This window comes from Rhodanobacter sp. MP7CTX1, from assembly GCF_014205795.1.
Classification (GTDB): Bacteria; Pseudomonadota; Gammaproteobacteria; order Xanthomonadales; family Rhodanobacteraceae; genus Rhodanobacter.
This window is the reverse complement of the sequence record NZ_JACHCN010000012.1, coordinates 1-56,615: the sequence shown is the minus strand read 5'-3', so window position 1 is coordinate 56,615 and position 56,615 is coordinate 1. Positions and strand designations below refer to the sequence as shown.

The window sequence follows — 56,615 nt, the reverse complement described above, 5'->3', positions numbered from 1 at the left end:
GACGAGACGCAGCCGGGCGTAGCCTCGGTGAAAGGCTACTTGCGTTCGCTGCCGTACCGCACTTTCCGCGGCACGGATTGCAAATCGGGTGCGTACTATCTGGTGAACAACTACAACCCGGGCTACCTGGGTGACGGCACACCCGCACCGCTGGGCGCTGAGCAGTTCACCATTCCGCCCACTACGCAGGACAATCTCGCGCTATTGCTCAATCGGCATCACGTGAGCTGGAAGTATTACGGCGAAGGCTGGGGCAACGGCCAGGAGAACGGCGAGGCCGGCACGTTCTGCAACATCTGCGATCCGTTCCTGTACTCCACCCAGGTCATGACCAATCCGGAGCTGCGCGGCAACAACCAAGATATCAATAATCTCTACAACGATATCCAGAACAACACGCTGCCGGCCGTCTCGATTGCCAAGCCCGACGGACTTCTGGACGGCCACCCGGCCTCGTCCAAGCTCGAGCTCTTCGAAGGCTACGTGCAGAAGATCGTCGAGATGGCACAGGCCAATCCGCAGGTGTGGAGCGACACGGTCATCATGGTGACGTTCGACGAGGGCGGCGGTTACTGGGATTCGGGTTATGTGCAGCCGATCGACTTCTTCGGCGACGGTACGCGCATCCCGCTGCTGGTGGTCTCGCAGTTCTCGCAGGGCGGTCACGTCGTGCACACCTACTACGATCATGTGTCCTTCGACAAATTCGTCGAAGCCAACTGGGGTCTGGACGAGACGATCTCGGCGCGTAGCCGCGACAATCTGCCCAATCCGGTTGCGCAGTCGGACAACCCGTATGTGCCGGTCAATTCGCCAGCCATCGGCAATCTGATGGACATGTTCAATTTTAGAAACACCGCCGCAACGAAGGATTGATCGTCTCGCGGATCTTGCCCTGCCTGCTGATGCAGGCAGGGCATTCGTGTGTCTGCGCCTTACGCATCGCGCTGACACCGGTTTCGATCTCGAATCGCCAGGAGTGTTCCAGTCATGAACAAGCCCATCCAGAATGCCCGGCGACTATGCTGCGGCCCCTTATTTCGTCGCAGTATCGCCTTCGCGCTGTTCATCGCCGTCGGCTTGGGCGGCTCGACCGCGCATGCTGATCCCGGTGATTTTCAGGCGATGCCCGGTTTGTGGAAAACCGTTGTGATCACGGTCAGTCACGGTCAGCCAGGCCAGCCATCCATCCGCTGGCATTGTGTACATGAAGGTGCCGATCCCTGGCTCGCGTTCGCCGACCTGTCTGTTCCTGAAGCGCACTGCCAGCGCAGCAACCAGCATCGCAGCAGCACGGCGCTTGCCTGGTCGGAGAGCTGTTCTGCGCACCCATCGCTGAGTGGCCACGGCCGCGTGGACTTCGATTCGGCCGAGCACTACACCGCCAGCATCGAATTGCAGGGCCATGGCGAGGTCGTGCGCGTCGAAGGCAAGCGCTACGCTGCCTGCACCGACCCTACCGACTAACCTTGCTTGCGGGGCAAAGGGTTAGCGTCGTTCATCTGGTTGGCCGCGATACCGGGGTCTCTGGCGTCTTCAATGATGCCCCCTGGTCGCGTCGAGCCCAATCTCCGGATGGCTCGGGACGTCGATCGCGCGCATCGAGACTTTTTGCTACCTCTGCGTTTTGCAGGAGAGCTCGATCGCTTATTGCGAACTGAGTTTAAGACAAATCTCATAGATCGTTTGCGCTGCGTTTGGCTACGCTCGACCCGCAGCAACAGCCGCGAGTCCAAGCATGCTTCATTTGTAATTTCCCTAACCTCGGAGAGCTAAAAACACTGCGCTGACCATTTGCTTGTTTAGACCTGCGGGTCGTTCAAGATGGATCAATGACAATGACAAGGAGCTAGATATGTCGACCCCCAACCATGGTTTTTCTGGTACTTCGTGCAGTAATCCCTACAACGTGAAAAAAGCAGCAATCTCCGGTATCCGTGTATGGCTTGGGTTGGGTGGTCTACTCTCGCTGGTGCTGGGAATTCTGGTGATTGCCTGGCCGATCGCAGCGCTTGGCGTTGTCTCAATTCTGTTCGGGATCTACTTCCTCGCGATCGGCCTTATCCGTCTCTTCGTCGGTATCTTTGCCGATGGGATCGGCGCGGGCCGGCGAATACTCAATATCGCGCTCGGCCTCTTTGTTCTCGCGCTCGGCATCGTTTCGTTCAAGAACCAGGAACTCTCGATTGCATTCCTCGGGGCACTCATCGGTATGGTCTGGATCGTTGAAGGTATTGCGGCGATTACCGAGTCGGCCGACAGTTCCTCCCGCTGGCCTGGCGTCGTCTTTGGCGTGATCTACATTTTCTCTGGCCTGGTCGTGCTGTGCGTCCCGCTCGGCTCGATGATGGCGCTGACGATATGGGGTGGATCGTTCCTGATTTTCGCGGGAGTCATGCAGGTTGTCCGAGCGTTTACCTTTGGTCGCGCGATCTAGAGACCGGTCAAGCTTGCATTGCTTGTATGTATAGGGGGGCTGGGCAATCCAGGCTCTTCCTTATTGCCACACTTCCAGGTCGCGATGCCGGCGCCGGCGCACCCGACCAAGGCAACTCGGGGGCACCGGATCTGCTGCGCAGAAGTTCGAGCGCCCTCCCGTGATCGCAAGAACTTGTTGGGCAGGCGGTCGACAGCCAACGATCACAACGCATCTGGGACAGACCGGTCACGCACTGTACGATGGGGCCGGGGAAATATTGCTGTCACACGCAACCGCTCGAGGAAGAGATGGCCTTGGAGTCGCGCACCAATTCGAGCTCGTTACATGGTCACAAGCCTGCCGCGGGCACCCATTTCTTTTTCGCCCTGAAGCCCGACGACAAGGCCACGGTCGAGATAGCTCGGGTTTGCGAGCGCTTTCGCAAGTCGCACCGGCTGATCGGTTCGCCGGTCGACGCCGATGAGTTCCATCTGACGCTGGTCGACATGGGCAGGCCTGAAGGATTGCAGCAGCCAGTGGAAAGTGCGCTGGTTGCCGCGGCCGAGAGTGTAAGCGCCAAGGGCTTCGAGGTGTCACTGGATGCGGCCGTGCGCCTCAGTGCCGCCAAGGACGGCAACTTTCCTTTCGTGTTGTGCGCGGACAACACCTCCAGCGGCTGGGCGATGAAGCTGCGCGTCGCGATTGCTGAAGCTCAACGCCGCTTCGGGCTGCAAGTGCTGGGCGTTTCGAACTACCTGCCACACGTCACGCTGCTACGTGGCAATGCGATCGATACGGTCGCGGAGTCAATGCCCCCCATTCGCTGGGACGCGCACGAATTCGTGTTGATACGCAGCTTCTTCGGGCAGTCAAGGCATGAGGTGATAGGTCGCTGGCCGCTGGCCAGCGACCGTCCGGAGCCGGTGGCATTCGACTGGCCTGTCGAGTTCGATTTGCCTACCGACTTCGACCTGCCTGCCGACGACTGACACGTCTGTGTGGACCCATGGGTCCTCGTGCACACTCGCACAACGATCCCGGACCATACTTCGGCGAGCAGCTGTGTGTGTAGCCGTTGGTTGCCGTCGCCAATGACGACCACCGTAGACAACGTTGTCAGTTTCATGTCTTGCCAATAGCCAAGGTGGACAGGCGCTATATGGTCGGTGTGGATTTCGACATCGAGGGTGGTCAGACGCAAGCGCAAATCAACAACCTCGTGACCTATGCCGCCTACGCCCACACCCTGTATCCGAACTTGCGCTGCTCGTTCACGCTGGCGACGCTGGGTGCGTCGGACGGCAGCTACGGCGGGCTCAACGGGCTGGGCGACATGGTGGTCAAGGCAATCCAGAGCGCGCATCTGACCAACTACACCATCAACCTCATGGCGATGCACTTTGGCTCGGCCAGCACGAGTGTCTGCGTCGTGTCGGGCGGCAAGTGCAATATGGGGCAGTCGGCCATCCAGGCGGCGCTGAACCTGGAGCCACACCTACGGCGTTGCGGCCAGCCAGATTGAACTGACTCCGATGATCGGCATGAACGACGTCACCAGCGAGGTTTTCTCCACGACCGATGTGGATACCGTAACCAACTACGCGGTGGCCAATGGTCTGGCTGGTGTGCACTTCTGGTCGCTCGATCGCGACACGCCATGTTCGGGCAACGTCACCTACGCATCGGCGACCTGCAATTCGGTCAGCGGAAGTACGGCATTGCAGTACACCAACCGCTTCCTGCAGGATCTTGGCAGGTAAGCATCGTGGGCAGGCGGGTTGAACAGAACGTTCGACCCGCCTCCAGCCATCCAACAGCAGGGCAGTTTAAGCCGTCGCGTAGAACTAGCTCGCCTTGATGAATGCCAATAGATCCGCGTTTATGAGCTCTGCATGCGTTGTGGGCATGCCATGTGGCAATCCAGGATATGACTTTAGTGTCCCGTGCTTCAGGAGCTTCACCGACCTGGCTCCGGTGGTTAGAAAGGGACAGATCTGGTCGTCCTCGCCGTGCATTACCAGGACGGGGACATCGATCAACTTGAGATCTTCATAGAACTCGGTTTCGGAGAGCACTCTGACGCATTCGTACTGGGCCAAAATGCTGCCCATCATGCCTTGGCGCCACCAGTTCTGCCTGATCCCTTCGGAAACCACCGCTCCCGGGCGATTGAATCCGTAGAAGGGAATAGTGATGTCCTGGTAAAACTGTGAGCGATGGTTCGCGGTCCCATCTCGAATACTGTCGACGACTTCCTTCGGGACGCCATCGGGGTTCTTATCCGTCTTCATGAAAAGCGGAGGGATCGCACTGATCAGTACCGCCTTCGCTACCCGCCCTTTGCCGTGGCGCGCGACATAGCGGGTCACCTCACCGCCGCCGGTGGAGTGGCCAATGTGAATCGCGTCCTTGAGATCCAGCGCCGCGACGACAGCGGCGACGTCGGCCACATAGGTGTCCATATCGTGGCCTTTGTCGGTCTGCGTCGAACGCCCGTGACCGCGACGATCGTGCGCGATGACCCGATACCCTTGCCCCAGGAAAAACATCATCTGGGTATCCCAATCGTCTGCGCTCAATGGCCAGCCATGGTGGAAAAATAGCGGCTGACCCGTCCCCCAGTCCTTGAAAAAGATCTGTGTGCCATCGCTGACCGTGACAAATGAATTATCGGCACCCTTCGTGTCACCGAACTGCTTAGTCATGTCATTGCCCTTCTTAAGTGAGATGGATACAACGCTGAGGAGTGTCAGCTGGGGTGGTGTCTCCCGTGCGAACGACCGACCTTCGGCGCACCAGGTTTGAGCGAGGGGTTCACTGCGAGGACGTCGTGGAGCGCTAAGACGCCCAAGTAGCCAAACACCGGTACGGGGTCGCAGGATCCTCGGGTGACCGTCGGTCAAGCAGGTGGGGCGGCCGCAGTCGGGCACGCCCATCCGATCGGCGAAGTACGCAGCTCCAAACCCTCTTTCACAGCGTATTCTTGGCAAAGGCGACGCGACAATGGGCAAATCGGACAAAAGCCATGGCCAAAACGGCGCTCCACTCTATGCCAGGCATCGAGGTGGGACTGGTCTGTGATGCAGGTACTTCACTGGCGGGTATCCACGGCCTGACTGATCTGTTCACTTACGCGGGCGAAATGGCCGCGAAGCGGCAAAAAGGGGATGGGCCGCCTCCGGTCCGTATCGTCCATTGGCGGTGGGACGACGGTGAAGGCGATGTCACTAGCGCCAGCGATAGTTTTCCTGGCCGACCACATGCACCGAAAGTCCTGATCATTCCGGGCAATCTTCGCGCGACCCAGCAGAGCCTGAAGGCGAGCCCTCTTATCCCTTGGCTACGCCAGCGACATGCAGATGGCGTCGCGATCGCAGCGGTGTGTGGCGGCGTCTTCCTGCTCGCAGAGACGGGGCTGCTGGCGGGGCGCCAGGCCACAACGCACTGGGCTCTCAGCGATCAATTTACCGCCCGCTTTCCAGAGGTGCTCATGGAAAGCGATCACATGGTGATCGACTACGGTGACGTGGTCACTGCTGGCGGCGTGTTGGCCTGGGCGGATCTTGGACTCCGACTGACAGAGCGATTTCTTGGTCCCACCATCATGCTTGAAACCGCACGCTACATGCTTGTGGATCCTCCGGGGCGCGAGCAGAGGTACTACAGCGACTTCAACCCCAAAACACAACATGGTGATGCAGTGATCTTGAAAGTTCAGCATTGGCTCTGGACACAACGCGAGTGTCCTATATCCGTTGCGGACATTGCCAATTACGCTTGCCTCGAGCCGAGGACTTTGCTGCGTCGCTTCACCAAGGCGACAGGCATTAAGCCAAGCGAGTACCAGCAAAGGTTGCGGATCAACAGAGCAAAAGAAATGCTGGAATTTTCGCAAAGAAGCATAGACGACATTGCTTCAAGCATTGGATACGGCGACGCAGGGAGATTCCGTCGTGTATTTCACAAGATTATGGGACTGACGCCTTCCGACTATCGGCGGCGGTTCTCTAGATTCGCGCGGAAGGAGTGCGCCGTTGCGGTCGACGGCGAGCCCTCAATACCTCGAGTAGCGAACATACAGGGATAGTAAGAGTTGGCTCAGGATGATTTCGCACTCGCACTCACTGTCGCGCCTCAATCCGCAACCCGCGCGGCGTCAGCCATCGCTCGATCCCCTCGAACAGGCCTTGCACCAGCAGCGCCAGCACGGCGGCGGGTACGGCGCCTTCCAGGATAAGGCCGATATCGTCCAGGCGGATACCGGTGAGAATCGGCTGGCCATAGCCGCCAGCACCGATCAAGGCGGCCAGCGTGGCCGTGCCGACATTGATTACGGCGGCGGTCTTGATGCCGGCCAGGATCGAACGCGTGGCCAGCGGCAGTTCCACCCGATATAGACGTACGCTGCGCGGCAGCCCCTGTGCGGCGGCCGACTCGAGCAGCTCCGGTGCAATACCGACCAGACCTGCGTGCGTGTTGCGCACAATCGGCAGCAGGCTATAGAGAAACAGCGCAGCTACCGCCGGCCACGTGCCGATGCCGAACAGCGGAATCATGAAGACGAACATCGCCAGCGAAGGTACGGTCTGCAGGATGCCGGTGAGGCCGATCACCAGTTGGCCGAGTCGCTTCAGATGTGCGGCCAGGATCCCCAGCGGGATCGCCAACAGCACCGCCAGCCCGAGTGAGAGAGCCACCAATTTGATGTGCTCGATGCTGCGTTGAAGCAGCCGCGACCAGAAGCCGGAGTCGTCACGCTGCGCCCGGATGCCGAGAAAATTGGCGACCACCATGTTCTCGTTCTCGCCCTGCAGCTTCACCTTTGCGTTCATCTGCTGCATCGCGCTTTGGTCGATGCGTCCTGCGAGTTTCCGCAGTGCGCCGACGAAGGCTGGCGCGCTTTGCTCCAGCGGCAGGCGATACAGGTATACCGCTTCGTAGCGCGGAAAATAATGCCGGTCGTCGTCCAGTGTGCGCAGGTGGTAGTAGGGAATCTCCGCATCGGTGCTGTACAGATCGATGGCGTCCACCGCGCCGCTCGCCACCGCGCGATACGCCAGGGTGTGATCCAGCCCGCGCACCTGCGTCTGTGTCAGGCCATAACGATCGCGCAGGCCAGGCCAGCCATCTTCGCGATCCATGAACTCGTTGGAAAAACCGAAACGCAGGTCGGTGTGTGCGAGCAGATCGGAAATGCTGTGCACGCCAAGACTCGCCGCACGATCCTCCCGCATGCCGATCGCGTAGGTGTTGTTGAAGCCGAGCGAATCGGTGATGCCGATGCCGAGCGGCTGCAGCCGGGCGCGCAGCGTGGGGATGTCGGCATCGGGCGAAACGTTCTTGAGAAGTTCGTGGGTGAGGGTGCCGGTATATTCGGCATAGACGTCTATATCGCCGTGCAGCAGCGCCGTCCACAGGATGCTGGTGCCGCCAAGCTCACGTTGATGCACGGCCTGGATGCCCGCTTCGCGAGCGGTTTCACGTGCCAGTTCGCCCAGGATGACGGATTCGGTGAACTGCTTGGAGCCGATCCGTACGGGCTCGGCCGACACCCCTATGGGCAACAGCAGGAACAGACACAGGGCGCCCAGCGTGCGCCATGCCGCGGTCATGGCGATGCCTCCGGCAAGTGGCGCTGTGCCTCGACGAAACGGGTCACAAACGGATCAGCCGGGCGCTTCCGCAGGTCTTCAAGCCGGCCGTCCTGCACTACCTTGCCTTTGCGCATCAGCACGAGGCGTTTGGCGAACCAGGCGGCTTCTGCCAGGTCATGGGTCACCACGATCACGGTCTTTCCGAGCTGGTCGAAGATCAGCTTGAGCTGGTCCTGCAGTTCATGGCGTACGAGCGGGTCGAGTGCGCCCAGCGGTTCGTCCAGCAGCAGCGCATCGGGATCCGGCATCAGGCCGCGCATCAAGGCAACGCGTTGGCGCTGGCCACCGGAAAGTTCGGCTGGGTAGCGCTCCAGCACATCCCCGGGCAAGTGGGTAAGCGCAGCAAGCTCTTCGGCGCGCTGGCGAATGCGTTCGGCGCTCCAGCCAAGGTGGCGTGGCAACAGTGCCAGGTTGCCCAGTGCGGTCAGATGCGGGAACAGACCGCCATCCTGGATCACATAGCCCACGCGCCGACGCAGTGCCAACAGCCGGGAGCGCTCGAGCACATGGCCGTCGGCCTTGACGCATCCGTGGTCGGGCCACTCCAGCCCCAGCAGCAGTCGCAGTACGCTGGATTTACCCGAACCACTGCTGCCGATCAACGCGGTAGTGGAGCCGGTGGCAAAGTCCAGGTTGATGTCGTCCAGCGCCACCACGTTGCCATAGCGCTTGCTGGCATGCTCGAGGGCGAAGGCGCTGCGTGGTACTGCGTCAGCATCGGACAAGGCGTGCTCCATCGCTGTAGATCATGGCTTGGTGCTGCCCCGAATGGCCCCTGTCGATAGCCGAGCCGCCAGGTGACTGGCTCGCTTGCGCCTTGGTTTTGGACTTTACCGCAAGGCTGGTACTTGCGGCCATGTTGCAACTACATGCATGGGGCTTGGTGGGCTGGATGCCTCCGTCTTGGGAGCCGTCATCCCGGGCTCGCTCGTGATCCGCGACCATGCCTGCGTGGCCGGCTGAGCTCGACCAGAGCGAGCGCATTCGCGGTTGCCTGACCCAGTGCCGTGTTATCGAAAATGCACCAGCGCGCGTCGGTTCGTGAGTCGGGCCGCAGGAGGCGTCTGGAAATACCCTCCAATACGTTGTCCGGATACGCGTCGTAATACATCCGCGGCGAACCATGCAGACGCAGGTACTGCATCGATCGGTCGCCTGCCGGCAACGCTGCACGCGGATGGCGCGCTGGATCTGCCGCAACACGAGCAATGCGCTGCGCTCGCAACGCACGGCCCGCGGGTCCGCTGAACCACGACGCGTGCCGTGGCTCGCAGGCCACTGGGCCACGATACATCTGCCGAAGCAAATCAAAAAACGGCAGCGCGATATCGGGGTCATACGCGAGGCTGGGCGGAAGCTGCAGCAAGAGGCAACCCAGTTTTTTGCCAAGCTCTTCCACCGGGGCGAGGAACGCATCGAGCAACGGCTGGCATGCTTTCAGTTTCGCCTGATGGCTGATCGTGCGCGGCACTTTTACCGCAAACCGAAAATCAGCCGGCACCGCGTCAGCCCATTTGCGATACGTCGCCGGCAAGTGCGGACGATAGAAGGACGAATTGATTTCCACCGCATTGAACACTTGCGCGTAGCGTTCCAGATGGCTGCCGTCTGTGGGAAAGTGGCACGCGCAAGCGGCGGGTATCGACCAGCCGGCGGTGCCTATGTAGAGGGAACCCATGAAGAGCGGAGGCGTCGCGGCTGGATGAGCGGCGGCAGGCGGCTGCGTTGATCCCACGAGCCCGCCGATCCGGTTAACCGGCGATTGTTTCGACGAAGGTCACGCGGTTGCCGTCCGGGTCGGTGACCGGCGCCACCCGTACGAAATGGGTGACCATCTGCGGCGGCGCCACGTCGATCTGCCGCTTGCGCAGATCTGCCAGGATGTCGTCGAGGTGCTCGACGAGGATGCCGACCGATGCCCAGCCCGAGCGATTCCGGTCATCGACAAACGCGTTCTTCGGCATGACCTGGATCGTCGCGCTGTCGGCAATCTGCCATTCCGCGCAGGAAGTACTCGGGCAATGGTCGGGCGCACGGCCAAACAGGCGCGCATACCACGCGCTGGAAGCGTCAAAGTCGCTTACCCCGACCGTGGCGAGAACCTGGCTTGCCTTCATGACCGATTCCCTGAGTTACGCGTGCTTCAGCAACGCCGACGCCGCTAAGGTGACTGCTCGCGCGTGAAGGGCGTGTGCGAAGAACGAGAAGAGCAGCTATATACTCGCCGGCCCAGCAGCTGCCGTAGAACCGTTCCGTGTCCGAGATCCCCGCTTGCCCGCTGTGCGCCATGGAAAATACCTATCCGGATGGCGATAACTACGTGTGCGCCGATTGTGGCCACGAGTGGCCCATGTCGGCGTCGGCGCAGGACGCCCATGCTGGTCTGGTGGTCAGGGACGTCAACGGCAATGTCCTGCACGGCGGCGACACCGTAGTGGTGATCAAGGACCTGAAGGTGAAGGGTTCGTCGATTCCGCTGAAGCAGGGCACCGTCATCAAAGGCATCCGTCTGGTCGATGGCGACGACGAGCATATCGAAGGCAACTCAGACAAGATCAAGGGGTTGGTGTTGAAGGTCTGTTTCCTCAAAAAGGCCTGATGCCTGTAGGGAAATGACGGTCGCGCTACGTCAGCGTCGCAGGCAGTGATGGGGCGCGATTCAAACTGATAAGGGGCTGGTGAGTCGCTGGCTCGCGTTGTGTCTTGATGGGGGAGACCATGAACCGTTTGCCGGGGTTGGACCTGCTGCGTGCTATAGCGATCGTCTGGGTGATGCTGTTTCACTCGTTTGTCATCGGTGGGCTGGGCGAGCGTTATGCGTGGCTGTCCGACTACGGCTGGATGGGCGTCGATCTGTTCTTCGTGCTCAGCGGTTATCTGATTGGATCGCAGTTGCTGAAGCCGCTGAGCCAGGGCCAGAGCGTGTCGTTCGGGGAGTTCTATCTGCGCCGAGCGTTTCGCATCTTGCCGGTCTTTCTGGTGGTGCTGGCGCTGTACTTCGGCGTGCCGGCCTTCCGTGAGAGACCCGGCATCCAGCCGCTATGGCAGTTCCTCACGTTCACCGTCAACTTGCTGATCGACTATGAGCACAACCAGGCGTTTTCCCACGCGTGGTCGCTATGCGTGGAGGAGCATTTCTACTTACTGTTTCCGTTGCTTGCGTGGTGGCTCACGCGACGACCGTCGATGGTGAAGTTCCTCGGCGTATGTGGCGTGGTCATTGTGCTGGGCATGGCCATCCGCGGTTGGGTCTGGCTCTACGACGTGGCGCCGGCTCGTGGGCTGGCTGGCGCGGGGCGCGGTTTTTCGCAGCGCTTCGTCGAGGATCTCTACTATCCGACCTATACGCGTCTCGATGGATTGCTGGCCGGCGTGGTGTTGGCGACGATCAAGGCGTTCCGGCCAATGCTGTGGTCGTGGCTGCAAGCCAGAGCGAATTTTCTGATGGTCACTGGCCTGGTAATGGTGGGCTGTGCGATCGAGCTGTTCCGGGATCGGACCGGTTTCATCCCCAGTGTGTTCGGCTATCCACTGCTGTCGGCGGGGCTTGCGTTGCTGGTGCTGGCCGGCGCCGGTACGCGCAGTTGGATTGGTAAACGGCGCGTGCCGGGAGCGGGCTGGATCGCGCTGATTTCCTACAGCCTCTACCTGATCCACAAACCGGTGTACCACATGGTGGACAGCGCTTTTGGGATGCAACTGCAGGGGCAGGGCATGCTCGCATTTCTCGCTTACGCGTCTGCCGCGCTGCTGGCCGGTGCGCTGCTGCACTATGTCGTGGAGCGACCGTTCCTGCGACTGCGTGAACGCATGGCGTTGCGGCAGTCAACGCGTGACGTTCCGCACGAAGCGGCGGTTGAACCGATGGCTTCATGATCTGATCGATTGCATGGGCCTCGATCAAATAAAAAGGCCAGATTGCTCTGGCCTTTTCGTTGTTTCAAGTTGCATACGTACGCGCGAAATCAGTGTTGCTGCGGCTTGTGCTCTCCCTGATTCTCGGCGTGGGCTGGCTGTCGCTGTTGTGGTTGCTGACGCGCCTGTGGTTGCTGACGCGCCTGTGGCTGCTGATGTGCCTGAGGCTGTTGATGTGCCTGTGGTTGTTGACGAGCCTGTGGCTGCGGACGTGCCTGTGCCTGCGGGCGAGACTGCTGGTTGGAATGCATCGCAGGTGCCGGGTGATAGGTCGAGGCCGACCGCGTGGATCCCTGTCGAGCGGACCCTTGATTTGCATTGCCCATGTGTGTGGGGCGCGCAGTCGCATGGCTGGTCTGCGCCGTCCGTTGGACGTTGTCGTTTCGCGGCGCATCGGTCGACGAGCGAACGTTGGCGGCGCGGGCTCCGGCCGGGCTGGTGCCAGCAGAATGTTGAGCAGTCAGGTTGCTGCGTGATGCAGCGGGATCGTTCACTCCCGCAGTGCGTGCGTTGGGTGTATTTGACCTGGCCGCTTCCGCGCCCACTGCCGAATTCGCACCACGTGCGCCCACCACGCCGCTGCCACTGAAAGCTCCCGGTCGCTGGGTGGCGGCAATCGCCGGTGTGCCATGGTTTACCGAAGCGCGCATGGCGGTGTTCTGGCTGGCCATGTGCACCTGTTGCTGCTGTGCCGACACAGGTTCCACGTGCCGATCATGCACAGCCAACTGCTCCTGCGCTGAAGGTCGTGCGTTCAAACCGCCCCGGCCACCGTTGAAGCTGACGCGGTTGATCGTGGTGTTGTTGATGACCGTCCGGTTGTAGTTGAACGAGCCATGGTTCCAGTAGCCGCCCGAATAACCTCTGCCGCCGTAGCCGAAGCCATAATTGATACCGCCATAGAAGCCGACGTGAGGACCCCAATAGCCCGTGTTGAAGACATAGAAGCCGTTGTTCCAGCCCCAGTATCCCGGTGTCCATAGCGCACCCGTATAAGGTGCAAGCACCCAGGTGCCAGGAACCCAGAAATACCCACCGTCGTTGGCATACGACCAGTAACCGGGTGTCCAGATGTAGCCGGGGCCGGGCACGTCGGGCTGGGCGTAGATCGGTAGCGGCGGCGGCGCGATGGCCACTGAGATGAATACCCCGGCGGACGACGAGAACGATATCGCCATCAAACAGGCTGCCGCCAGGCCCACGATCATGCGGCGCGGCAGGGGCAATCGCATCGCCAGCTGGCGATTCGTACGTTGGAGCAATTTCATGAGGGATCCCTTGGAGGCCGACGGTAAGGGTCTACGGTAGCTTGGCAGTAACGATTCGAACGACGATTGGCGCGGGTTATCGATTACTGTCTCAGTAGATAGTCGACAAGGTGTACCCGGGATAACCGGCTTTTCGCAGGCGCGGCTTCGGCGACCATGTCGCGCAACGCAAGTCCCTTGCGATTGAAGCCGCTCACCTCACAGCCCTTTACTGACGAAAGATCGATTCAGCGTTGCCATGCCTTCGCGCGCAACACCTCATGAAGCTGCAACTCTGATCAGAACACATGCAGTGTGTCGGGAAGGTGCAGGAAGGGTGATTGGGCAGGACTCTCCGGCCATTCCCCTTAGAGCATTCCCTCAATGGGCAGCAGCTTGAGGAACGAAACCTCCAGTCGGCGTTTCGCGGTGGCTTCCGGATCACGGTTATAGGTCACTGCCTTGCCGTTATCGCTCGTGCGCCATTGCATTTCTCCCGCCCGGGGCGAGCCTTGCGCGTTCAGCACTACGTCGTAGGCGTTAGCGGGCAGGATGGCCTCATCGAAAAACTCGGTCACCGCGTTCGCCAGCGGCGGAGAATCGACAATGATGCCCATCTCGGTGTTGAGCAATTTCGAGCGTTGATCCAGGTTCATCGAGCCGACGAACACCCACTGGTCATCCACCACGATGGCCTTGGCGTGCAGGCTGATGCCGGACGATCTTCCCCTCGCGGTCGTCGGTTGACTTGCACCAGGGGCCGGTCGCAATTCATGTAGCTGCACGCCGCCGTCGAGCAGCGCATACCGATAGCGCGAATACCCCGCATGCACTGCTGGCTCATCCGAGGAGGCCAGGGAATTCGTCAGTGCACTCACGCTGATGCCATGTGCAACGAGGCTAGTGAGATAACGCGTACCACTTTTGCCGGGAACGAAGTAAGGCGATATCAGCAACACGTTCTTCTGTGCCTGATCGAGCATCGACTTGATTTGCGGGCCGATGCGCAGTGAGGGGTCATCCGTCGTGGCATTGATCTTTTCCGGTTGGTCGGCGACCAGCTTGGCCGATCCCCAGAACCACGTGCCGGGGCGATCTGCCGTGGGGCCATCGGGAAGGGCGTCAAGTGTCGCTTGCGCATAGTCGGACTGCGCGAACGTGCGCGCGTCGCGAGTCAGGTCCACCCTGAGTTTCGCCAAGTCGTAGCCATTGGCGCGCTTGCCGCGGAAGGCGGTGACGGGGTACGCGTCATCGCTATTCCAGTATTCGTCAAACGCGTGCGATGCCTCTTTCACAACGGGTCCGATAGCGATCAGATCGAGGTCGCGGAAATTCGTATCACGGCCGGCGTCGAAATAGCCGTCGCCGATATTGCGACCGCCGACGACCGCCACGTTGCTGTCCACGATGTACGACTTGTTGTGCATGCGTCGGTTGAGTCGATGCGCATCGAACATGAATTGCGTCATCTTGGACAACATGGACGGGTCGCGCGTACTGAATGGATTGAACAATCGGACCTTGATGTTCGGATGTGCATTGAGCGCATCCAGCATGTCGATCTCGTTGTGCACATTGATATCATCGAGCAGGATGCGCACCCGTACACCACGGTCGGCCGCCGTCAACAGGCGTTGTGCCACCAGTCGCCCCGTCGCGTCGTTGTCGAAGATGTAGTACTGCAGATCGATGGAGTGTTGCGCATGATCGGCGAGAACGATGCGGCTCATCAGCGCATTGTTGTTGCTCGTGAGCAGTCGGAAGCCGGATTGATCCGGGTGCTGGTTTACCTCGGACTGTATGTAATGCCCGCTCGGCGTGCTGGTTGCCGGCGGTAACGCCTTCGAGGGTCGTTTGGCAAAGTCGGTGCGCATGGATGAGCAGGCGCCGAGCGCTAGCTCAAGCAAAGCCAGCGCGAGGATAATGCCTGCACGTCGATAAATCCGTTTCACTGCTTACCCGTCAACTTGAACCGAATCCAGATAGGTCGTTGCATCCCGCGCATCCGTGTCTGTGGAAGGTGTACGGCCAGCAACGCCGCCCGACGGTTGGACCCACTAAGGGGCGGAGGCATTCTCGTGCCTCATGTTGTGAAGATGACGCGATCCTGTCCCCCATAGCGGGTGATCGGCCCGCGGTCCCAGTGCCCGGCGATTCGGTCCGCGTGGGTAGTCAGCAGTTCTCAGCGCCGGTCGGCCGGCCCATGAGGCGGAACCGCTTCAACCCAGTGCGAGGACCTGTCGCGCAACATATATCACAAGAAACACCGCCATCAGGATCAGCATTCCGGTCATTACGCGTTCCAGCAGCGCGCCGCCGTAGCTGCAGTTGATGTCGCTGTCGATGAGCTTGCGATTGCGGTTGAAGCGATAGGTGGCGAGCAGTACCACGAACGCGCCGAACAGCAACAAGAGCAGGCCAAGCCACTCCGAGCCATGCAGGTGCAGCCCCGGTGTCGTGTGGCCGGTCACATGGCTGGCGTAGAAAAGAAGGATGTCGAAGCGCTCCAGCAGAAAGCCGAACGCCATGACGGTGATTGCAGTGCGCACCCACGCCAGGTAGGTGCGCTCGTTGGCGGCGTGATCGCTGAAACGTGGAATCACGATGAGTTAGCCAACCCGAGGCTGCTGGTCAGTGTTGTTGAAGAACGCATGCGCGCAATACGCCACAATCAGTCCAAACAGCAACATGGCGAGCATGTTCCAGGCGAATCCCACGGGGGTGAAGTGCGTCTTTGGCCAAGCGGCGGACAGCGGCCTGACCACGTAATTCATCACGAAAAAGACCACCACGCCATACGCTACGCCCCAGGTCGGCCAGTGCAGGGCCAGGCGGGGTAGCCGGCGCGCCGCAAACACGAAGATCGCTGCGATCAGCAAGGACATCGCCCATTGCAGAACAAGCCCCAGCACGGCGACCGACGCACCTCCGGCAAACGCTGGCTTGCCCAGCACGCCACTGGCGATGGCTTTGAGGATCACGACAGGACTGATCATGTTGATCAGCGCCGCGGCACCGATATCCAGGGTGCCGGCAATGAAACCGCCGTACAGGACGGCGGAAAGGTTGGCGTGACGTTTGCTCATCAGCGATCGCTCCGGTTGAGTGGCGTCGATATCCCTGCTTGCGGTGTCGCGGAACCGTCTCAGCGGCACTCTAGCGACTCCCCGAGCGCACCGCCATGGCTCCTATGGCACGGCTCCTGGAGGCTGGCGGGGAGCGGCCTGCGTCGTTGAATGCGCTGAAAACGTCCCTTGGCAGTTGGCGATATCCGCGCAAGCCATTACAGTCCGCGCTTTGCCAAATGAGAAAGATTCTCATGTCCACCGGTCACCGCTTGCTGAAATGGATTCGTCAGATCCACCTTTATCTGGGTGTGTTCACCGCCCCCATGCTGCTGTTTTTTGCGTTTACCGGAGGCATGCAGACCTTCAGCCTGCATGAAACGACGCGTGGCAGCAGCTATACGCCACCGGCGTGGCTGGCAACGCTGGCGCAACTGCACAAGAAGCAGACCACCGTGATGCCGCCGCGGCGGCCGCATCCGTCGGAAGTGGTTACGCCGGGCAAGGATTCCCCCGTTGCGGGAGCATCCGCGGCTGCGTCACCGGCGAACGCGGCAACCAATGCACGAACGACTCCAGCGTCCAGCGCGCCCGCCGACAACCCCGCTGCGAGGCCGAAAAAGAACCTCTTGCCGATGAAGCTGTTCTTTGCCTTGGTGGCTTTGAGCCTGATGCTGTCCACGCTGACCGGGCTCTACATGGCGTATCGCTTCACCCGCCATGGGATGCGCATCGCCCTGGTTCTGCTCGCCGGCATCATCGCGCCGTTGTTGCTGACGCTGGTCTGACGGAAGTGCCGAAATTCGACGTCCCCCTGCTCAAGTCAATGCGGTATGCGCTTTGAACGCCAGTGGAAATGCACCGGTGCTTTCGACGAAGGGTTTGGCCCGCGCCAGTTTCTCCCTGTCGCCGTCGAGGACGACCAGAATGCAGCCGGCGGCAATCTCTTCCTTGAACTTGCGGCTGATCGCATCATCGACGTCGAAGCCGACCAGCGCGCCGGTCCAGCAGCCCATCGCGGCGCCGGCGACCACCATGGCGCCGGCGCCAGCGAGCGTCAGGCCCAGCGGTGGTATGGCCACCGCAATCAGCCCGAGCAACAGGCCGCTGCCACCGCCGCAGGCAATGCCGCGCACGGCCGCCGGTGTAACGTCGTGGTGTTCCTTCAAACGATGTTCGGGAATTTTTTGCATTTCGATGTCTTCGCGGGCAACCAGCGAGATGTCTTTGTCATCAATGCCGGCCTCTCGCGCCGCGTCCATCGCGGCTTGCGCAACCAGCAAGTCAGGTGTGCAGAATACGCAACGGTGTTTCATGAAACACTCCTTCCGCGTTCGACGTTTTACCCCGCGGGGGCGGGCATGGCGCGGATATGAGGTTGCCGCGTCTTCGCGCCAGTTGTAAGCACAACTCTTGTTGTCGCGACGTCACTGCGGCGTGAGCCGATTGTTAATTGAAGCGCCACGAGCGGAGCGCCTTGGCCCAGCTTCGTTTGCGTAGGCATGATGATCTACATACTCGCTCGACGCGTACCTCAGGTAACGTAGGCTCACCGCCACTGGATGTCTGTCATATGGCTGCTTCCACCCCGGTACCGTTGATGATCGTCGGCGCCGGCCCCACGGGGCTGTCCGCTGCACTGTTTCTCGCTCGCCGCGGCGTGCCGGTGCGCATCATCGATGCCGCCATGCAGCCCACCACCACCTCGAAGGCCTTGTTGGTCAATCCGCGCTCGCTGGAGATGCTCAAGGAGAGCAGCGTGGCGGCGCGCATCATTGCCGAAGGTTGGGCAGTGAAGGGCATGGCGATGCATCGCGGAAATCGGGAGGTGGCGTCGGTCGACCTGCAGCATCAGATGCCGCAATTGCCCATCGGCCTCGCGCAGGCGCGCACCGAAGCGTTGCTCAACGACGCGCTCGAGGCATTCGGCATACATGTGGAACGCGGCCTGAGCCTGCAGGCGCTGCAGCAGGATGCGGAGCAGGTAACGCTAACCTTGCAGCAGGCCGATGGCAGCACGCAGATGGTGCAGGCACCGCTGGTCTTCGGTGCGGACGGTGCACGCAGCGTGGTGCGGCATGCGCTGGGTGTCGATTTTGCCGGCAGCGCCCTGCCCGAGCCATGGCTGTTGTGGGACGTGCGGCTGGATACGTCGCTGGATCCGCTGCGCGCGCATATCGGCTTGCAGCCGGACGGCTTCCTGTTCTTGATGCATCTGCAGGCGGGCATCTGGCGGGTGATCGGCAATGGCGCCGACCCGCTGGCACAGTTGCCGTGTGGCAGCGTGCCCGGCGAAGTGATGTGGCAATCGCAGTTTCATATCGCGCATCGGGTGGCCGGCAAGGCAAGCGTGGGCCGCGTCGCACTGGGTGGCGATGCAGCGCATATCCATTCGCCACTCGGCGCACGCGGCATGAATCTCGGGATTGAAGATGCGTACGTGTTCGCTGACTGTGCGTTCGATGCGCTGAATGGAAGTCTCGAACGAATGCAGGAATACGCCGAGCTGCGTCAGCCCGTGCATCGTGAGGTCGTGCGCAACATCGCCGCGCTGACGCGGTTGATGCGTGGGCGCCCGGCACCGTTGTGCTGGCTGCGCAATACCTTGATGCCCGAGCTTGTGAAAGTGGCACCGTTGCGCCATCGCTTGTTGCAGACAATGGCCGGCCTGGATCACCCGCTGCGCACGCGGCTTTGAGGGTGAGGTGAGGCGGTCCTCTTGATGGCCCGTCGCGGGCTGCCTACACCGCACAAGCACGTCAGAAGCGGTAACAAGCCTGAGTCTAGATCGGTCGCATCGAGGTCCGGATATCCATCGCAGCTAACGCGGAGCGGACCCTCGCATGGCCCAGCGTGACAACAGTATCGGGTGGGTGACCACCGCGGCGAGTTTTGGCTTCGCGCTGGTGCAGCTTGACGTGACGATCGTCAACGTCGCACTTCCGCGTATCGCGAGCGAGCTCCACGCCAACATCGCCATGCTGCAATGGGTCGTCGACGCTTACGCCCTGACCTTTGCGGTGCTGCTGCTTAGCATGGGTTATTTGGGCGACCGTTTCGGTGCACGCAAGGTCTATCTGAGCGGGCTGGCGCTGTTTGCTGCTGCGTCACTCGGATGCGGCCTGTCACCGGATGCGACATGGCTGATCACCGGTCGCGCGATCCAGGGCATCGGCGCGGCAGCCATGCTTCCCAGCTCACTCGCCTTGCTGAGCCATGCGTCGGCGCACTCACCCGCCGCGAGAGCGCGCGCCATCGGCTGGTGGACGGCGGCGGGAAGTATCGCCATCGCGGCGGGCCCGATCATTGGCGGTCTGCTACTTGGCGTGGCGAGCTGGCGCAGCATCTTTCTGGTCAACCTTCCTGTCTGCGCCATCGGTGCCGCATTGACGTGGCGCCTACCGGAAACTGTCCGCAAGGAGCATAACGGCGGATTCGATATGGCGGGCCAGATTCTTGCTGTCCTCATGCTCGCCGGCTTGATCACGGGCGTCATCCAGGCACGTCCGCTGGGTGTTGTGCATCCGTTCGTGCTGGGCTGCTTTGCGGTCGCGCTGATCAGCGGTGCCTTGTTCCTGCGGACGGAATCGCGCAGTGCTCACCCGATGTTGCCGCTGCGATTTTTCAAGGCACCGGGTTTCACCGCGGCGACCCTTTACGGCGTCGTGGTCAACCTGACTTACTACGGCATCGTGTTTCTGTTGAGTCTGTATCTGCAGACCGTGCACGGATACAGCGCCGTGCGCACTGGTGTTGCCTATCTTCCACTCACAGCCACTTTTTTCGGCGTCAACATTTTCAGCGGATGGTTGGTGGTGCGAGCCGGGGCGCGCCTGCCGATGATTTTTGGTGCGCTCATCGACGCGAGCGGCTTTGCGTTGTTCCTGCTACTGGGCGCCAACAGTTCCTACTGGCTGATGCTGCCTGCCTTCGCGCTGCTGCCAGCCGGGATGGGATTGGGCGTTCCGGCGATGACGAATACCGTCCTCAGCGGCGTCGACAAGGAATCGTCCGGCGTCGCCTCCGCCGTGCTCAACGCCGCCCGTCAGGCCGCCGGCGCGATCGGCGTCGCACTGTTCGGTACCCTGGCAGGCGACCACAAGGAAAATATCGTCTCGGGCCTGCACTGGTCGGCGTTGATCTCCATTGTGCTTTTGCTGGGAGCTGCAGCGATTGCCATGGTGGGTATAAAGAGCCATCCGAAGACGAAGCCGTAACGCGTGGGATGATTTCTTGCTGCCCGTGTCGGGACGCGACAGGTTGTGCGTGACGATGGCTCAATCGTCCTCATCGTTGTCGTCCGGGCCAGCTTTCCAGTATCCCTTCGCCTTCAACCAGTCTTTCGGTACGCCGCGTTCGTCGCTGAGCCATTGGCGCATGTTGCGGGTGCGGCGCGATTCGGTGGCGATCCAGTAGTAGGTGTCGCCGGTCGGAGTGGACAGTGCGCGCAGCGCGCGTTCCAGCAGATCACTTTGATCGGCGGCGGTACCGTTGCGTTCCAGCCAGGTGACGTTGAACTTTGCGCGTGAGCGCAATGACTGGCGGTCATCCGCGTGCGGAATTTCCGCGAGCACTTCGACGCGCGCGCTTTCCGGCATTTCTTCCAGCCAGCGACCGATGGCGGGCAGGGCCGTTTCGTCGCCGATCAGGACGTACGTGTCGAAATCATCAGCGATTACGGTTGAGCCGCGCGGTCCGCCCGCTCCGATCTGCTGGCCGGGCGTGGCCTGCACTGCCCAGGTGGAGGCGGGGCCGTCGCCGTGCAGCACGAAATCGACGGTCAGTTCGTCGAGGACATCGTCGTAGTGGCGTGGAGTGTAGTCGCGCATTGGCGAGTACTCGCGCCCGGGTGGAGTTTCCGGACCGTTCGCACCCATCACCGGTGTGACGATTTCGCCAGCGCTATTGGGAAAGAACAGCTTTACGTGATCGTCGGGCGCTGCGCTGACGAAACCGCGTAATGCTTCACCACCAAAGACAATGCGCTGCATGTGCGGGCTGAGCTGCTGGACGCGCCTTACTTCCAGGTTACGGAATACCACGGGGTGGCGAATCCTTTGGTGGGTATGAAGTGTCATTGGCATGATCTCCAGAGGGTCGGGGCAAGGTGCCGGCTAATGGCTCTGCAAAATCCGCGTGTGGCGGGAAGTGCGGCGGTGGCGATGGCAGTCGCTGCAGTCAGGGTGTGCAGCGAAGTTATGCGAGTCGATAGCCGAGGCGTTCGGCAATCTCCTGCATGGTGTCGAGGGAAGCATCGACGGGTGCGTGGTTAGCTGGTCTGGTTGCCGGTGTCGCGAGGGTAGGCCGGGGCATCTGTAGTGCCTCGGCAAGGCCGAGTTTCTCTAGATCGCGCAGGAAGCTTTGCACCTGCTGCAACATCTCGCGGACATTCCCAGGAGCGCGCTCAGGGGTGGCCTGTGGCAAACCGCGCAAACGCCATCGGCTACGGCTGTGCAGTTGCGCCTCGATGTGCACCAACCCGAGTTGCTCCAGCTCGCGCAGGAAGCGGTAGACCGTACCGATGCTGGTGCCGGCGTGATGCTCGCGGGCGGCTTGCAGCAAGGTGACCGCGTCGAGCGACTGGTCGAGCCGCAACATGGCGGTGAGGATGGCCCGCCGCGGCGCGGTCACCAGCAGGCCCAGCGACTTGCAACGCGCTTCCCAGCCGGCCAGCGCGTCGCTGTCCATCTCACTCACGGCGTTCACCGGTGGCGATAGCGCTGGCAGCGCGTTCCAGGATGTCGGTGATGCGCTCTGCCTCCGCTTTGCTCCAGTCGCTGGCACGCATCAGCAGCGCATGCTTGAGCGCATGCATCGCTTTGCGCACGTTCATTGGCGCGGCCATTTTTGCGGCCATTCGGGCACTGTGCTCGGTGCGTGCGGTCACTGCATCCACCGCATCGCGATTTTCGTCCAGGTAAGCACGGCCTTCGGTGGTGATGGCGTAGAGCTTGCGGCCACCCTGTTCGTTCGTCACTTCGGCATAGCCGAGTTCTTCGAGCATGGTGAGGGTGGGGTAGATCGCGCCGGGACTGGGCGAATACTGGCCGTGGAACATGTCCTCGATGATGCGGATCAGCTCATAGCCGTGACGCGGCTGTTGCTCGATCAGTGCCAGCAGCAGCAGCTTGAGATCGCCGTGACCGAACATGCGGCCACCGCCGCCGCGTCGGCCACCCCCGCGCATTTCGCTCCAGTCGGCGAAGAAATCGCCGCCGCCGTGGCGACCGCCGAAAGGTCCGGCATGGCGTTCGTGATGTCTGCTGTCGTCGTGGCCTTCGCGATGTCCGAAAGCGTGGCCGTGATGATGGTGGTGGTGCAGGGCGTTGAAAAACAGATGGCGGATGCGCATGGCAGGTTCCGATATATCGTGAGAGTGACGTAAAGATATATCGCAAGTGTATCTAAAGCAATACGTAGGAAAATGGGTGCGGCATGCCCAGCGGGGGACGGCTGCGACTTTGTGGTACCGGCGGGATGTGGGTCGCCGCGGGTGTTTGTCTGGGCTCTCAGCGGCTTGAGGGCGGGTCGCTGCCTTACGGCGCAGCCGCTTGGTGACCAGCTGCGCTGTTGAAAAGCGCCTCCTGCCTTCGCAGGGATGACGGGTCGAAAAAGAGGTTGTTTGACGCGTCCTGTTGAGGAGCATCGACCCTTTCGCTAATTCAACCCTTCGCTACGGCCCGCCTGGACAGTGACATCAGTACGGCCTTCATCGTTGGCGTCGCCTTGCAACGGCGCCATCAAAAACCGGTTGCCGCCCATTTTCTTGGCGCGATACATGGCGCTGTCGGCATGCCGGATCAGCTGCTTCTTGTCATCGCCGTGCTCCGGGTAGATGGCTATGCCGAGGCTGGCGGATATGTGCAGGCGCTGATCGGCCAGCTCGAAAGGCTGGCTGAGAGAGGCGCGAATTTTCTCGGCGACCATCGAGGCGTGTTCCGGCAACTTGATGATGTTGAGCAGGACGATGAATTCGTCGCCACCGATGCGACCTATCGTGTCCGACTCGCGCACGCAGTGCCCGATGCGGTGGCCTACCTCGCGCAGCAGCAGATCCCCGATGGCGTGGCCAAACGTGTCATTGACCTGCTTGAACCGGTCCAGGTCGATGTAGAGCAGGGCCAGCCGATCCTCGACCAGCTGGGTCCTGGCCAGCGCTGCCAGCAGGCGGTCGTTGAACAAGCCGCGGTTCGGCAAATCAGTCAGTACGTCGTGTCGCGCGATGTGGCGTAGCCAGGTTTCGGTCTGCTTGCGCTCGATCGCGGCAGCGATCTGGGTCGAGACGAACTGCAGCAACACCTCGTCCTGCTCGGTATAGCGCACATCGCCCGAGTAGCTTTGCACCACGAGCGCGCCGATGACGCCTTTTTGCGAGGTGAGCGGAACGCCAAGCCAGTCCAGCGATTCCTTGCCGACAACCGGCCCCACGCGTTCGTGCAGGCTGGGCTTGGAGTCGGGTGTCAGTAGCAGCGGCTGTCCAGAACGGATGACCTCGGCGCTCAGCGTGCCGGAATCGAGTTTTCGTGGTGCCGGAGAGTCATCGTGTTCGTCGACGTAATAGGGGAAGCTCAGCTCGTCTTTTATCTCGTCGTAAAGGGCGACGAAGAAATTGTTAGCCGGCAACAGGTTGCCGATGATCTGGTGGATGCGCCGGAACAGGGCGAGCAAGTCCTCCGCTGAATGGGCGGCCTCGGAAATATTGTGCAGGGCAGCCTGCATGGACTCGGCACGTTTGAGTTCGGTCACGTCACGGGCGACGGCAATCCTCAGTTGGTCGGCTTCCGACCAGCGGGCCGACCAGCTGATATGGATGACCTGCCCATCCTTGCGCACATAGCGGTTCTCGAAATGCATTTGCATGTGCCCATCCATGACCATGGAGGCTGCCTGCAAGGTCTTCGCCCGATCCTCGGGGAACACCATGTCGATCATTTGCCGGCCGATCATTTCGTCCGGTGTGTAGCCAAAAATACGCTCGCATGCAGCACTTACGAACACAAAATGCCCGTGAACGTCGACAACGCAGATCGCGTCGAGCAAGAGGTCCATGACATTGAGCAAGGATGCGTGAGCGTTTTTTTCCATCGTTGGAATGGTGCTACCTGGCAAAGATAAGCGCTATCAAGCACACACCATGCCGAGTGAAGAGGGCGGCTTGATGGTTAAGCTGGATGGAGTTCTGAAGCGTGACGTAGCTCTCATTTTGATCAGTTTTTTGAAAAAGCGAACGACAATAAAACCCGGCGAGTCCTTCCGGTCAGGCGCCGTTGTGATTGAGCGGATGCTGAACGCAAGTCTCGGGATAAACGCCGTGCAAACGGGATGGTCACATGCTGTCGACCGTGCGCCCCCTATACCTGATCACGTCTGCAATGCCGCAGACGTCAGCTCCCGGAGATATCGCATGGATCACAATCGCGTCGAAGGTACCAAGCATCAGATCAAGGGCACGGCGAAGGAAGTCGTCGGCAAGGTCACCGGCAACAAGGCCAAGGAACTGGCCGGCAAGCTCGAGAAGAACGTAGGCAAATTCCAGGACGAAGTCGGCAAGGAGGCTGATGCCCAGCGTGATGAGGACAAGCGTCGCCAGTGATCGCTTACCCGACGTACGGCTGTAGTTGCTCGTTCCGTCACCTTCACTGAATATCGTATCAACTGAGGTGGGGTGCCTGCCATCGGCGGCACCTCCCGTTGCAGTTCGCGCCACGCGTCCCTCACTGGCCGCGAGCTGCCACTCCACCCACCATCACGTCACCGCGCCGGTAGCTCAGCAGCCTGCCCCGGAACGGGGCGATGTCGTTCTTGTCGAAGCGGCTGCGCAGTTCGGTAACCGCGTAGCCCTGGCCGCTGAGGGCACGAGTGAAGGCGGTGCTGTTGCCGCGTCCCGGATCGGTAATCAGCACTTCGACATCAGGCAGGGCGTGGCGCAGCATCATCGCCGCAAGCAGTTCGGCGTGTCCGCTTTCGTAAAGGATGTCGCTGCCGATGATCAGGTCAAAGCGTCCCAGCGTAGCGTCGGGTACTTCCCAGCGCAGGTCACGGTAGCCGATGGTCGACAGCTGGTTCTGCGCCGCGTTGTGGTGCAGAAAGGGCTCGGCCAGAGGATGGTGGTCGCTGGCCGTGATGTCGGCATGGCGTCGTTGTAGCACCAGGCTGGACAGGCCCAACCCGCAACCCAGTTCGAGGATGCGCTTGCCGGCAATGTCATGCGTGCACATCGCCTCGGCCAGCACCCGCCCCGATGGCCAGACTTGGCCGAACAAGCTCCACAGCGCAGATGAAATGCCCGCGCGAGCCGCGTGGTGATGCGGATCGGCAAACTGCTGCAGATCGGTCAAGGCGCGGATGCGATAGTCGTGGCCGCCAAGGCAGACCATAAGCTCGCGGGTGGTGTAACCAGGCATGGGCACTCCCGTGATGGCGTCGTCCCGGTGGGTGGGATCGAGCGTGAGAGGGAGCGAAGCGGCGACGATCGCCAGGACGCAGAAGAAGCGCGTGAACACCGCCATCCTACGGCATGAGCCGTGGTAGCGGAGTCAACGAGTACCCCCCGTAGGTTGGGGTGAGCGCAAGCGATGCCCAACACTCCCGCCGCAACGGCGTTGGGCATCGCTAACGCTCACCCCAACCTATACACCGCGCCACACATAAGCCGTTCGCCCCGAGCGCGGCGCAGGGGAGTGGGAGGGCCTTTAGCCGTTCGCCCCGAGCGTGGCGCAGGGGAGTGGGAGGGCCTTTAGCCGTTCGCCCCGAGCGTGGCGCAGGGGAGTGGGAGGGCCTTTAGCCGTTCGCCCTGAGCGTAGCGCAGCGAAGTCGAAGGGCATTCGGGAAACTGAGACCGGACCCATAGGCACCAGCCAAGCCTTACGACTCCTTCCAACGCAAAAGTGCCCAACGCTGGGCCCACTTCCCCTGCCGGCAAACGAGGTTGCTCTCCAGCGCCCAGCCCGTGCTACATAAGCACCCATGCCCATTCGACAAACCCAACCCGAAACCCGCCAACTCGATCTGCTCGGCGGCAGCATCGCCTCCACCGAATTGCATCGGCTGTTTTTCGCACTGATGCCCGACGACACCACCCGCGCCCGGCTTGCCGCGGCGGCGGAAGCACTCAGAGCAAGCCATTCCGGGCTACGCGCCCGCTGGATCAACCCGAGCCGCTATCACGCCACACTGCATTTTCTAGGCGATCATGCCGCTCTGCGGCCCACCCTGGTCGACGGCGCCATAGCCGCTGCCGACAAGATCCATGCCGCGCCATTCGCCTGGACGCTGGACAATGCCTCGAGCTTCCGCGGACGCGAGCCACCTTGCGTGCTGCGCGGTGGCGAGGTTCCTACCCCGATGGAACAGCTGTGGCAAGCATTGCGCCACGCCCTGGCACTGGCGGGACAGGCTGGCCACCTCGAACGCAACTTCACGCCGCATGTGACGCTGGCCTACAGCCACGGCACGATGCTGGAGCCTGCGGCGATTGCGCCAGTCACGTGGCAGGTGACGGATTTCGTGCTTGTGCACAACGTGGTTGGGCAGGGCAGCTATCAGATTCTTGGGCGCTGGCGAATGGCGGATAGCTAGCTGTAAACGATTTCAGGGAAAGATGCACTTGCCTAAGCCTCGTCTTCATGGGTAACTTCCACGGGGCGGACGGCATTGGCGAGCAGGGATGGCAGCAGCTAAGGCGGGGGATTTCACTTAACTGATTCGGGCGTTCAAGGCGACGCTCGGGCGGTAATGTGTGTGCGCAACAAAAATGCCTTAGGGTCTTCAGATCAACGATGAGCAAGCAGACAACATGAATTCGACCGATTTACCCGGCAGTCTCGTATGCGTTGGTCTCGGCATGACGCTGGGCTCTCACGTTAGTCCTCTGGCGCGCAGTCATATTGAACAGTCGGATGTGGTTTTCGCCGCGCTTTCTGACGGCGTCGTGGAGCTGTGGGTGAGCCAGATGCATCCGGATGTTCGCAGCCTTCAGCCGTTCTACCAGGAGGGCAAGTCGCGCATGCAGACTTACCGGCAGATGGTGGAGGCGATATTGACCGAAGTGCGCGCGGGCAAACGGGTATGCGGCGTTTTCTATGGTCATCCCGGTGTGTTTGCTTGGGTACCGCATAAAGCGATCCAGGTCGCCCAGAGCGAAGGCTATCGCGCTCACATGGAACCAGGCATTTCTGCTGAGGATTGCCTGTATGCGGATCTCGGTATCGACCCCGGCAAATATGGTTGCCAGCATTTTGAAGCGAGCCAGCTACTGTTCTATCGTCGCCGTATCGACGCGACCGCGTATCTGGTGTTGTGGCAAGTGGGCGTGGCGGGCGATCAATCGCTGGCACGCTTCGCAACTGGCGCGGCCTACCGTCAGGTGCTGGTCGACGTGCTGGCGCGTGATTACCCGCTGCAGCATGAACTGATCATCTATCGTGCGGCGACGCTGCCCATCCAGCAACCTCGCATCGAGCGGGTGGCGCTCGGCGATCTGCCGCAGGCGGACATCGGTATGGCCGATACCGTGGTGGTGCCACCCGCACGCGCCATGGAACCGAACCCCGAGATACGCGCGAGGCTTGCCGCACTCGATCTGGCAGCGGCCAGCGAAATTGCATCAGCGTGAGCGAAATTAACCTTTCGGTGTTCGATTTCGAGACTGAGAGGCTGCATCTGCGCCTGTTGGTTGAGGGCGATGAGGCTCTGTTCCATAGTCTTTACACCGATCCGGAGACCATGCGGTTCATCGGCCCGCCGCTTTCAGCGGAAAAAGCCGGGAAAAGCTTCCAAAAGTTCCTCGCCCGACAGCGGGAGCCGTCTCTCAAGGGGCGCTTGTTGGTGATGCTGGAGAAGGCGACGTTGCAGCCGGTGGGCATTTGCGGTACATCACAGCGTGATGGCGACGCTCTCCGACTGGAAGTGGGCATAATATTGAAGCGTGAAGCCCGGTCGCGGGGGTTTGCTCGGGAAGCCCTCACGGCATTGATAAAAAGAATCTTTGCGTTGTCTCTCATTGAAGAAATATACGTACGGTTTTCGGCGCAATGTCCTGCAGTGGAAAGATTGAATATCCGCGTGGGTTTCGAGCCTTGCGCAAATGAAATAACAGAAGATGGGTTATGGTCAAAACGCGTTTGGTCGGTGCATCGATCATCGTGGTGCACAAATTGAGCGACCAACTTAACTAATTGCAAGGAGAATACTGATGTCGAACGTGATCGCCTTTCTAGAAAGGATGGGTCAGGACGCGCAGTTGCGTCACGCCTCCCAGAATGATGTGCGGCTCGCACTGGCGCGCGAGCAGATCGATCCCGAGTTACAGGCGGCGATCCTCGCGAAGGATCAGCAGCGATTGGAGACTTTGCTGGGATCGAGCAATGTCTGCTGCATGATCGAAGCTGATTCGGGTGAAGAAGATGCGTCCTATCTTGAACAGTGTGCATAAAGCTCACTCGTCTGAAGTGCGCCTGCAAACGGACTCTGTGGCAGCTGCCCTGAACTTGGCGTAAGCGATAGGGTTGATTGAAGTGCCGCGGAGCCACCTCTGAGGATCCATCTGGATCGTCATGTAGTAGTTCAACATCTGCGCAGGGTTAAAGCCCTGAGCAGATGAATTAGGGGAAGAGCGGTAGCTAAAACGCAGCTGGTCAGTTCATTGATCGTCGAGGCATGCTGCCAAAAAATCATCGGTCTGGGGGATTAATGTCGAACGTCATCGATTTTCTTGAAAGGCTGGGCCAGGACGCGCAGTTGCGTGATGCTCCGCAGGAAGATCTGGAACTTGCGCTCGCGAGCGCATGGATTGATCCGGAGCTGCAGGCGGCGATCCTCGCCAAAGACCAGAAGCAGCTGGAAGTTTTGCTTGGAAGCGTCAATGTCTGCTGCATGGTGAATCCAGGCAAGGAGGATGATGACGAGGAAGAGGATGCCGAGGAGAACCCGTCGCGCGGGGGCGGGGGAATAACCACACATCTTGCGTCCCGAGCTATGGGCTCGGCGGCCTAGTTCGATGGTCAAGTCGGGCAAGTGGCACTGCGTGTTGTTCGCCGAGTGGGCCTTGCTCGTGGTCTTGCTCGCAGGCACGGCTACAGCGGCCGTGCCTGCGGTTGAAGACGTTGCACTGGTGCTTAGTCAGGCCGATAGCATCAAAACGTCGAACCATGCCGAGTTCGCCGAGCTTATGCAACGACTCGACAACGAGGCTACAAAAATGCCTCCGGAACAGCAGTTATATCTGCGCTATCTCAAGGCCTGGCAGGTCGGCTACGGTGGCGACTATGAGACGGCGATTCCGCAGTTGAATGCGATCATTGCTGAGTCCACTGACGCCACCTTGCGATTTCGCGCGGGCGTCACCGTCATCACCTTGTTGGGGATCGGGTCCCACTATGAGGAAGCGTTCGCGCGGCTGAGTCAATTGCTCGATCAGCTACCGCAGGTGACTGATAAGTATGCGCGGATACAGGGGCTTAGTGACGCTGCGCAACTGTATATTGAGGCCGGACAATACGATCTGGCTGCGAGTTATGCGGATCGGCTGCTTACGGAAAATCCGACCGGGGAAGGTGCCTGTAAAGGCAGATATTATAAGCTTTACGCACTCTACAATAGTGGCAAGTTACGGACGGTTGATCAGCAGTTCCAGGATGGCATCGATGCCTGCATCAATGTGGGCGAGTTCTTATATGCGAACGGAATTCGTGCCCGTATGGCGGGCATTTACATCCAGCAAGGTGAGCCTGCCACTGCCATAAAGTTGCTGCAAAGAAATTACGCGGATACACAGCGTACGCACTACGGACGCCTTATTTCGCAGTTTGACGCGTTGCTGGCGCAGGCGTACTCAAGAGAGGGTGATCTCTTACTGGCGCAACAGTTCGCACGCGATGCCGTAAGCAGCAGCGTCAAGAACGAATACACCGAACCGTTAACCAGCGCCTACCAGCAACTCTACCTGATTGCCCAGAAACAGGGCGACATGGAGGCTGCTCTCACCTACCACGAAAAATACATGACAGCCGATAAGGGCTATCTGAATGACGTAGGCGCAAGGGCGCTCGCATATGAGACGGTTAAGCAGCAAGTGATGGCGAAAAAGCTGCAGATCGATACGCTGAACAAGCAGAATCAGATACTTGAGTTGCAGCAAGCGCTTGGCAAGAAGGCGGCAGTAACCAGCCGGCTGTACATCATCCTGCTACTGATGGTGCTAGCTTCTATCGCGCTGTGGACCTACAGGGTCAAGCGTTCCCAGTTGCGATTCATGAAGTTGGCACGGCGTGATGGCTTGACTGGCATCTTCAACCGGCAGCATTTCGTTGAAGAGGTCGAGCACCTTTTGCTGTACTGCAGGAAGTCGGCGCGGAACGCGTGCATCGTACTGATCGACCTGGACCATTTCAAAGTAGTAAATGACACTCACGGCCATGCGGTAGGCGATCGCGTATTGCGCCGCGCAGTCGAGGCTTGCCAGACACATCTGCGATCGACCGATGTCTTCGGTCGCCTCGGCGGTGAGGAGTTTGGCATCCTGCTGCCCGATTGTTCGCTGGAGCAAGCCTACCGTCGAGCCGAGCAGATCCGCTTAGCGATCGCGACGGCTGCGACCGGCGATAACGCGCCCGGCATTCCCATTTCAGCCAGCTTCGGCGTAGCGGTTACCTCCCGATCCGGCTACGAGCTGCGCGGTCTGCTCATCCATGCCGACGAGGCGTTGTATCGGGCCAAGCGCGAAGGCCGTAACCGCGTCGTCGTATCCGAGGAAGTGGAAGGGCGCCTGAAAACGGGATAACTCCCGCGGAACGAAGCCCATCAGTCTTCGCCGCAACAACCTTCATACTCGGCTGGATGATTTTGCGAAAGGCATGCCGCCTAGCGTTGGTAGCCGCCGCCGTCTCGATTCACATGCAGGTCGATGTCAGGATGGCTGAAGCTGTCGTCGGTTGAATAGCTTCCGATTTCGAGATGGACGGCTATTTCACTGTTGAGGTTGATCAAGTACTAGCCATCCCGGACGTTCATTGGATAGGCAGTAAAGTCATTCGCCTGTAGCGTCTGTTCGCAACCATATCGAACAATCGGCTGTGGTTTTTGCTCACCTTCTTTGTCGCCGGAGCGGGCCGTAAAAGGCTTTCAAAAGATTGTTCTACAGCGGTGTGATTCGTCCCACAGCAGAAGATTTCTGGCAAACTTGAGGAGGCAGACACAGTAACCCGTGGGCATTTGTGGTGCGTCGCAGTACGATGCCAGTATGTTTCGGGTGGAAGTGGGCATAGCATTGACGCCTGAAGCGCGCGCAAGGAGGTTGGGAGGGGCGCTGACAGCTGAACATCAAGGTGGGTTTCAGCGCTTGTGCTGATAAGGGGGGGCTTTGCCAAAATGCATTTGGTCGGCACATCGATCATCGTGGTGTGTTATCCAAATAACTAACGGTCAAGGGGAAGACTAATGTCGAACGTCATCAATTTTCTTGTAAGGATGGGCCAGGACGCCCAATTGCGTCATGCCTCGTCGCACGAAGTGGAGCTCGCGTTGGCAAGCGAGCAGATTGATCCGGAGTTGCGGGCCGCGATTCTTGCCAAGGATCAGCGGAAAATAGAGAGATTGCTTGAGCAAGGTCCTCACTGCTGCCTGTTGTTTCCAGAGAAGGAGGATGAAGACGATGATGGCGAGGAGGGTCCGTCGCGAGATGGTGAAGAGATCTCCACATACTCCGTGTTTCGCAACCTGGCTTCAGTAGCCTAGTTCGATGTTTTTAACGGGCAGGCGATACCAGGTGTCCTTCGCCGGGTGGGCTTTGCTCGTTGGATTGTCCATGGGCACGGCCATTGCGGCCGTGCCTGTGCCGGATGACCTAGCCCAGATTCTCAAGCGGGCAGATAGCATCAAGACGTCAAACCATGCTGAGTTCGCCGCGCTCATGCAGCGTCTCGAGGACGGCGCGGCGAAACTTTCGCCGGAACAGCAGTTGTATCTGCGTTATCTCAACGCGTGGCAGTTCGCGTATCGCGGCGACTACCCAGCTGCACTTCCGCTGCTGAATGCGGTGATTAGTGAATCCACTGATGCCACCTTGCGATTTCGCGCGGGGGTCACCGCAGTCAACCTGCTGGGAATTGCAACTCACTATGAGGAAGCTTTTTCGCGCTTGAATCAACTGCTCGACCAATTGCCGCGAGTAACCGACAAGGACGCACGTGTACAGGCTTTAGGTGCTGCTTCACAGCTATATATCCAGGCCGGTCAATACGACTTGTCTGCGGGCTACGCAGACCAATTGCTCAAGGAAAGTTCGTCCGCTGCAAATGCTTGCAAGGCCACGACTGTGAAACTTGAGGCTCTCTACAGGAGCGGCAAGCTGGAGAGGCTGGGCAGGCTATTTCAAGACGGAATCGACCTTTGTGTCGAGGCCGGTGAGCCAATCTTTGCCAATGCAATTCGTTCCTATGTGGCAGCCTTTGACATCCAGCAAGACCAACCGGCAGCTGCCATTAAGCTACTCCAGAATAATTACGCGACCTTACAGAGCACCCGTTACACGCCTCTGATTTCACGGTTTGATGCGTCGCTGGCACAGGCCTACTGGAAAGAGGGCGAGTTTGTCCTGGCGCAACAGTTTGCTCTCGAGGCGGTAAACAGCAGAGTCAAGAACGAATACACCGAACCATTGACCACTGCTTATGAGCTTCTCTATCTGATCTCCCAGAAGCAGGGCGACATGGGCTCAGCTCTCGCCTATCACGAAAAATACATGGCAGCCGACAAGGGCTATCTGACGGAGGTGAGCGCAAAGGTGTTGGCGTACCAGACCGTCAAGCAGCAGGTGCTGGCCAAAAAACTTCAGATTGACACGCTGAACAAACAGAACCAGATACTTGAGCTGCAGCAGACTCTCGGCAAGAAGGCGGCAGTAACCAGTCGGCTGTATATCATCCTGCTGCTGACGGTGCTGGCATCCATTGCGCTGTGGACCTACAGAATCAAGCGTTCCCAGCTGCGCTTCATGAAGCTGGCACGGCGCGACGGTCTAACCGGCATTTTCAACCGACAGCATTTCGTCGAAGAGGTCGAGCATCTTCTGTTGTACTGCAAGAAATCGGCGCGGGATGCATGCATCGTGCTGATCGATCTGGACCATTTCAAAATCGTCAACGACACCCACGGCCATGCGGTAGGCGACCGCGTATTGCGCCGCGCGGTGGAGGCTTGCCAGGCGCATTTGCGATCGACCGACGTGTTCGGTCGTCTCGGCGGTGAGGAGTTTGGCATCCTGCTGCCCGATTGTTCGCTGGAGCAGGCCTACCGTCGAGCCGAGCAGATCCGCGTGGCGATCGCGACGGCGGCGACCGGCGAAAACGCGCCCGGTATTCCCATTTCAGCCAGTTTTGGCGTAGCGGTGACTTCCCGATCCGGGTACGAGCTGCGCGGTCTGCTCATCCATGCCGACGAGGCGCTGTATCGGGCCAAGCGCGAAGGTCGCAACCGCGTCGTCGTATCCGACGAAGTGGAAGCGTGCCTGAAAACGGGGTGATCGCGGGGCGGCGCAGGTCAGGCGATCTGCGCCATGCTGGCCATCATGCTCAGTCGGATGATTCCGCGTAAGGCGTCCCATCCTTATGCGTGTACCCGGCATCTCCATCCACATGCAGGTCGATGTCGGGATAGCTGCAGCTGTCATCGGCATGGCGGGTGCCGATTTCCAGATAGACGGCTATTTCATTGCCACGGTTGATCAGGTGATGGCCATCCGGGACGTTCCTGGGGAAGGCAGCACAGTCATTCGCGCGCAGCGTCTGTTCGCCGGTGTCGGTGATCAAGATCAGTTCGCCTGACAGGATGTAGACGAATTCATCCTCGCTGGTATGCCAGTGCCGCTGGCTGGACCACGCGCCCGGCGGCAGCCGCGTGAGGTTGACACCGAAATCGGTCAGCCCACCGGCATTGCCCAGCGCCTGCTTGATGCGTGCGCCAGCGGCGGCTGCAAACGGTGCCGGGTAACCTGAACCTTTGCGTTCGGGTACGGTCGTGACATCGATTTTGGGCATGTCGTTCTCGCTGCGCAAGGTATGGGGTAGGGAAGCGTTCAATCTACCCAAAACAAGCGGCGGGGTCATTGTTGTATCTCGCGCTGAGCAGAAGAGGGCGGCCAAGCTTGTTGCTGCAATGAGGTGGGGTTCGTAGACAGCCGCGGGTGGGCGCGTTAAAAAGGAGGCTCCCCAGGTGCAGGAGTCCCCGATGCGCGTAATGACGTCCGTCCTTTTCATGGCCTTGAGCGTGGGGGCCTATTCACTTCAGGCTGCCACGCCAGCAGCTTCCAGCAGTTCTGCGGCGCCAGCGGTTGCACTGGCGCCGCAGATCAATGCCGCCGACTTTGCGCAGTTCGACAAGACGCTGGCCTCGGATGACTTTGGTGGGCGCAAGCCCGGCACGATCTACGAACAGCGCACGACCAGCTGGCTGGTCGAACAGTACAAGCGCATGGGGCTGCAGCCGGGTAACCATGGCTCGTGGTTCCAGACGGTGCCGGCCGATTCCACCCAGCTGATCAACACTGATGTCACGCTGGATATCGCCGCAAACGGCAAAGACACGAAACTGGCCAATCACACCGACATGATGGTCGAGACGCTGCAGGCTAAGGCCGCTGTCGACCTCAAGAATTCGCCGGTGGTATTTATCGGCTACGGTGCGGATGCGCCGAACTGGCACTGGAACGATTACCAGGGCGTTGACGTGAAGGGCAAGACGGTGATCGTGCTGGTCAACGATCCCGGCTTTGCCACAGGCGATCCGAAATTGTTCAATGGTCGCGCGATGACCTACTACGGTCGCTGGACCTACAAGTACGCCGAGGCAGCGCTCAAGGGCGCCGCCGCGTGTTTCATCGTGCATACCAGTGATGCGGCGGCGGGCTATCCGTGGAGCGTGGTGCAGAACAGCGGCAGCGGAGCGCGGCTCAGCCTGCCTCCAAGCGTCGATCCTTCGCCGCAGCTACCGGTAGCTGGTTGGCTGACCCGCGATGCCGCCACGCGATTGTTCGCGGCCGCCGGCCTCGATTTCGACAAGCTCGAGAAAGACGCGGCCAAGCCAGGATTCAAGGCCGTGCCGTTGCAGGCGACGGCTTCGGTGAGTCTGCGCAACAAGATCAGTCATATCGAGTCACATAATGTGCTGGCGATGGTGAAGGGCAGCAGCAAGCCTGACGAAGTGGTGATCTACACCGCGCACTGGGATCACCTGGGAATGGACCCGACGCGCAAGGGCCATCAGGTGTTCAGCGGCGCGATCGACAACGGCACCGGCCTGACCATGCTGCTGGAGCTTGCCGACGCGTTCGCCCACCAGAAGACGCCGCCGCAGCGCAGCGTGCTGTTCTTCACGCCCACGCTGGAGGAGTCGGGTCTGCTTGGCTCGCAGTACTATGCGGCGAAGCCGGTGTTCCCGCTGGACAAGACGGTGGCCGATATCGCGGTGGATGCATTGCCGATCATCGGCCTCGCCCACGACATGACCGTGATCGGCATGGGCCAGTCGCAGCTCGAAGACATGTTGGCCGCTGTGCTTAAAACCCAAGGTCGCGTGATGTCGCAGGAGACCACGCCGGAGAACGGCTTCTACTTCCGCTCCGATCATTTCAGCTTTGCCAAGGCGGGTGTGCCGGCGATGCTCGCCAGCTCGGGGCTTGATCTGTTGAACGGCGGCAAGGTGGCCGGTCAAGCGGCTGCCGACGACTATACGAAACATCATTACCACACGCCCGACGACGTGTTTAATCCGAATTGGGATTTGGCCGGCATCCTCGAAGACACGCAGGCGATTTACGTACTGGGCCAGCAGTTGAGCGAAGACGGGCAATGGCCGCAGTGGTATGCCGACAGCCCGTTCAAGGCCAAGCGCGATGCGATGATGCAGCACGGCAAGTCAGGTGCTGATGCGGGGAAGTGATGCTGAATCTCCGTGTCGTGCGCGCGGATTTGGATGTGCTCCTCCCCCTGCTTGCAGGGGGAGGTTGGGAGGGGTTGCTTTTGATTTTGAGGCTGAAGGGAAGAGCGACTGCAACCAACCCTCCGCTGCTTGCAGGGGAAGGAGCCCAGTAGCAACGCGGCTCAGCGCGAGCCGGATTGCTGCAGCCGGCTCAGCAACGTCAGGCAGGCCTCATCGATGATGCGTGTCTGCGTGGGTTGATCCGGCGCGGGCTGCCATGCGATTACCGAATACCAGTAGGTAGAGGACTTCAGCATTGCGATGAACAGGTCGGCGCTGGCACGCGGATCGAGCTTGCCCAGATTGCCAGCCTCGCCAGCTTCGCTGAACCAGCGGAACAGGCCGTTTTCCTTTTCGCCGAATTGAGCCATCAGCTTCTGGCTTTGCGCCTCGCTGCGCATGCACTCGACCATCAGCACGCGACTTAGCCGTACGAAGTCGGGGTCGCAGATCAGCTGCATTTCCTTCTCGGCAATCTCGCGCAACTGCTCGGCGAAATCGCGTTGCTTGTCGTAGTGCAGCTTGCCGAGCGGATCGACACGCTCGATCAGCAGCGCCAGCACCGCCTCGAAAACCGCCTCCTTGGACGGGAAGTGCTTGTACAGCGTGCGCTTGGAGACTTCAGCGCGGGTGGCGATGGCTTCCATGCTGGCACCGGCCAGCCCCTGTTCGGCGAGTTCGGCGATGCCGGCGTTGAGCATGGCGTTGCGCTTGTTGAGGCTGCGGTTCAAAAGATGGTCTTCCTGCAAAGTATACGGAGTAGTTTACTTTCTTTGCGCTCCGGCATAAAGTATACGGCATCGTTTACTTGTGACGGAGTTTCCCATGCTCTTCTTCAGCCTTGTCTTGCTAGGCCTCGTGCTTGCCATGTGGCTGCTTTTCGCGCGGCGTTCGACGACGCGCCATACGGGCAGGGATGCCAGATACGCCAGCTCGCCCGTCTGGCGCGACGGTCGTTTCCGCAATGTGGCCGACACCCGTGCAGGGAGTCTGCGCGGAGTCATGCGCGAGTTCTGGGCCAATCGCGGTATCCGGCGCAAGCCGCGCAGCCCGTTGCCGGTGACGCCGGTGCGAGCTGACGTGTTGAGCGGTCCGGCATCGCAGGCATTGCAGGTGACCTGGCTCGGCCATTCCACCACGTTGATCGAGATCGACGGCCTGCGCCTGCTTACCGATCCGGTGCTGAGCGAACGCGCTTCGCCCGTGCCGTTCGCCGGGCCGAAGCGTTTCACCCCGCCGGCGCTGACGGTGGCGCAGCTGCCGCATATCGATGCGGTGCTGCTATCGCACGATCACTTCGATCACCTGGACCGCGACACCATCCGCGCGCTGGCCGGCAAGGTCGGCCGCTTTTACACCACGCTCGGTGTGGGGCGTCGGCTGATCGCCTGGGGTATCGCTGCCGATCGCGTGGTGGAGCTGGACTGGTGGCAGGAGGCGAGCTTCGGCTCGCTGACGCTGGCAGCCACGCCGGCGCAGCATTTCTCCGGTCGCGGTCTGCGCGATGGCAACTCGACGCTGTGGGCGTCGTGGGTGGTGCTGGGCACGCAGGAGCGGTTGTTCTTCAGCGGTGACACGGGCATGCACGCGGGCTTTGCGGAAATCGGCGAGCGCTATGGGCCGTTCGACCTGACCCTGATCGAATGTGGCGCCTACAACGAGCTTTGGCCAGACGTGCACATGCAGCCGGAGCAATCCATCGCCGCGCATCAGTTGGTACGCGGCAGGACGATGATGCCGGTGCACTGGGGCACGTTCGATCTTGCCATGCATCGCTGGGACGAACCGGCGGAGCGCGCCCGCGCGCTGGCGGCGGAGCAGGGCGTGCACTTGGTGCAGCCACGTCCGGGCGAAACCGTGCGTCCCGATTCCACTCTGCAGGCGCCGTGGTGGCGTGTGTTCGAAGCGGACAGTGCACCTTCATCCATTCACAACAAGGAGAGCGCTGCGTGAGTACCTGGACCCTCGACAACGTTCCGCCGCAGGGCGGCAAGCTCGCCGTGATCACCGGCGCCAACAGCGGCCTTGGTTACGAGACCGCGCTGGCGCTGGCACACGCTGGTGCCGAAGTGATACTCGCCGCGCGCAATGCAGCCAAGGGGCGCGACGCTCTGGCACGTATTCGTGCACGGTCACCGCATGCCAAGGTGCGCCTCGAGCTGCTGGATCTGGCCAGCCTAGCCTCGGTCGCCGATTTCGCCAGGCGCTTACTCGCCGAAGGTCGTCCGCTCGACCTGCTGATCAACAACGCCGGCGTGATGGCGCTGCCCACGCGGCAGACGACCGCCGATGGTTTCGAGATGCAGCTGGGTACGAATTATCTCGGCCACTACGCACTCACCGCGCAATTGCTGCCGCTGCTGTGTGATGCATCTGCACCGCGGGTGGTGAACCTGAGCAGCCTCGCGCATCAGCAGGGGCGCATCGACTTCGATGACCTGCAGGGCGAACATCGCTATCGAGCGTGGAAGGCCTATAGCCAGTCCAAGCTGGCGATGCTGATGTTCGCGCTCGAGCTGCAACGACGCAGCGATGCGCAAGGCTGGGGTCTGATGAGCAACGCCGCGCATCCGGGCTTCGCGCGTACCGAACTGATTCCGAACGGACCCGGTGCCAAGGGCGTGCTGTGGAACCTCAGCAAGCTGCTGCAACCGTTGATGAGTCAGTCCGCCGCCGCTGGCGCGCTGCCCACGCTGTACGCAGCGACCTCGCCTGACGCCAAGCCGTCCGCCTATTACGGCCCGAACGGATTCTACGAACTGAAGGGCGCACCCGCGCCGGCCAGGATCTTCGCCAAGGCCCGCGATACAGCCGTCGCAGCCCGCTTGTGGGAGGTGTCCGAGAAGCTGACCGGAGTGGCGTTCCAGCCGCGTTGAGCGTCCGGCGGGCCGCTCGGCCATGATCACTTTCTGTACATCATCCGCGCTAGAGTGGTGGCATCGATATTGGTGTCCTCGCGAGGTCGGTGTGATGGCGCGTTGGCTGTGGTTGGCATGTGTGGTGGCGCTTTGCACGATGCCGGTGCGGGCAGCGTCCGACGTCGCTCCAGTCACGAGTGCTGCACCTTCGGTGGCGGCACCCGCAGCAAGCGCAGGCACGGTGGCGCAGTTGGCCCTGGATGGCCCGATCGGCCCGGCCGCAGCGGAATACTTCGATGATGCGTCGAAGCGCGCGGTCGCCGATCATGCGGTGGCCATCGTGCTGCAGATCGATACACCGGGCGGGCTCGAAGATTCGATGCGGCAGATCATCGCCAGCATGCTGGCCTGCAAGGTCCCGGTGCTCGTGTACGTCGCACCCGGCGGCGCGCGTGCCGCATCCGCGGGCACGTACATCCTGTACGCGGGACAGATCGCGGCGATGGCGCCGGCCACGCATCTGGGTGCGGCAACTCCGGTAAGTCTGGGCGGCGACACGCCGATGCCGTTGCCGGATGTCGGTCAGCCGCCGACGTCGGCGAAATCTTCCGGGCAGCCCGCAACCGGCGACGACGCAGCCGATACAAGCCGTGACGCCGAATCGCACAAGGTGTTGAACGATGCGATCGCCTATATCCGCTCGCTGGCACAACTGCGCGGACGCAACGCCGCGTGGGCCGAACAGGCGGTACGCGGCGCAGCCACGTTGACCGCCAGTGAAGCGGCGAAAAAGCATGTGATCGATTTCGTGGCGACCGACGTTTCGGATTTGTTGGCGAAGGCGGATGGCCTGCAAGTACAGGTCGGCGATCACAGCATAACGCTCCAGCTCAAGGGGCTTTCCGTACACGATTACGCACCGAATGCGCGCACTCGCTTCCTCGCGATGATCACTAACCCCACGATTGCCTATGTGTTGCTACTGGCTGGCATGTTTGGGCTGGTGCTGGAGGCGATGCACCCCGGTGCGATGTTGCCGGGCATCGTTGGTGGCATCTGTTTGCTGATCGGTTTGTATGCGTTGCAGTTGTTGCCAGTGAACTATGCGGGGCTCGCGTTGATGGCATTGGGCGTCGGATTGCTGGTGGCCGAGGTGGTCAATCCCACCGTCGGTGCGCTCGGCATCGGCGGAGTCATTTCGTTCGTGGTGGGATCGGTGATGCTGATGAATACCGGCGTGGCAGGTTATGGCGTCAATCTTGGGGTTATCGCAGGTATCGCGGTATGCGCTGCGCTGTTGCTGGCGTTGATCCTGTGGTTGGTGCTCCGCTCGCGACGTTCGCATGTGGTCACCGGTGATGTGGCCTTGCGCGCCGATGTTGCCGAATTGCTCGAGCCGGTGAACGCCGGTGGCGAAGCGTGGGTGATGGTGCGTGGCGAACGTTGGCGTGTGCATTGCGATACGTCGTTGCCGGCCGGTGCGCAGGTGCGCATCGTGCGGCGGCAGGGCCTGCTACTGTGGGTCGTGCCGGCATGATTCATGATTTCGGTCTTTGCAGGAGCGCCAGCTTTTGTGGGAGCGGCTTCAGCCGCGATAGCTCTTGCCAGGAGCATCGCGGCTGAAGCCGCTCCCATAAAAGCTGATGCAGCAGCTCAATAAGACACTCATTGGAGACTCAGTCATGTTCGGATTTGTCGGTGTATTGGTGATCATCGGGGTCATGCTGCTGTTCTCGGCCATCAAGATTTTGCCGGAGTATCAGCGTGGCGTCGTGCTGACGCTAGGCCGCTATACCGGTACCAAGGGACCGGGACTGGTGATCCTGATGCCGGTCGTGCAGCGGATGACCCGGGTGGATTTGCGCGTCACCGTGATGGACGTGCCGCCACAGGATGTGATCTCACGCGACAACGTGTCGGTGCGGGTGAATGCGGTGGTGTACTTCCGCGTGGTCGAGCCTGACAAGGCGGTGCTGCAAGTGGAGAATTTCCTGCAGGCCACCAGCCAGCTGGCGCAGACGCGGTTGCGCTCGGTGCTCGGTCAACATGAGCTGGACGAGATCCTGTCGCAGCGCGATTCGATCAACCACACCTTGCAGGCGATCCTCGACGAGGCGACCGACCCGTGGGGCATCAAGGTTGCCAACGTCGAGATCAAGGACGTCGACCTCAACGAAACCATGGTGCGCGCGATCGCTCGCCAGGCCGAGGCCGAACGTGAGCGTCGCGCCAAGGTGATCCACGCCGAGGGCGAGATGCAGGCTGCCGAGAAACTGCGCGACGCGGCCGCGATGTTGTCGCAACAACCGCAGGCGCTGCAACTGCGCTACCTGCAGACGCTGGCCGACATGTCCAGCAACGGCAAGTCCTCGACCATCGTGTTCCCGTTGCCGCTGGACCTTATCCGCCCGCTGATGGATGCGTTTCCGTCGAAGTAGGGGTCGCCCTGCCAGGAGCTCTCCGTCTCGCTCGTCACCCCTGTCTTCGCAAGGGATGACGAGCGGGGGCGGCGTGCCGCCCCAACGTGTAGGCCACGCGTAGCTGATGCGGCCGTATAAAAGGCGAAATACTGCGTACTGCACTCGGCAAAAAAAAGGAGCGAGCCACTGCGTAGCCCGCTCCTTCCACGTCACCTTGTGAAGCCCCTTGCGGGCCAGGCATCTCAGGGGGACTTCGATGCTTTGGCTGTACGTCATGTCCGCTGCGGCGCGTCACCGCGGGGCCGAGTGCGTCCCTGCACTCGTGGAACTTCGGTAGGAAGCCTAGCGATGGGTGAAACGGGCCGGAATGAGAATCTTCTGAATTTGCGCTGAGGCATGGGCGTAGGTTGGGGTCAGCGCAGCGATGCCCAACATGTCTGCGGGGATGCTTGAGGTACCCCTGTTGGGCATCGCTGCGCTCACCCCAACCTACGCAATGCCGACTGTTCTTCAGGCTCTATTTCTGCGCATTCAACTGATCGAAGTGCAGGATCGCGTTGAACACCAGCGGATAGCTGCCGATGGTTTCGCCGCGCCAGATCGGGTTGCCTGCAAACAGCAGCACGTTGCCCTTGCCGTAGTGGGCATCCACCACGGCCGCACGCTCGGCCATTTCATCGCCGCCGTCCAGCAGGCCGGCAATCAGCAGATGCTCGGCGTCGGCGTAATGCAGGATGACTTGCGGCAGCTGATCCGCTGGAATCGCCCACGGGTTGTTGCGCGTCTGATCCGCATTCAATGGCAGCGCCTGCCACGGCTTGGCACTGGGCAGCGCCGGTGGCTCGGCAAACGGCCGGCCTTCGGGGACGTCCATATCGTGCGGGCCGCCGCGTCCGGTTGGACGCTGGAAGTCTTTCGCGGTGGGCAGCCCCTGATCGCCGGTGGTCAGGTTGGATACGCTGAACGACTGGCCCAGCGAGCTGTACATAGCCAGGTCGTTGCTCGCGTAACCCGCGGCGATCGGGCTCTTGCGGTTGACGAAGTTCGCCTGCAGCACGCTGCCGACGACCTTGAGGTTATGCGTGGGGGTGACGAAGACGCCCGGTGCCATGCCGGTGTCGATCGCGAACTTCGCAGTGTCCTCGGCGGTGATCAGCAGGCCGCCCTCGCGCACGAATTGCTTGAGGTTGGCCAGGCCCGTTGCGCCCAGTCCGGGACGGATGTCGTCGGTGCTGTCGATGTGGCCGATATTCGGGGTCAGCTTGGTGGTTTTCCACGGCATCGGATTGCCCCACATCGGTAGGCCGTCAATGATCTGCTGCGAGCCGACACCACCGATCGGGCCGAACAGGATCACGTCGTATTTCGAGTGCAGGTTGCCGATGCGCGCCACGTCCTGCGTGCTGATGTAGGTGTACGGCACATGCAGCTTGTCCAGCGCCATGCGCCACCAACCCTCGGTCTGGGTATCCAGCCAGGTGTGCATCAGCGCAATGCGCGGCACTTTGCCGTTCGGAATATCCAGCGCGGCCAGACCCTGCGGCACCGTCACGGCTTCGCTGACCGGAGTCATCGGCGCCTTGAGGATGGCGTTGTCGGTCACGCGCACGACCTGCACGTCGAACAAGTCTCCCATCGACCAGGCAGTGTCGTCGTACGGATGCTGCTGCGGGTCCTTGGGCGACCAGTACTGGCGGTCCAGCAAGGCATCGGCAATGCGGGAATACGGCTGGTCCATGCGCACCACGTAACTGCCGGCGGCGAAGGTGCGCGAGGTCGGCTTGCCGGGCTTGCCGTCCTCGTCCTTGGTCTTGGGCAGGGTCACCGTAACGGGCGCCGTGGTGCGGCTGATTTCAGAGTGCTGCAGCTGCAGTATGCGCAGCAGCTGAGCTTGTGAACCCGTGCGTTTGTCGTCGGCCGGAAACACATAGGCAGCCGGGCCGGACTCCTGTGGCTTCTCGATCGAGCGCTTGCTCTTCAGGTAGAAGTTTTTCAGGAACAGCTGGCCGTTGTCGGAAAAATAATTCAGCGCAGTCAGCAGGCCGCTCTGCTCGTAATTGTTGTTGTCGCGCTGCGACCAGACGACTTCGGGCAGCGGTGGGTTTGGCTTGAACCAGGTGCGCTGGTATTCGCTGGGGTCGAGCGTGCGCTTCACTGTATCGGCGCCGTCGTTGCCGAAGGTCTCATACAAACGGCTGACGCCGTTGTGCATGGCGGCGATGAACATCAGGTAGCCCGGACTCCAGGTGTCGAAGTCGCCGTGCGTGAACACGCCGGGCATGCCGAACTTGGTCAGCTGCTGCACGTTGTCCCAGCCCAGCTGTTGCCACTCACCGGTGAGGATCGGATCGATCCACGCGTTGTAAGGGCCATCGCCCACGGTGTTGTCGTACAGGAACGGCACCGACTCGTGCAGGTCGTGCAGCACCTGTGCGTGCCAGCCAATATATGTATCCGCTACGTTGCGCGTGAGGTTCAGCGTCATCGCCATGGCGTCGCGGTTGTTGTCATGCGCGACGTAGTGGCCCCAGTACATCAGTGGCGAATAATTCTCGCCCGGGTGCGCCAGATGCCAGTTGTACAGATCCACCATGCGGTCACGGCCATCGACTTCGACAACCGGCGTGATCAGCGTGACGACGTGCGAGCGGATGTGCTTGATGTACGGCGCGTCATCCACCGCGAGGCGGTAGGCCAGTTCCATCAGCGCGGTCGGTGCGCCGGTTTCGGTGGAGTGGATGGTGCCGGTGATGTAGTAGGTCGGCGTGGACTGCGCGATCAGCTGATCGGCAGTGGCGTCGTCCATGTTGATGCTGCGCGGATCGGCCAGCTTGGCCAGGCGCGCCTTGTTCGCGTCCAGGTCGGCCAGCAGGTTTTCATCGGCGATGGCCACCACGATCATCTCGCGGCCTTCCTCGGTCTTGCCGATGGTGAACACTTTCACTCGCGGGCTGGCAGCGGCCAGCGCGCGGAAGTAGCGGTAGACATCGGCCGAATAGGGCAGGTAGTTCGGCGCACCGGAGATGTGCCCCAGCACCTTTTCCGGCGTCGGTACGCTGGCGGACGCGGGCAGGTAATCGGTCAGTGGCGAGTTGAACGTGGGGTCGGTGGTGAACTTGAGGATCTGGTCGGTATAAGCCTGATCAACGGCTTGGCCAGGGTCGCGGGCGTAGCTCGCCGAATCACGCGAGAGTGGCCCTTGGGGATCGGTCGCCGCCCAGGTGCTGAGGGTGCCGAACGTCAACATGACGGTCAGTGAAAGCCGAATGGACACGCGCATGATGATGATTCCCCGGATTGCCTGGCAGCTGATTATTCCACTGTGCCAGAACGGGGATGCTCGCGTGTAGCCCATCAGTTGGGTAGGCACGCGCGCCCGGATGATGTGTCGGTACGGCGTTGGCTGGGGTCGTACTGCTGGCGTGCTCCTGCCGCCTTCGGGCAGGAGCACACCCTGTCAGCAAGGACTCATTGCGAGGCTGTGGCACCAGCGGTGGCGGTCGGGCCAGCCATGGCCACGCCGGGCCCAATGCTCGACCCCACAAACTGCACCAGATTCGTATACAGCTCGGTCAGGTTGGCCTCGTCGTAGAAGCCGTGCATCTCGCCGGGCTTTTCTATCCACTCATGCGCGATATGGCGTTTCAGCAGTTCATCGTGCAGATTGCGTCCCTGTATGGGGGGCACCCGGTTGTCTTTACCGCCGACGACCAGCATGACCTTGGCTTTGAGGTGATCGAGTTGGTTGATCGGCGATCGTGCCTGGACATTTGTATTGTGACCCAGGACACGGTCGAGATAATTGGTGCCGTAAATCGACTGTGGAATATCGCCATGCGTGAACATTAGAGCCAGGTCGTACACGCCGACGTAGCCGATAGCGCATTTGTAGAGATCCGGCTCCTTCACCGCACCCTCAAGGGCTGCGTAGCCGCCGTAGCTGCCACCGAAGATACAAATACGCTGCGGATCGGCGATGCCCTGCGCTATCGCCCAATGGGTGGCGTCGGTGACGTCATCCTGCATCTTGCCACCCCATTCCTGCCAGCCGGCACGCTCGAAGTCATAGCCATAACCACCAGAGCCGCGATAGTTCACCTGCAGCACGGCATAGCCACGGGTTGCGAGCGCTTGTACGTAGTCATCGTAATGCCAACGATCGCGTATACCGAATGGGCCACCATGTACGTAAACCACCATCGGCAGATGTTTGGCATTCTCCTGATTCGGCGGGAAACTGACATAACCCTGCAGCTTCAGACCGTCGCGCGCGGCAAACTCGAACGGCTGCATGCTGGCCATTTGTTCGGGGTTGACCCAAGATGCACGTGCTAGCAAAGGACTAAGTTTGTTGGCGACGCGGTCGTACAGATAGAACGTACCCGGGTCGGCATCAGCTTCGACCAGCAACACACTAAGGCGACCATCACGGGTGCCGGAAACGAAGCGCACGCTTTCGCCGGGGAACTGGTTCATTAGGGTGACAAGCGTTTTCGCAAACGCCGAGCCATTGTCGAACAACACTGCGCCTGGACGACCATCCATGAAGTCCACGCCGGCGGCATCATCCTCTGCGAACCCTTGCAGCAAGCCATCTGCTTCGACTTTTGGATTGCTCCAGACTTCTTTCCATGTGTCGTTTGCCGGATCCCAGCTGCAGAGGCCATGGCCTGCGCTGCCAGCGGAGCAAGCGAAATACGCCACGCTATCGTCGTTGTTGAACCTCAATGGGAAAGATCGCTCCTGTTCGGCTTTAGGCATCTCTTGCCAGCCGTTGCTAGTGAGCGGATGCTGATAAATTATTACTTTGCCTTTGACATCCTCGCCATAGGCAAAGCGTATGTGGCCCTGATGATCGGCGATGAAATTCGTGGCGCTTTTGGGTGTCATGGTGATGCGCACCAGACTGCCGTTGTGTACGTCCATACGGTAGGCGAACCCCTGTATGGTTGCGTCAAGATCTACCTTCGAGTCCCATGAGAACTTCGCGACCAGAATATCGTTCGGATCATCCGGGATCGTGGCGATGAAGTTGGCGAACCCAAGTATTTTCGGATTGCTGCCGTCGGCATCGACCCCGAGCAGTTGGCCGGTGGCCAATGGCTGGTCATAGCCACCCCTGGGCATCCCCACCGTGTACACCACACGGGTAGGCGAAGCCCACCAGAAATTAATGACGTCGTCGTCTTCGCGTGGAGTGACAAGGTTGCCCTTTTTATCGGCAAGTCGGATCAGCGCCAATATGGTCTGACCTTTGACAACGGCAGTCGCCGCCAGATATTTCCCGTCGGGGGAAATCTTTACATTCTTGTATTGGGCGTGCCGCGCCAGGTCAACAAACGATACCGGTTGCGCATGCAGCGCGGCAGTACACAGCAACAACAACGCAACGATCCAATGTCGCAACTTCATGGCCAGACTCCCCTGTAGTGAAATACGTGACCAGGCCCCCGCCTGATCACATCCCCGGTGCATTTATAACAGTAAGGCGCGATGCGCAGCGAGCCCGCATCGGCTTTGGGACGGGAGGGAGCATTTGCCTTCAGGGATTACCACGGTGGCGCAGATATCAGCGATCTGTTCAGCCGTCCGCTGTGCTTGGTCAAGTTTCGGCCTGTTCCAATGCGACCCACAAAAAGGGCGATCCATTCCTGGATCGCCCTTCATGTTGCAGCGGCACAAGCTGATCGGTCGTGGTTATTTCTTCAGTAGTGCGGTCAACTGGTCGAGTTGCGTGCGGTAGCGATCGAGCACCTTGGCGGTGACTGCCGAGTACTGATTGACCTCGGCCCAGCGGCGTGCCTCGATCGCTTCGCGTACACCGGGGACGGTCTTGACGCCGTAGCCGGTCAACATGCCGGGTGCGTAGATCATGTGCTTGAACCAGGGGCGTTCGGGCAGGCCGTCAGGATTGGACAGCGCCTGTTCCATCCGACCCATCAGTTCGTTCAGTTGAAGCTGTTGAGTCGCCGGCATGTGGAAACCGGTAGCGGCACGCGTGTTGTAGGTCGCCGCATAGGCCTGTGCGCTTTGCTTGAGCTGCTTGGCAGCTTTATCCAGCGGTGCCAGATCGATCGCCGGGACGTCCGAATCGCGCTCGGGTGGTGCGACCGGCCGCGTCGGGTCCATGCTGAGTGCGAACGCATGCTGATCGAGCAGCTGGTGCTGCTGCTGGGTGTCCTTGCGAGTATCGTCGACCAGCTTGTGCAACTCGACGACGTAGCGGTCGAGCGTGTCGCTGAAGTCGCCGAAGCGCAGCGGCAGCATGTTCGCATCGGCCGTGCGCAGCGCGATATGGCCGGCGACCTTGGCCAGGGTCACGCCGTATTCGAACGAGGGGTCGCCGAAGCGGATGTAGTGATCGTACGAATCGTAGAGCGAGTGATAGATGCCGCCGTTGTCGTCCTCGCCGCTGAAGCCAAGGTCGATCGAGGCGATGCCCAGGTGTTCCAGGAACGCACTGTAGTCGGAGCCGGAGCCCAGCGCCTGGATCGGCACATCGCCACCTTCCGCCGCGAGCTTGGCCATGTCCTTGACCTCGGGCTTGGCGTCCTTGTCGTTGCCATCGACCATCAGGTGCGCGCGCATGCGCTCACGCACGCTGACGTGCATTTCCGGATCAGTTACGCCGTCCGCCACCTGGTTGATCAGGTGTTGCGCCGAATGGCTGCCACCGGCATCCAGGAAACCGCGACCGTTGGTATCGGAGTTGATGTAGAGAACGGCCTTGTCCTGCAGCTCCTTGGCGTGTGTTTCGGCCCATTCGGTCGAACCCATCAGGCCGGGTTCCTCGGCATCCCAGCTGGCGTAGACCAGGGTGCGGTTGGGCCGCCAGCCCTGCTTGACCAGCGCGCCGATAGCCTTGGCCTCAGCCAATAGCGCGACATTGCCGGCGAGCGGATCCCACGCGCCGAACACCCAGCCGTCGTGATGGTTGCCGCGCACGATCCACTGGTCCGGTGCGGTGGAACCCTTGAGCACGGCGATCACGTCATAGATCGGCTTCTGGGTCCAGTCGGACAACACGGTCAGATGCACTTTGGCGACGCTGGGACCGACGTGGTACGTCAACGGGAGCGAGCCTCGCCAGCTGGGCGGTGCCACCGGGCCGGTCAGTGCCTGCAGCAGCGGCGTGGCATCGGCGTAGGAAATCGGCAGCACCGGAATCTTCAGGATGGTTTTCGCGTCCTTGATCGCCAGGCGCTTGGCATCCGGTGTGGAGCCCACACCGGGCGTAAGCGGGTCACCCGGATACTGCTGCATGTCGGCGACCGAGCCGCGTTGCACGCCTTGCGCCGGACGCCAGCCACCTTGCGGATAGACGTCGCCCTGGGCGTAGCCGTCCTCCTTGGGATCCGAATAGATCAGGCAACCGACCGCACCGTGCTCCTGCGCAAGCTTGGGTTTCAGGCCGCGCCAGCCGCCGCCGTAGCGGGTGATGACGATCTTGCCGCGCACGTCGATGCCGCGTCGGGCCAGGTCTTTGTAGTCGTCCGGCATGCCGTAGTTGGCGTAGACGAGCTCGGCGGTGACATCGCCGTCGCCGCCGAACACGTTGTAAGGCGGCAAGACACCCTGAAGGTTGGAGGTGGCGTCGCCGGCCACGGCCGGTTCGCTGAGGGTGGCCGTGAAGGGATGTGGTCCGAGCAGCTCCAACGCCTCTTTTTTGGGCGAGGGATACAGCACGCTGAAGGTTTCTATATGGGCATCCCAGCCCCACTCGCGAAACTTCGCGAGCATGAAATCGGCGTTGGCCTTGTCGTGCGGTGATCCCACCTGGTTCGGCTGGGAGGACATCTGCTTGAGCCAGTCGCGCAAATCGGCGGGATCGAGTTGCGCGTCAAAGCGCTGCTCCAGACTTTGCTGTGCGGCCGCGCTGGCAGGACTGAATCCAAACATGCCGCCGGTGTCATGGGCGCCATCGCCCGCCGCCGCGGCACTGCCGAACGTTGCCAGCAGGCATGCCAAGGCCAGCACCGGTCGTACTTTCAATCGAGTCATGCGGTGTCATCCCCATCTTCAGTTGATCATCAAACAAACAGCCGCTGCCTATCGGGCCAGACCTCGATCGGCAGCCGCTACATTCCACTGGTTATACCCGGCTGGCGCAATGGCTGCGTAGGGCAGTAGTCATGCTTGCGCGCTCGGAGCGGCCAAGTCGTGACAAACAACCCAAAGCCACAACGCGCTGGCGGCGATCGCGCCGAGCACCAAGATGGCCGTGTCGGCAGTATCCAAGTTGACGGGATTTAACTTGGATCAGGCTTTGCCGGTGGCGCATCGGCAGGTTGATCGCCCACGGTGATGTCCTGCTGGTACAGCATGCCGGCGTCTTCCCCGGTGAACGTCAGCTTGTATTTGCCAGGACGCAGATAGAGCTCACTGGTGGGGGCTTCGTGACCGTTGTTGATGTGTTCGTGGAGGATGGTGTTCAGTGGTATCGGATCCAGCACCAGGCGGTCGGCCGGTATGGAGTCGGCTTCTTCATTGGCATAGCGCGCCTGGACCAGGCACGGATAAGAGCGACCGCACCTGTCGCCTTCCACGAAGAACGGGCTGCGCAGGCCACCAAGGCTTAACCAGGTGGGGCGCCCGCGCAGCAGTTCCTGCGGCGGAAAGAACACACTGACGTCATAACCAGGGCGCAGCGACCAGGGCTTGCCGGCCTTGTCCACGAACACTATCGGGGTCTTCGGCTGCACTTGCTGGATGATCGGGGCGTAGTACGGGTGGTCGTCGTCGCTGGATTGATGGGGGAACAGCATGGTCTGTTCCACGCTGAGCGGATCGATACCGGAAATCTTTGTCAGGTGTTCCACCATGGAGGAGCCATTGAGGAACGCGCCCGTCTTCTGGATATGCGCATAGCCGGCATCGAGTACCAGTCGTGCCTTGGGGTCTTGCTTGAATACCTGTTGATAGATGTTGCGTGCCTGTTCGGCCTCGCGCGCATCGCCAGTCGCATCCGATAGCGCCTCGTAGGCGATCACCTTGAAACCCAGCTTGAGGGCGGTGCGTACCATTTCGGCGCAAATGGGCTCTTCGGTGTAAAAGCCGCTGCCCTTGATCGGGTAGCCGCGCGCTGCCAGTTTCGTATCGGACTGATACAGCGTCTCGGCGGCGAAGTAGTTGAAGCCGTCCGCGCGCAGTTTGCTGAGCAGCTGCACGGTCAGGGTGCGGGTGATCGGTACGTTGTGTGCCTCGTTGAAGAACACCGCCTGGTAGTTCTTGGCCAGTTCGGGAATGACATCCAGCGCAGGACGGGCCGTGTACTCCGTGCTGGCCAGTGGCGAAGGGTTGTCATCGGGCAGTGGGACCTGTTTGATGGAGAAGCTCGACGAGGCATCCGGATAGTCGCCGATAAATGTCTGATACCAGCTCAGGTACTGGCCGAAGATCAAATGGAAGGCCGGATCCTTGTTGCCGGCGTAGGCATACCGCATCACCTGGAACTGGGCCAGCAGTCCCTTGCGCTGGTCGGCATCCCGCATGATCTCCTCGGACTTCTGCGCGGCAACGATCTGCCGGGCTTGCCACTGGGCGGCCGATTGCGCGTGGCCGAGCGTGGTCGCGCCCGCAAACAGCAGCGCGCAGATGAGCATGGGTCCGGCACGAAATGACGACATCAGACGGCTTCCTTTGTCTTCAGTGGGACGGCATGCCAGTTGTACCAGCCTATGCCTCAGCTGTCTCGTGCGAGTGAGCCGACCCTGCCAGAAGGCACCCTGGACGAGGCGGCGGGAAGCCATGTGGATTCAGTGCATGCCAAGTGGCACTGGGCAGTTTGGGCCGTCCAGGAGCAGAATCCCGACCACCATTGTTCACTAGCGGAGTACGTCATGCGTCCGACCGTCCTTGCTGTGTTGATGGCCCTCGCGCTTCCTTCATTGGCGCTGGCCCAGGATTCAAGTTCGCACATCGGCGCCGTCCCGGCATTCGTGACCAACGCGGTCAACGATCCGGCGCGCCAGGCTGATGTGTCGAATGATGCTCGTCGCAAGATCAGCGACGTGATGAAGTTTGCCGAGGTCAAGCCAGGCCAGAGCGTGCTGGAACTGATACCCGGTAGCGGCTATTTCACTCGTGTGTTCAGTGCGATCGTAGGGTCGAAGGGCCATGTCTATGTGGTGTGGCCGAGCGAATACGCGAAAGAGGATGAGGACGATCTGTCTGGCTCCAACAAGCTGGCTGCTGACCCGCATTATGCCAACGTGACCGTGCTGACCCAGCCGGCGAATCAGCTGAGCTCGCCCAAGCCGGTCGACGTGGTGTTCACCTCGCAGAACTATCACGACTACCCCGACAAATTCATGGGGAAGGTCGATCCTGCCGTGCTCAACAAGCAGGTATTCGACGCGCTGAAGCCCGGTGGCCTGTGGGTGATCATCGATCACGTGGCACCGGCCGGCAGCGGCATGCAGGACACCGATACGCTGCACCGGATCGATCCGGCAATCGTGAAGCAGCAGGTGGTAGCAGCCGGTTTTGTGTTTGACGGCGAAAGCAGCGCGCTGCGCAACCCGGCCGATCCGCACACGATCAAGGTGTTCGACAAGTCGATACGCGGTCACACCGACCAGTTCATGTATCGCTTCCGCAAGCCGGCGAAATAACTGCTCGAGTCAGGGATGCTCCGATGGGAACGGAGCATCCCTAGTGCAGGCTCTGCCAGACCGCATCGAGTAATTCGCCTTGCGGGTCCTCACCTTGCTCCCAATACATGATGCCGCCAAGGTGATGGGACTTGACGTAGTCCGCCTTGGCGGCGATTGACTGCGGGTCGTCGTAGCTGATGAAACGATGCGTTGCCGCGTTCCACAGATACGGCGCCTGCGCCACCGTGTCCCAGTAGCGGACGTAGCCGTTGCGGTTGATGAAGTCGGCCTTGAGCTGCGGCCACGGGTGTTCGCCCTGGTAGTGACCGTAGGCCTGGTAGAGACCATCGTGTGCCGGCTGCACGTCGGCGAACTCGCGGCCGTAGAACGCCGCGCCGATCAGCAGTTTATGCGGCCGTACACCAGCGGCGAGAAACTGCTGCACCGCCCGCTCCGTGCTGCGTGCGTCGGCCGGTGCGAGCGTCGAGGTATTCAGTCCGCTGTGATGCCCGGTGGTTGGCGTCATCGAATTGACGAAGTCATAAGTCATCAGGTTGAACCAGTCGAGGCTGGGCTCGATCGCCGCGATATCGATACCATTGACGAAGACGCCGTCGGCGGCCGCGATGCTGAGTGAATAGTGGTCGACGCCCCGATGTGCGTGAGCGTTGCCGACCTGATCGAGCGTCGCGCGCAGCGCTCTCAACAGCAGAGTGAAGTTGGCGCGATCCTGCGGACTGCTCTTGATGCCGGATTCGCCATGGCCGGGATATTCCCAATCCACGTCCAGACCGTCAGCGTTGTTCGCGGCCAGCAGTTGCGCGGCGCTGCTGGCAAATCGTTGCCGACTCTCTGTCGTGCTTGCCGCCTCGGAGAAACCACCGGCGCCCCAGCCACCCACCGAGACGACCACTTTCAGCTGAGGGTTTGCCGCCTTGAGCGTGATGAGTCGATGCAGGCGTTGCGCGTCGTCCGGTTCGAGCACGACCTCGCCGTTGACCAGCTTGGCGAACGCGAAGATCAGCGTATCGATCTTGCCGGCATCTTTTGAGTCAATGTCAGTGCGCACTGTGTCGTAGCCGACGACGCGATAATGCTCGGCGTCTCGCGGCGGCTGTGCTGCATGCATGGCGCAACCGGCCAGCGTACCGACGATGGTTGCCAAAAACAGGGTGCGCCACGGCGAGAACGGTCGGCTTTCAGAAGGAGTGCTGACTTGCATCGTGATGGCTCAGGAGTGGCGGCGATTGCTTGATCTTCGCAGGCGGTTAACGATCTGCCAATGATCGACGACATGATCTTTAGCCAGGCATGCTTGAGTTGTGACGTTGATTGGTCGCACCATCCATCATCTGGACGATCAGGCGGCGAGACGCATGTTGAGGTGGCGAAACTTGCTGCAGGACAAAAAGCCGTGAGCACGATCAACGCCGACCCAGCCGACCCGCCACCAACACGTCCGGTCGAACCGGATGCGGACGATTGCTGCGGCGAAGGTTGTGCGCGTTGCGTGTTTGATGCTTACGGGGAAGCACTCGAACGTTATGAGGCCGCGCTGGCCGCGTGGCGTGCCCGTCATCCCTGAGTGTCTGCCGCCTTGATGTACCTGCCAAGAGAACGCCATGTGGATAGCCGTAACCCGTGAAGTCAGTCCCGCCCTCGCCAATTGCGAGTTGTCGCATATCCCGCGCAGCCCGATCGATGCCGCACGCGCCGGCAGACAGCACGACGAATACCAGCGTGCCCTGGAAGCGCTCGGCTGCCGGTTGATAGTCCTGCCGGCCGAACCGCTATTGCCGGATTCGGTCTTTGTCGAGGACGTGGCGATCGTGCTGGACGAGATCGCGGTTCTGACCCGTCCTGGAGCACTATCCCGACGCCCGGAAGTGGCGAGCGTTGCCACCGTACTGCGCGATTACCGGCCCGTGCTGACGATAGAGGCACCGGGCACGCTGGATGGCGGCGATGTGCTGCGGCTCGGCCGCACGCTATACGTCGGCCAGTCGGCACGCAGCAATGCCGAGGGCATCGCGCAATTGCGTGAACTGCTGGCCGCTTATGGTTATGCGGTGCAGGGTGTGCCGACCCGCGGCTGTCTGCATCTGAAATCCGCTGTCACGCAGCTCGTCGACGACACCTTGCTGGTGCAACCGAAGTGGCTGGATCGCGAACCGTTTGCCGACTTTCGCATTGTTGAAGTCGACCCCGCCGAGCCGCACGCTGCAAACGTATTGCGCATTGGCGATGCGCTAGTGATGCCGGCCAGTTTTCCGCGTACACAGCAGAGACTCATCGACGCCGGCTTCAAGGTCATCGCCGTCGACGTCTCCGAGCTGCAGAAAGCCGAAGGCGCAGTGACCTGCTGCAGCTTGGTATTTCGCGAGGTGGGGTGATCCTGGCGCATGACGTCTTGAATCCGTGGGCGCCAGGATCAGCGGGTATCGGCAGCAACGATGAGACGCGGAACGGTTACGCTATGCGGATCATTCACCGCCCCATCGCAAGGAACCCTCATGTCCCAGACCATGTACGCCAGCTCCGTTTCCGTATTCAAGCAGATGCTCGGCGGTCTCGCCGCGAATCTGGCCAAGGCCGAAACACATGCGGCGGAGAAGAATATCGAGCCGACGGCGTTCACTCAGGCACGGCTGTTTCCGGACATGTTTCCGCTGAGCAAGCAGGTGCAGATCGCCTGTGATTTTGCGCGTGGTGTATCGGCGCGACTGGCCGGTGCCGAAGTGCCGAAGTACGACGACAACGAGCGGACGTTCGAAGAGTTGCGTGGTTTGATCGCCCGCAGCATTGCGTTTATCGACAGCTTCAGTGAGGCGCAGTTTGAAGGTGCTGCTGGGCGTGAAGTCGTGATACGCCCCGGTACACCGAAAGAGCGTCGCTTCGACGGCCAGGGCTATCTGCTGAGCTATGGTCTGCCGCAGTTCTTCTTCCACGTCACGACCGCGTATGCGCTGTTGCGCCACAACGGCATCGAGATTGGCAAGCGCGATTACATGGGTCAGTACTGATCTTTTCGTAGCAGGGCAATTTGTGCCGGGCAGAGCGGTCATGCCCGGCACGTGTTCGCCTGAACGGGTTACCTGAGCGGGCGAGCGGTTACTTGCTGTTCTTCTTCTTTTCCTGCTTGGCGGCCTTTTTCTCTTTCATGGTCTTGGCCGGTTTTTTCTTGTCGCTTTTCTTTGAATCCAAACCCTTGCTCATGTCGCTCTCCGCGGTGTGGTTGGGTGGTATGCAGCGTGTGACACGCAGCGAAGTCTAAGCCGTTCCGGGGCTGGTTGCGCAGAACCTGCCAGAGAAAGCTGCGCCTGGCGGATCAGCCGGGGCAGCTTCAGATCCGGTCGCCCGGAGCCAGATAGCGCCATTGCCCGGCCGGCAATTTGGCGAGCGGGATGCGGCCCACGCGCAGGCGCTTCATCGCCAGCACCTTGAGGCCGACCGCCTCGCACATCGGTTCGATCTGGGTGGGTTGCAATACCTTGAACGCGAAGCGCAGCCGCTGCTCGCTCTGCCAGCTGACTTTGATCGGCGGCATGGCGTAGTTGTTGAAGCGCAACCCGTGATTGAGCAGGGCCAGCCCGTTGGGAATCAGCGTGCCGCTTACATCGACCACGAACTCCTGCTCGACCCGCTCGATGTCCTCGGTGAGCTTGCGGGTAACACGCCAGTCCTGGGTAAAAATCAGCAGGCCGCTGGCGTTGACTGGCAGCGGCAGCGGTGAAGTCAGCCGCTGCAGGTGCCGCTTCAACGGACGCACACCGGACGCGTCATCGGGCGAGCGTGTATCCGGTGTGACGAGCGCGCTGGCCGGGTTCGGGCCGCTGCCGGCGTCGTAGCCAATCGGTTTGTGCAGCACGAGGGTTGCCGGTTCGGTGGCAATCAACTTGGCGCCTGGGTCGAGTTCGACGGTTTGCGTGTCGACCATGAACTGCGGCTCTTCCACCACCACCCCGTCGACCCGCACCCAGCCGCCCTCGATGTACTGCTCGGCCTCACGCCGCGAGCATTGGGCCAACGCGACGACGCGTTTGGCGAGGCGGACGGGTTCAGTCATCGAGGTGCCATTGAGAAGGATGGGGCATTGTAAGCGTCTTCTGCGCTCTCGCTCCTGGGAAGTGTGTGGGGGTGAGGGCTGGGTGCACGCGGGACCGCCCCATTTCTCGTCACCCCTGCGAATGCAGGGGCCCAGCGCCCTTGCCCGTGACCTTGCGCTGCGCTTGTTGCTCTTGTGGGAGCGACTTCAGTCGCGATGCTCTGGGTTTGCTGTTTCGCATGCTTCAGAGTTTCAGAGCTTAAGAGCGTTTCGTCCTCCTGCGGAGGGCGAGTCACTTTTCTCTTGCGTGGCCTGTATAGACCGGAGACATGGGTAACAGACGTGCCAAGACATGGGTTACACCTCGGCAGGAGTTCATTGCCTGATCGAGGTGTCGTTCCATGCCCTGGAAGGAAGCCACACCGA

Annotated in this window: 54 protein-coding genes (1 of these 54 running past the window's edge); 30 read left to right on the top strand and 24 right to left on the bottom strand. The window is 60.9% G+C overall.

Annotated features, from left to right (window positions below; translation table 11 throughout):
• From HDE77_RS14585 to HDE77_RS20570, 6 genes are all read left to right on the top strand, one after another.
• Positions 1 to 876: the 3' portion of an alkaline phosphatase family protein gene (locus tag HDE77_RS14585; protein ID WP_184418382.1), read on the top strand. Its footprint begins 1,146 nt before the window's first position; only the last 876 of its 2,022 coding nucleotides appear in the window; its start codon lies beyond the left edge, outside the window; the stop codon is at positions 874 to 876.
• Between the two features lie 114 nt (positions 877 to 990).
• Positions 991 to 1,467, top strand: coding sequence for a hypothetical protein (locus HDE77_RS14580; RefSeq protein ID WP_184418380.1), 477 nt, complete (start codon positions 991 to 993; stop codon positions 1,465 to 1,467).
• Between the two features lie 388 nt (positions 1,468 to 1,855).
• Entirely contained in the window at positions 1,856 to 2,437 is a 582-nt protein-coding gene (locus HDE77_RS14575; protein ID WP_184418378.1) for a DUF308 domain-containing protein, read from the top strand.
• Between the two features lie 296 nt (positions 2,438 to 2,733).
• Positions 2,734 to 3,408 (top strand): 2'-5' RNA ligase family protein, encoded by a 675-nt coding sequence (locus HDE77_RS14570; protein WP_184418376.1) that lies wholly within the window; start codon positions 2,734 to 2,736, stop codon positions 3,406 to 3,408.
• A gap of 155 nt (positions 3,409 to 3,563) precedes the next feature.
• On the top strand, positions 3,564 to 3,941 hold the full coding sequence (locus tag HDE77_RS20575) for a hypothetical protein (RefSeq protein WP_255482740.1): 378 nt from the start codon (positions 3,564 to 3,566) through the stop codon (positions 3,939 to 3,941).
• A gap of 19 nt (positions 3,942 to 3,960) precedes the next feature.
• A complete protein-coding gene (locus HDE77_RS20570) occupies positions 3,961 to 4,179 on the top strand; it encodes a hypothetical protein (protein ID WP_255482739.1) in 219 nt (72 codons plus the stop codon).
• Positions 4,180 to 4,263: 84 nt separating this feature from the next.
• On the opposite strand, the gene HDE77_RS14560 is transcribed toward HDE77_RS20570, so the two are convergent.
• A complete protein-coding gene (locus HDE77_RS14560) occupies positions 4,264 to 5,124 on the bottom strand; it encodes an alpha/beta hydrolase (RefSeq protein WP_184418374.1) in 861 nt (286 codons plus the stop codon).
• A 320-nt stretch (positions 5,125 to 5,444) separates the two neighbouring features.
• Between HDE77_RS14560 and HDE77_RS14555 the strand changes: the two genes are divergently transcribed.
• Positions 5,445 to 6,506, top strand: coding sequence for a GlxA family transcriptional regulator (locus HDE77_RS14555; protein WP_184418372.1), 1,062 nt, complete (start codon positions 5,445 to 5,447; stop codon positions 6,504 to 6,506).
• Positions 6,507 to 6,540: 34 nt separating this feature from the next.
• On the opposite strand, the gene HDE77_RS14550 is transcribed toward HDE77_RS14555, so the two are convergent.
• From HDE77_RS14550 to HDE77_RS14535, 4 genes are all read right to left on the bottom strand, one after another.
• The gene (locus HDE77_RS14550) at positions 6,541 to 8,031 is read right to left on the bottom strand and encodes a glycine betaine ABC transporter substrate-binding protein (protein ID WP_184418370.1); all 1,491 of its coding nucleotides are present in this window, start codon (positions 8,029 to 8,031) and stop codon (positions 6,541 to 6,543) included.
• Positions 8,028 to 8,798, bottom strand: a complete 771-nt coding sequence (locus HDE77_RS14545; protein ID WP_255482738.1) for an ATP-binding cassette domain-containing protein — start codon at positions 8,796 to 8,798, stop codon at positions 8,028 to 8,030. Before HDE77_RS14545 ends, HDE77_RS14550 begins: the two co-directional genes overlap by 4 nt.
• A 188-nt stretch (positions 8,799 to 8,986) precedes the next feature.
• Positions 8,987 to 9,751 carry a DUF72 domain-containing protein gene (locus HDE77_RS14540; protein ID WP_184418366.1) on the bottom strand — a complete coding sequence of 255 codons (765 nt, stop codon included), beginning with the start codon at positions 9,749 to 9,751 and terminating at the stop codon, positions 8,987 to 8,989.
• Positions 9,752 to 9,824: 73 nt separating this feature from the next.
• Positions 9,825 to 10,190, bottom strand: coding sequence for a VOC family protein (locus tag HDE77_RS14535; protein WP_184418364.1), 366 nt, complete (start codon positions 10,188 to 10,190; stop codon positions 9,825 to 9,827).
• A 137-nt stretch (positions 10,191 to 10,327) separates the two neighbouring features.
• Here HDE77_RS14535 and HDE77_RS14530 point away from each other — a divergent pair, with 137 nt between their 5' ends.
• Positions 10,328 to 10,672, top strand: coding sequence for a zinc ribbon domain-containing protein YjdM (locus HDE77_RS14530; protein ID WP_184418362.1), 345 nt, complete (start codon positions 10,328 to 10,330; stop codon positions 10,670 to 10,672).
• Between the two features lie 119 nt (positions 10,673 to 10,791).
• Positions 10,792 to 11,949: an acyltransferase gene (locus tag HDE77_RS14525; RefSeq protein ID WP_184418360.1), complete on the top strand. Its 1,158-nt coding sequence runs from the start codon at positions 10,792 to 10,794 to the stop codon at positions 11,947 to 11,949.
• A gap of 89 nt (positions 11,950 to 12,038) precedes the next feature.
• Here HDE77_RS14525 and HDE77_RS14520 read toward each other — a convergent pair whose 3' ends face one another.
• From HDE77_RS14520 to HDE77_RS14505, 4 genes are all read right to left on the bottom strand, one after another.
• Complete coding sequence (locus HDE77_RS14520) at positions 12,039 to 13,256, bottom strand: YXWGXW repeat-containing protein (RefSeq protein WP_184418358.1); 1,218 nt, start codon at positions 13,254 to 13,256, stop codon at positions 12,039 to 12,041.
• 347 nt (positions 13,257 to 13,603) lie between these two features.
• A complete protein-coding gene (locus tag HDE77_RS14515) occupies positions 13,604 to 15,187 on the bottom strand; it encodes a phospholipase D family protein (RefSeq protein ID WP_343206124.1) in 1,584 nt (527 codons plus the stop codon).
• Positions 15,188 to 15,454: 267 nt separating this feature from the next.
• Positions 15,455 to 15,838, bottom strand: coding sequence for a DUF202 domain-containing protein (locus HDE77_RS14510; protein ID WP_184418356.1), 384 nt, complete (start codon positions 15,836 to 15,838; stop codon positions 15,455 to 15,457).
• Positions 15,839 to 15,844: 6 nt separating this feature from the next.
• Positions 15,845 to 16,321 (bottom strand): hypothetical protein, encoded by a 477-nt coding sequence (locus HDE77_RS14505; protein WP_184418354.1) that lies wholly within the window; start codon positions 16,319 to 16,321, stop codon positions 15,845 to 15,847.
• A 233-nt stretch (positions 16,322 to 16,554) separates the two neighbouring features.
• Here HDE77_RS14505 and HDE77_RS14500 point away from each other — a divergent pair, with 233 nt between their 5' ends.
• Positions 16,555 to 17,088 carry a PepSY domain-containing protein gene (locus tag HDE77_RS14500; RefSeq protein ID WP_184418352.1) on the top strand — a complete coding sequence of 178 codons (534 nt, stop codon included), beginning with the start codon at positions 16,555 to 16,557 and terminating at the stop codon, positions 17,086 to 17,088.
• A 30-nt stretch (positions 17,089 to 17,118) separates the two neighbouring features.
• Here HDE77_RS14500 and HDE77_RS14495 read toward each other — a convergent pair whose 3' ends face one another.
• Positions 17,119 to 17,616 carry a hypothetical protein gene (locus tag HDE77_RS14495; RefSeq protein WP_184418349.1) on the bottom strand — a complete coding sequence of 166 codons (498 nt, stop codon included), beginning with the start codon at positions 17,614 to 17,616 and terminating at the stop codon, positions 17,119 to 17,121.
• 257 nt (positions 17,617 to 17,873) lie between these two features.
• Between HDE77_RS14495 and HDE77_RS14490 the strand changes: the two genes are divergently transcribed.
• Together HDE77_RS14490 and HDE77_RS14485 are read left to right on the top strand one after the other, a co-directional pair.
• Complete coding sequence (locus HDE77_RS14490; RefSeq protein WP_184418347.1) at positions 17,874 to 18,998, top strand: FAD-dependent monooxygenase; 1,125 nt, start codon at positions 17,874 to 17,876, stop codon at positions 18,996 to 18,998.
• Positions 18,999 to 19,143: 145 nt separating this feature from the next.
• The gene (locus tag HDE77_RS14485) at positions 19,144 to 20,517 is read left to right on the top strand and encodes an MFS transporter (protein ID WP_184418345.1); all 1,374 of its coding nucleotides are present in this window, start codon (positions 19,144 to 19,146) and stop codon (positions 20,515 to 20,517) included.
• Between the two features lie 60 nt (positions 20,518 to 20,577).
• Here HDE77_RS14485 and HDE77_RS14480 read toward each other — a convergent pair whose 3' ends face one another.
• The 4 genes from HDE77_RS14480 to HDE77_RS14465 all read right to left on the bottom strand — a co-directional run bounded on the left by HDE77_RS14480 (position 20,578) and on the right by HDE77_RS14465 (position 24,385).
• The gene (locus HDE77_RS14480) at positions 20,578 to 21,378 is read right to left on the bottom strand and encodes a siderophore-interacting protein (protein ID WP_184418343.1); all 801 of its coding nucleotides are present in this window, start codon (positions 21,376 to 21,378) and stop codon (positions 20,578 to 20,580) included.
• 118 nt (positions 21,379 to 21,496) lie between these two features.
• A complete protein-coding gene (locus HDE77_RS14475; protein ID WP_255482749.1) occupies positions 21,497 to 21,988 on the bottom strand; it encodes a transcriptional repressor in 492 nt (163 codons plus the stop codon).
• Position 21,989: 1 nt separating this feature from the next.
• Complete coding sequence (locus HDE77_RS14470) at positions 21,990 to 22,652, bottom strand: PadR family transcriptional regulator (protein WP_184418339.1); 663 nt, start codon at positions 22,650 to 22,652, stop codon at positions 21,990 to 21,992.
• Between the two features lie 305 nt (positions 22,653 to 22,957).
• A complete protein-coding gene (locus HDE77_RS14465; RefSeq protein ID WP_184418330.1) occupies positions 22,958 to 24,385 on the bottom strand; it encodes a GGDEF domain-containing protein in 1,428 nt (475 codons plus the stop codon).
• 319 nt (positions 24,386 to 24,704) lie between these two features.
• On the opposite strand from HDE77_RS14465, the gene HDE77_RS14460 reads away from it, so the two are divergent.
• Positions 24,705 to 24,893, top strand: a complete 189-nt coding sequence (locus HDE77_RS14460; protein WP_184418328.1) for a CsbD family protein — start codon at positions 24,705 to 24,707, stop codon at positions 24,891 to 24,893.
• A gap of 121 nt (positions 24,894 to 25,014) precedes the next feature.
• Here the strand turns inward: HDE77_RS14460 and HDE77_RS14455 are convergent, their stop codons facing one another.
• Positions 25,015 to 25,704 (bottom strand): methyltransferase domain-containing protein, encoded by a 690-nt coding sequence (locus HDE77_RS14455; RefSeq protein ID WP_184418326.1) that lies wholly within the window; start codon positions 25,702 to 25,704, stop codon positions 25,015 to 25,017.
• Between the two features lie 562 nt (positions 25,705 to 26,266).
• Between HDE77_RS14455 and thpR the strand changes: the two genes are divergently transcribed.
• The 6 genes from thpR to HDE77_RS14425 all read left to right on the top strand — a co-directional run bounded on the left by thpR (position 26,267) and on the right by HDE77_RS14425 (position 31,079).
• Entirely contained in the window at positions 26,267 to 26,878 is a 612-nt protein-coding gene (gene thpR, locus HDE77_RS14450) for an RNA 2',3'-cyclic phosphodiesterase (RefSeq protein WP_184418324.1), read from the top strand.
• 217 nt (positions 26,879 to 27,095) lie between these two features.
• Positions 27,096 to 27,914 carry an SAM-dependent methyltransferase gene (locus tag HDE77_RS14445; protein WP_184418322.1) on the top strand — a complete coding sequence of 273 codons (819 nt, stop codon included), beginning with the start codon at positions 27,096 to 27,098 and terminating at the stop codon, positions 27,912 to 27,914.
• Positions 27,911 to 28,459 (top strand): GNAT family N-acetyltransferase, encoded by a 549-nt coding sequence (locus HDE77_RS14440; RefSeq protein ID WP_184418321.1) that lies wholly within the window; start codon positions 27,911 to 27,913, stop codon positions 28,457 to 28,459. The genes HDE77_RS14445 and HDE77_RS14440 overlap by 4 nt, the downstream gene beginning before the upstream one ends.
• Before the next feature lie 34 nt (positions 28,460 to 28,493).
• On the top strand, positions 28,494 to 28,733 hold the full coding sequence (locus tag HDE77_RS14435; RefSeq protein ID WP_184418319.1) for a hypothetical protein: 240 nt from the start codon (positions 28,494 to 28,496) through the stop codon (positions 28,731 to 28,733).
• Between the two features lie 257 nt (positions 28,734 to 28,990).
• Positions 28,991 to 29,293, top strand: a complete 303-nt coding sequence (locus tag HDE77_RS14430) for a hypothetical protein (RefSeq protein ID WP_184418318.1) — start codon at positions 28,991 to 28,993, stop codon at positions 29,291 to 29,293.
• A 4-nt stretch (positions 29,294 to 29,297) separates the two neighbouring features.
• A complete protein-coding gene (locus HDE77_RS14425) occupies positions 29,298 to 31,079 on the top strand; it encodes a GGDEF domain-containing protein (protein ID WP_184418316.1) in 1,782 nt (593 codons plus the stop codon).
• 80 nt (positions 31,080 to 31,159) lie between these two features.
• Here HDE77_RS14425 and HDE77_RS20565 read toward each other — a convergent pair whose 3' ends face one another.
• The gene (locus tag HDE77_RS20565; protein WP_255482737.1) at positions 31,160 to 31,285 is read right to left on the bottom strand and encodes a hypothetical protein; all 126 of its coding nucleotides are present in this window, start codon (positions 31,283 to 31,285) and stop codon (positions 31,160 to 31,162) included.
• Positions 31,286 to 31,735: 450 nt separating this feature from the next.
• Between HDE77_RS20565 and HDE77_RS14420 the strand changes: the two genes are divergently transcribed.
• Positions 31,736 to 32,032, top strand: coding sequence for a hypothetical protein (locus tag HDE77_RS14420; protein ID WP_184418314.1), 297 nt, complete (start codon positions 31,736 to 31,738; stop codon positions 32,030 to 32,032).
• 70 nt (positions 32,033 to 32,102) lie between these two features.
• Positions 32,103 to 33,818, top strand: coding sequence for a GGDEF domain-containing protein (locus tag HDE77_RS14415; protein ID WP_255482736.1), 1,716 nt, complete (start codon positions 32,103 to 32,105; stop codon positions 33,816 to 33,818).
• A gap of 49 nt (positions 33,819 to 33,867) precedes the next feature.
• On the opposite strand, the gene HDE77_RS14410 is transcribed toward HDE77_RS14415, so the two are convergent.
• Positions 33,868 to 34,332, bottom strand: a complete 465-nt coding sequence (locus HDE77_RS14410) for a cupin domain-containing protein (RefSeq protein WP_184418311.1) — start codon at positions 34,330 to 34,332, stop codon at positions 33,868 to 33,870.
• 190 nt (positions 34,333 to 34,522) lie between these two features.
• On the opposite strand from HDE77_RS14410, the gene HDE77_RS14405 reads away from it, so the two are divergent.
• On the top strand, positions 34,523 to 36,232 hold the full coding sequence (locus HDE77_RS14405; RefSeq protein ID WP_184418309.1) for a M28 family metallopeptidase: 1,710 nt from the start codon (positions 34,523 to 34,525) through the stop codon (positions 36,230 to 36,232).
• 161 nt (positions 36,233 to 36,393) lie between these two features.
• On the opposite strand, the gene HDE77_RS14400 is transcribed toward HDE77_RS14405, so the two are convergent.
• On the bottom strand, positions 36,394 to 37,002 hold the full coding sequence (locus tag HDE77_RS14400) for a TetR/AcrR family transcriptional regulator (protein WP_184418307.1): 609 nt from the start codon (positions 37,000 to 37,002) through the stop codon (positions 36,394 to 36,396).
• Positions 37,003 to 37,096: 94 nt separating this feature from the next.
• Here HDE77_RS14400 and HDE77_RS14395 point away from each other — a divergent pair, with 94 nt between their 5' ends.
• The 4 genes from HDE77_RS14395 (at position 37,097) to HDE77_RS14380 (ending at position 41,567) form a co-directional block, all read left to right on the top strand.
• Entirely contained in the window at positions 37,097 to 38,224 is a 1,128-nt protein-coding gene (locus HDE77_RS14395; RefSeq protein WP_255482735.1) for an MBL fold metallo-hydrolase, read from the top strand.
• Complete coding sequence (locus tag HDE77_RS14390) at positions 38,221 to 39,147, top strand: SDR family oxidoreductase (protein ID WP_184418305.1); 927 nt, start codon at positions 38,221 to 38,223, stop codon at positions 39,145 to 39,147. The genes HDE77_RS14395 and HDE77_RS14390 overlap by 4 nt, the downstream gene beginning before the upstream one ends.
• Positions 39,148 to 39,241: 94 nt before the next feature.
• Positions 39,242 to 40,666: a nodulation protein NfeD gene (locus HDE77_RS14385; RefSeq protein ID WP_184418303.1), complete on the top strand. Its 1,425-nt coding sequence runs from the start codon at positions 39,242 to 39,244 to the stop codon at positions 40,664 to 40,666.
• 145 nt (positions 40,667 to 40,811) lie between these two features.
• The gene (locus tag HDE77_RS14380) at positions 40,812 to 41,567 is read left to right on the top strand and encodes a slipin family protein (RefSeq protein ID WP_184418301.1); all 756 of its coding nucleotides are present in this window, start codon (positions 40,812 to 40,814) and stop codon (positions 41,565 to 41,567) included.
• Between the two features lie 499 nt (positions 41,568 to 42,066).
• Here the strand turns inward: HDE77_RS14380 and HDE77_RS14375 are convergent, their stop codons facing one another.
• The 4 genes from HDE77_RS14375 to HDE77_RS14360 all read right to left on the bottom strand — a co-directional run bounded on the left by HDE77_RS14375 (position 42,067) and on the right by HDE77_RS14360 (position 51,175).
• Positions 42,067 to 44,829, bottom strand: coding sequence for a M14 family zinc carboxypeptidase (locus HDE77_RS14375; protein WP_184418300.1), 2,763 nt, complete (start codon positions 44,827 to 44,829; stop codon positions 42,067 to 42,069).
• A gap of 188 nt (positions 44,830 to 45,017) precedes the next feature.
• Entirely contained in the window at positions 45,018 to 46,961 is a 1,944-nt protein-coding gene (locus HDE77_RS14370) for an alpha/beta fold hydrolase (protein WP_184418298.1), read from the bottom strand.
• 285 nt (positions 46,962 to 47,246) lie between these two features.
• Positions 47,247 to 49,550 carry a transferrin receptor-like dimerization domain-containing protein gene (locus HDE77_RS14365; protein WP_184418296.1) on the bottom strand — a complete coding sequence of 768 codons (2,304 nt, stop codon included), beginning with the start codon at positions 49,548 to 49,550 and terminating at the stop codon, positions 47,247 to 47,249.
• Between the two features lie 248 nt (positions 49,551 to 49,798).
• Positions 49,799 to 51,175 carry a hypothetical protein gene (locus HDE77_RS14360; protein WP_255482734.1) on the bottom strand — a complete coding sequence of 459 codons (1,377 nt, stop codon included), beginning with the start codon at positions 51,173 to 51,175 and terminating at the stop codon, positions 49,799 to 49,801.
• A gap of 213 nt (positions 51,176 to 51,388) precedes the next feature.
• Between HDE77_RS14360 and HDE77_RS14355 the strand changes: the two genes are divergently transcribed.
• A complete protein-coding gene (locus HDE77_RS14355) occupies positions 51,389 to 52,162 on the top strand; it encodes a class I SAM-dependent methyltransferase (RefSeq protein ID WP_184418294.1) in 774 nt (257 codons plus the stop codon).
• Between the two features lie 40 nt (positions 52,163 to 52,202).
• Here the strand turns inward: HDE77_RS14355 and HDE77_RS14350 are convergent, their stop codons facing one another.
• A complete protein-coding gene (locus tag HDE77_RS14350) occupies positions 52,203 to 53,366 on the bottom strand; it encodes a glycosyl hydrolase family 18 protein (protein ID WP_184418292.1) in 1,164 nt (387 codons plus the stop codon).
• A gap of 192 nt (positions 53,367 to 53,558) precedes the next feature.
• Between HDE77_RS14350 and HDE77_RS20560 the strand changes: the two genes are divergently transcribed.
• From HDE77_RS20560 to HDE77_RS14335, 3 genes are all read left to right on the top strand, one after another.
• Positions 53,559 to 53,729, top strand: a complete 171-nt coding sequence (locus tag HDE77_RS20560) for an oxidoreductase-like domain-containing protein (protein WP_343206126.1) — start codon at positions 53,559 to 53,561, stop codon at positions 53,727 to 53,729.
• Positions 53,730 to 53,766: 37 nt separating this feature from the next.
• A complete protein-coding gene (locus HDE77_RS14340) occupies positions 53,767 to 54,537 on the top strand; it encodes a dimethylargininase (protein ID WP_184418291.1) in 771 nt (256 codons plus the stop codon).
• A gap of 120 nt (positions 54,538 to 54,657) precedes the next feature.
• Entirely contained in the window at positions 54,658 to 55,167 is a 510-nt protein-coding gene (locus tag HDE77_RS14335; RefSeq protein ID WP_184418290.1) for a DUF1993 domain-containing protein, read from the top strand.
• A 320-nt stretch (positions 55,168 to 55,487) separates the two neighbouring features.
• Here HDE77_RS14335 and HDE77_RS14330 read toward each other — a convergent pair whose 3' ends face one another.
• Positions 55,488 to 56,210 (bottom strand): rRNA pseudouridine synthase, encoded by a 723-nt coding sequence (locus HDE77_RS14330; RefSeq protein ID WP_184418288.1) that lies wholly within the window; start codon positions 56,208 to 56,210, stop codon positions 55,488 to 55,490.
• Positions 56,211 to 56,615 lie beyond the last annotated feature (405 nt).

Excerpts from the sequence above, each read along its gene's own strand:
- HDE77_RS14490 (WP_184418347.1), top strand. The coding sequence starts at position 17,874 with ATGGCTGCTTCCACCCCGGTACCGTTGATGATCGTCGGCGCCGGCCCC.
- HDE77_RS14505 (WP_184418354.1), bottom strand. The coding sequence starts at position 16,321 with ATGAGCAAACGTCACGCCAACCTTTCCGCCGTCCTGTACGGCGGTTTC.
- HDE77_RS14350 (WP_184418292.1), bottom strand. The coding sequence starts at position 53,366 with ATGCAAGTCAGCACTCCTTCTGAAAGCCGACCGTTCTCGCCGTGGCGC.
- HDE77_RS14385 (WP_184418303.1), top strand. The coding sequence starts at position 39,242 with ATGGCGCGTTGGCTGTGGTTGGCATGTGTGGTGGCGCTTTGCACGATG.
- HDE77_RS14365 (WP_184418296.1), bottom strand. The coding sequence starts at position 49,550 with ATGACTCGATTGAAAGTACGACCGGTGCTGGCCTTGGCATGCCTGCTG.
- HDE77_RS14575 (WP_184418378.1), top strand. The coding sequence starts at position 1,856 with ATGTCGACCCCCAACCATGGTTTTTCTGGTACTTCGTGCAGTAATCCC.
- HDE77_RS14430 (WP_184418318.1), top strand. The coding sequence starts at position 28,991 with ATGTCGAACGTCATCGATTTTCTTGAAAGGCTGGGCCAGGACGCGCAG.
- HDE77_RS14355 (WP_184418294.1), top strand. The coding sequence starts at position 51,389 with ATGCGTCCGACCGTCCTTGCTGTGTTGATGGCCCTCGCGCTTCCTTCA.
- HDE77_RS14480 (WP_184418343.1), bottom strand. The coding sequence starts at position 21,378 with ATGACACTTCATACCCACCAAAGGATTCGCCACCCCGTGGTATTCCGT.
- HDE77_RS14335 (WP_184418290.1), top strand. The coding sequence starts at position 54,658 with ATGTCCCAGACCATGTACGCCAGCTCCGTTTCCGTATTCAAGCAGATG.
- HDE77_RS14485 (WP_184418345.1), top strand. The coding sequence starts at position 19,144 with ATGGCCCAGCGTGACAACAGTATCGGGTGGGTGACCACCGCGGCGAGT.
- HDE77_RS14560 (WP_184418374.1), bottom strand. The coding sequence starts at position 5,124 with ATGACTAAGCAGTTCGGTGACACGAAGGGTGCCGATAATTCATTTGTC.
- HDE77_RS14435 (WP_184418319.1), top strand. The coding sequence starts at position 28,494 with ATGTCGAACGTGATCGCCTTTCTAGAAAGGATGGGTCAGGACGCGCAG.
- HDE77_RS20570 (WP_255482739.1), top strand. The coding sequence starts at position 3,961 with ATGAACGACGTCACCAGCGAGGTTTTCTCCACGACCGATGTGGATACC.
- HDE77_RS14375 (WP_184418300.1), bottom strand. The coding sequence starts at position 44,829 with ATGCGCGTGTCCATTCGGCTTTCACTGACCGTCATGTTGACGTTCGGC.
- HDE77_RS14405 (WP_184418309.1), top strand. The coding sequence starts at position 34,523 with ATGCGCGTAATGACGTCCGTCCTTTTCATGGCCTTGAGCGTGGGGGCC.
- HDE77_RS14580 (WP_184418380.1), top strand. The coding sequence starts at position 991 with ATGAACAAGCCCATCCAGAATGCCCGGCGACTATGCTGCGGCCCCTTA.
- HDE77_RS14540 (WP_184418366.1), bottom strand. The coding sequence starts at position 9,751 with ATGGGTTCCCTCTACATAGGCACCGCCGGCTGGTCGATACCCGCCGCT.
- HDE77_RS14500 (WP_184418352.1), top strand. The coding sequence starts at position 16,555 with ATGTCCACCGGTCACCGCTTGCTGAAATGGATTCGTCAGATCCACCTT.
- HDE77_RS14495 (WP_184418349.1), bottom strand. The coding sequence starts at position 17,616 with ATGAAACACCGTTGCGTATTCTGCACACCTGACTTGCTGGTTGCGCAA.
- HDE77_RS14520 (WP_184418358.1), bottom strand. The coding sequence starts at position 13,256 with ATGAAATTGCTCCAACGTACGAATCGCCAGCTGGCGATGCGATTGCCC.
- HDE77_RS14555 (WP_184418372.1), top strand. The coding sequence starts at position 5,445 with ATGGCCAAAACGGCGCTCCACTCTATGCCAGGCATCGAGGTGGGACTG.
- HDE77_RS14410 (WP_184418311.1), bottom strand. The coding sequence starts at position 34,332 with ATGCCCAAAATCGATGTCACGACCGTACCCGAACGCAAAGGTTCAGGT.
- HDE77_RS14340 (WP_184418291.1), top strand. The coding sequence starts at position 53,767 with ATGTGGATAGCCGTAACCCGTGAAGTCAGTCCCGCCCTCGCCAATTGC.
- HDE77_RS14420 (WP_184418314.1), top strand. The coding sequence starts at position 31,736 with ATGTCGAACGTCATCAATTTTCTTGTAAGGATGGGCCAGGACGCCCAA.
- HDE77_RS14470 (WP_184418339.1), bottom strand. The coding sequence starts at position 22,652 with ATGCGCATCCGCCATCTGTTTTTCAACGCCCTGCACCACCACCATCAT.
- thpR (WP_184418324.1), top strand. The coding sequence starts at position 26,267 with ATGCCCATTCGACAAACCCAACCCGAAACCCGCCAACTCGATCTGCTC.
- HDE77_RS14525 (WP_184418360.1), top strand. The coding sequence starts at position 10,792 with ATGAACCGTTTGCCGGGGTTGGACCTGCTGCGTGCTATAGCGATCGTC.
- HDE77_RS14475 (WP_255482749.1), bottom strand. The coding sequence starts at position 21,988 with ATGGACAGCGACGCGCTGGCCGGCTGGGAAGCGCGTTGCAAGTCGCTG.
- HDE77_RS14425 (WP_184418316.1), top strand. The coding sequence starts at position 29,298 with ATGGTCAAGTCGGGCAAGTGGCACTGCGTGTTGTTCGCCGAGTGGGCC.
- HDE77_RS14395 (WP_255482735.1), top strand. The coding sequence starts at position 37,097 with ATGCTCTTCTTCAGCCTTGTCTTGCTAGGCCTCGTGCTTGCCATGTGG.
- HDE77_RS14330 (WP_184418288.1), bottom strand. The coding sequence starts at position 56,210 with ATGACTGAACCCGTCCGCCTCGCCAAACGCGTCGTCGCGTTGGCCCAA.
- HDE77_RS14455 (WP_184418326.1), bottom strand. The coding sequence starts at position 25,704 with ATGCCTGGTTACACCACCCGCGAGCTTATGGTCTGCCTTGGCGGCCAC.
- HDE77_RS14445 (WP_184418322.1), top strand. The coding sequence starts at position 27,096 with ATGAATTCGACCGATTTACCCGGCAGTCTCGTATGCGTTGGTCTCGGC.
- HDE77_RS14465 (WP_184418330.1), bottom strand. The coding sequence starts at position 24,385 with ATGGAAAAAAACGCTCACGCATCCTTGCTCAATGTCATGGACCTCTTG.
- HDE77_RS14535 (WP_184418364.1), bottom strand. The coding sequence starts at position 10,190 with ATGAAGGCAAGCCAGGTTCTCGCCACGGTCGGGGTAAGCGACTTTGAC.
- HDE77_RS14550 (WP_184418370.1), bottom strand. The coding sequence starts at position 8,031 with ATGACCGCGGCATGGCGCACGCTGGGCGCCCTGTGTCTGTTCCTGCTG.
- HDE77_RS14370 (WP_184418298.1), bottom strand. The coding sequence starts at position 46,961 with ATGAAGTTGCGACATTGGATCGTTGCGTTGTTGTTGCTGTGTACTGCC.
- HDE77_RS14460 (WP_184418328.1), top strand. The coding sequence starts at position 24,705 with ATGGATCACAATCGCGTCGAAGGTACCAAGCATCAGATCAAGGGCACG.
- HDE77_RS14380 (WP_184418301.1), top strand. The coding sequence starts at position 40,812 with ATGTTCGGATTTGTCGGTGTATTGGTGATCATCGGGGTCATGCTGCTG.
- HDE77_RS14415 (WP_255482736.1), top strand. The coding sequence starts at position 32,103 with ATGGGCACGGCCATTGCGGCCGTGCCTGTGCCGGATGACCTAGCCCAG.
- HDE77_RS14360 (WP_255482734.1), bottom strand. The coding sequence starts at position 51,175 with ATGTCGTCATTTCGTGCCGGACCCATGCTCATCTGCGCGCTGCTGTTT.